Source organism: Pantoea sp. EEL5, from assembly GCF_049892805.1.
Lineage (GTDB): Bacteria > Pseudomonadota > Gammaproteobacteria > Enterobacterales > Enterobacteriaceae > Pantoea > Pantoea ananatis.
This window is the reverse complement of record NZ_JBNDNJ010000002.1, coordinates 1-57671: the sequence shown is the minus strand read 5'-3', so window position 1 is coordinate 57671 and position 57671 is coordinate 1. Positions and strand designations below refer to the sequence as shown.

At 53.1% G+C, this 57671-nt stretch carries 50 protein-coding genes, 4 tRNA genes and 3 rRNA genes (1 of these 57 running past the window's edge); 23 read left to right on the top strand and 34 right to left on the bottom strand.

Going from position 1 to position 57671, the window contains the following annotated elements; all coding sequences use genetic code 11:
- The 11 genes from ACPXSQ_RS11795 to nnr all read right to left on the bottom strand — a co-directional run.
- Window positions 1-489 carry the beginning of an adenylosuccinate synthase gene (locus tag ACPXSQ_RS11795; protein WP_426143849.1) on the bottom strand. It extends 810 nt beyond the left edge of the window, so the window shows 489 of its 1299 coding nt (coding positions 1-489); the start codon lies at window positions 487-489; the stop codon falls past the left edge of the window.
- Between the two features lie 166 nt (window positions 490-655).
- On the bottom strand, window positions 656-856 hold the full coding sequence (locus ACPXSQ_RS11790; RefSeq protein ID WP_013027400.1) for a DUF2065 domain-containing protein: 201 nt from the start codon (window positions 854-856) through the stop codon (window positions 656-658).
- A gap of 55 nt (window positions 857-911) precedes the next feature.
- Window positions 912-1916, bottom strand: coding sequence for a protease modulator HflC (gene hflC, locus ACPXSQ_RS11785; protein WP_013027401.1), 1005 nt, complete (start codon window positions 1914-1916; stop codon window positions 912-914).
- 3 nt (window positions 1917-1919) lie between these two features.
- Window positions 1920-3152: an FtsH protease activity modulator HflK gene (gene hflK / locus ACPXSQ_RS11780; RefSeq protein ID WP_013027402.1), complete on the bottom strand. Its 1233-nt coding sequence runs from the start codon at window positions 3150-3152 to the stop codon at window positions 1920-1922.
- Between the two features lie 166 nt (window positions 3153-3318).
- Window positions 3319-4599, bottom strand: coding sequence for a ribosome rescue GTPase HflX (hflX, locus tag ACPXSQ_RS11775; protein WP_013027403.1), 1281 nt, complete (start codon window positions 4597-4599; stop codon window positions 3319-3321).
- Between the two features lie 75 nt (window positions 4600-4674).
- The gene (gene hfq, locus ACPXSQ_RS11770) at window positions 4675-4989 is read right to left on the bottom strand and encodes an RNA chaperone Hfq (protein WP_013027404.1); all 315 of its coding nucleotides are present in this window, start codon (window positions 4987-4989) and stop codon (window positions 4675-4677) included.
- A 104-nt stretch (window positions 4990-5093) separates the two neighbouring features.
- On the bottom strand, window positions 5094-6044 hold the full coding sequence (gene miaA / locus ACPXSQ_RS11765; RefSeq protein ID WP_013027405.1) for a tRNA (adenosine(37)-N6)-dimethylallyltransferase MiaA: 951 nt from the start codon (window positions 6042-6044) through the stop codon (window positions 5094-5096).
- The gene (gene mutL / locus ACPXSQ_RS11760; protein WP_014594725.1) at window positions 6037-7875 is read right to left on the bottom strand and encodes a DNA mismatch repair endonuclease MutL; all 1839 of its coding nucleotides are present in this window, start codon (window positions 7873-7875) and stop codon (window positions 6037-6039) included. The genes miaA and mutL overlap by 8 nt, the downstream gene beginning before the upstream one ends.
- A 49-nt stretch (window positions 7876-7924) precedes the next feature.
- A complete protein-coding gene (gene amiB / locus ACPXSQ_RS11755; RefSeq protein ID WP_013027407.1) occupies window positions 7925-9601 on the bottom strand; it encodes an N-acetylmuramoyl-L-alanine amidase AmiB in 1677 nt (558 codons plus the stop codon).
- Complete coding sequence (gene tsaE, locus ACPXSQ_RS11750; RefSeq protein ID WP_013027408.1) at window positions 9598-10074, bottom strand: tRNA (adenosine(37)-N6)-threonylcarbamoyltransferase complex ATPase subunit type 1 TsaE; 477 nt, start codon at window positions 10072-10074, stop codon at window positions 9598-9600. The genes amiB and tsaE overlap by 4 nt, the downstream gene beginning before the upstream one ends.
- A complete protein-coding gene (gene nnr, locus ACPXSQ_RS11745) occupies window positions 10071-11591 on the bottom strand; it encodes a bifunctional ADP-dependent NAD(P)H-hydrate dehydratase/NAD(P)H-hydrate epimerase (RefSeq protein WP_029569208.1) in 1521 nt (506 codons plus the stop codon). The genes tsaE and nnr overlap by 4 nt, the downstream gene beginning before the upstream one ends.
- Here nnr and queG point away from each other — a divergent pair.
- Entirely contained in the window at window positions 11590-12729 is a 1140-nt protein-coding gene (queG, locus tag ACPXSQ_RS11740) for a tRNA epoxyqueuosine(34) reductase QueG (RefSeq protein ID WP_013027410.1), read from the top strand. The two genes, nnr and queG, sit on opposite strands and share 2 nt — an antisense overlap.
- A 339-nt stretch (window positions 12730-13068) precedes the next feature.
- On the opposite strand, the gene ACPXSQ_RS11735 is transcribed toward queG, so the two are convergent.
- From ACPXSQ_RS11735 to orn, 4 genes are all read right to left on the bottom strand, one after another.
- Window positions 13069-13144 (bottom strand) — tRNA-Gly (locus tag ACPXSQ_RS11735).
- 26 nt (window positions 13145-13170) lie between these two features.
- Window positions 13171-13246: transfer RNA gene (locus tag ACPXSQ_RS11730), tRNA-Gly, on the bottom strand.
- A gap of 25 nt (window positions 13247-13271) precedes the next feature.
- Window positions 13272-13347, bottom strand: a tRNA-Gly gene (locus tag ACPXSQ_RS11725).
- Window positions 13348-13500: 153 nt separating this feature from the next.
- Window positions 13501-14049, bottom strand: coding sequence for an oligoribonuclease (orn, locus tag ACPXSQ_RS11720; RefSeq protein ID WP_014604895.1), 549 nt, complete (start codon window positions 14047-14049; stop codon window positions 13501-13503).
- Window positions 14050-14148: 99 nt separating this feature from the next.
- Between orn and rsgA the strand changes: the two genes are divergently transcribed.
- From rsgA to mscM, 3 genes are all read left to right on the top strand, one after another.
- Window positions 14149-15198: a small ribosomal subunit biogenesis GTPase RsgA gene (gene rsgA / locus ACPXSQ_RS11715; RefSeq protein WP_013027412.1), complete on the top strand. Its 1050-nt coding sequence runs from the start codon at window positions 14149-14151 to the stop codon at window positions 15196-15198.
- Between the two features lie 92 nt (window positions 15199-15290).
- Complete coding sequence (gene asd / locus ACPXSQ_RS11710; protein WP_014604894.1) at window positions 15291-16187, top strand: archaetidylserine decarboxylase; 897 nt, start codon at window positions 15291-15293, stop codon at window positions 16185-16187.
- A 5-nt stretch (window positions 16188-16192) separates the two neighbouring features.
- On the top strand, window positions 16193-19528 hold the full coding sequence (gene mscM, locus ACPXSQ_RS11705; protein WP_014594727.1) for a miniconductance mechanosensitive channel MscM: 3336 nt from the start codon (window positions 16193-16195) through the stop codon (window positions 19526-19528).
- A gap of 47 nt (window positions 19529-19575) precedes the next feature.
- Here mscM and mdh read toward each other — a convergent pair whose 3' ends face one another.
- Window positions 19576-20514 carry a malate dehydrogenase gene (gene mdh, locus ACPXSQ_RS11700; protein WP_014594728.1) on the bottom strand — a complete coding sequence of 313 codons (939 nt, stop codon included), beginning with the start codon at window positions 20512-20514 and terminating at the stop codon, window positions 19576-19578.
- Between the two features lie 552 nt (window positions 20515-21066).
- Between mdh and argR the strand changes: the two genes are divergently transcribed.
- The 4 genes from argR (at window position 21067) to yhcN (ACPXSQ_RS11680) (ending at window position 22999) form a co-directional block, all read left to right on the top strand.
- Entirely contained in the window at window positions 21067-21537 is a 471-nt protein-coding gene (argR, locus tag ACPXSQ_RS11695; protein ID WP_013027416.1) for a transcriptional regulator ArgR, read from the top strand.
- A gap of 494 nt (window positions 21538-22031) precedes the next feature.
- On the top strand, window positions 22032-22295 hold the full coding sequence (gene yhcN / locus ACPXSQ_RS11690; RefSeq protein WP_013027417.1) for a peroxide/acid stress response protein YhcN: 264 nt from the start codon (window positions 22032-22034) through the stop codon (window positions 22293-22295).
- A 74-nt stretch (window positions 22296-22369) separates the two neighbouring features.
- Window positions 22370-22642 carry a YdgH/BhsA/McbA-like domain containing protein gene (locus ACPXSQ_RS11685; protein ID WP_015699414.1) on the top strand — a complete coding sequence of 91 codons (273 nt, stop codon included), beginning with the start codon at window positions 22370-22372 and terminating at the stop codon, window positions 22640-22642.
- A 93-nt stretch (window positions 22643-22735) separates the two neighbouring features.
- The gene (gene yhcN / locus ACPXSQ_RS11680) at window positions 22736-22999 is read left to right on the top strand and encodes a peroxide/acid stress response protein YhcN (RefSeq protein WP_013027419.1); all 264 of its coding nucleotides are present in this window, start codon (window positions 22736-22738) and stop codon (window positions 22997-22999) included.
- Window positions 23000-23233: 234 nt separating this feature from the next.
- Here the strand turns inward: yhcN (ACPXSQ_RS11680) and ACPXSQ_RS11675 are convergent, their stop codons facing one another.
- The 6 genes from ACPXSQ_RS11675 to aaeX form a co-directional block, all read right to left on the bottom strand.
- Window positions 23234-24202: an Rpn family recombination-promoting nuclease/putative transposase gene (locus ACPXSQ_RS11675; RefSeq protein ID WP_072137259.1), complete on the bottom strand. Its 969-nt coding sequence runs from the start codon at window positions 24200-24202 to the stop codon at window positions 23234-23236.
- Between the two features lie 143 nt (window positions 24203-24345).
- Entirely contained in the window at window positions 24346-24621 is a 276-nt protein-coding gene (locus ACPXSQ_RS11670; RefSeq protein ID WP_426143839.1) for a barstar family protein, read from the bottom strand.
- Between the two features lie 55 nt (window positions 24622-24676).
- Window positions 24677-26131, bottom strand: a complete 1455-nt coding sequence (locus ACPXSQ_RS11665; protein WP_426143837.1) for an NAD-dependent succinate-semialdehyde dehydrogenase — start codon at window positions 26129-26131, stop codon at window positions 24677-24679.
- A gap of 110 nt (window positions 26132-26241) precedes the next feature.
- Window positions 26242-28194, bottom strand: coding sequence for a p-hydroxybenzoic acid efflux pump subunit AaeB (aaeB, locus tag ACPXSQ_RS11660; RefSeq protein WP_029570727.1), 1953 nt, complete (start codon window positions 28192-28194; stop codon window positions 26242-26244).
- Between the two features lie 9 nt (window positions 28195-28203).
- Window positions 28204-29136, bottom strand: coding sequence for a p-hydroxybenzoic acid efflux pump subunit AaeA (gene aaeA, locus ACPXSQ_RS11655; RefSeq protein WP_029569213.1), 933 nt, complete (start codon window positions 29134-29136; stop codon window positions 28204-28206).
- A 7-nt stretch (window positions 29137-29143) separates the two neighbouring features.
- The gene (aaeX, locus tag ACPXSQ_RS11650) at window positions 29144-29347 is read right to left on the bottom strand and encodes a p-hydroxybenzoic acid efflux pump operon protein AaeX (RefSeq protein ID WP_014594732.1); all 204 of its coding nucleotides are present in this window, start codon (window positions 29345-29347) and stop codon (window positions 29144-29146) included.
- A 230-nt stretch (window positions 29348-29577) separates the two neighbouring features.
- Between aaeX and aaeR the strand changes: the two genes are divergently transcribed.
- Complete coding sequence (gene aaeR, locus ACPXSQ_RS11645; protein WP_013027426.1) at window positions 29578-30495, top strand: HTH-type transcriptional activator AaeR; 918 nt, start codon at window positions 29578-29580, stop codon at window positions 30493-30495.
- A gap of 32 nt (window positions 30496-30527) precedes the next feature.
- Here aaeR and tldD read toward each other — a convergent pair whose 3' ends face one another.
- The 8 genes from tldD to csrD all read right to left on the bottom strand — a co-directional run bounded on the left by tldD (window position 30528) and on the right by csrD (window position 43023).
- A complete protein-coding gene (tldD, locus tag ACPXSQ_RS11640; protein ID WP_013027427.1) occupies window positions 30528-31973 on the bottom strand; it encodes a metalloprotease TldD in 1446 nt (481 codons plus the stop codon).
- 65 nt (window positions 31974-32038) lie between these two features.
- Window positions 32039-35872: an AsmA2 domain-containing protein YhdP gene (yhdP, locus tag ACPXSQ_RS11635; protein ID WP_426143833.1), complete on the bottom strand. Its 3834-nt coding sequence runs from the start codon at window positions 35870-35872 to the stop codon at window positions 32039-32041.
- Window positions 35873-36004: 132 nt separating this feature from the next.
- On the bottom strand, window positions 36005-37474 hold the full coding sequence (gene rng, locus ACPXSQ_RS11630; protein ID WP_013027429.1) for a ribonuclease G: 1470 nt from the start codon (window positions 37472-37474) through the stop codon (window positions 36005-36007).
- 1 nt (window position 37475) lies between these two features.
- A complete protein-coding gene (locus tag ACPXSQ_RS11625) occupies window positions 37476-38057 on the bottom strand; it encodes a Maf family protein (protein WP_426143831.1) in 582 nt (193 codons plus the stop codon).
- An 8-nt stretch (window positions 38058-38065) separates the two neighbouring features.
- The gene (gene mreD, locus ACPXSQ_RS11620; protein WP_006120976.1) at window positions 38066-38554 is read right to left on the bottom strand and encodes a rod shape-determining protein MreD; all 489 of its coding nucleotides are present in this window, start codon (window positions 38552-38554) and stop codon (window positions 38066-38068) included.
- Complete coding sequence (gene mreC / locus ACPXSQ_RS11615) at window positions 38551-39573, bottom strand: rod shape-determining protein MreC (RefSeq protein WP_014594736.1); 1023 nt, start codon at window positions 39571-39573, stop codon at window positions 38551-38553. Before mreC ends, mreD begins: the two co-directional genes overlap by 4 nt.
- A 147-nt stretch (window positions 39574-39720) precedes the next feature.
- Window positions 39721-40764, bottom strand: a complete 1044-nt coding sequence (gene mreB, locus ACPXSQ_RS11610; protein WP_003855260.1) for a rod shape-determining protein MreB — start codon at window positions 40762-40764, stop codon at window positions 39721-39723.
- Window positions 40765-41073: 309 nt separating this feature from the next.
- Window positions 41074-43023, bottom strand: a complete 1950-nt coding sequence (gene csrD / locus ACPXSQ_RS11605) for an RNase E specificity factor CsrD (protein WP_426143827.1) — start codon at window positions 43021-43023, stop codon at window positions 41074-41076.
- A 285-nt stretch (window positions 43024-43308) separates the two neighbouring features.
- On the opposite strand from csrD, the gene msrP reads away from it, so the two are divergent.
- From msrP to ACPXSQ_RS11535, 14 genes are all read left to right on the top strand, one after another.
- Entirely contained in the window at window positions 43309-44313 is a 1005-nt protein-coding gene (msrP, locus tag ACPXSQ_RS11600; RefSeq protein WP_014604885.1) for a protein-methionine-sulfoxide reductase catalytic subunit MsrP, read from the top strand.
- Window positions 44314-44916, top strand: coding sequence for a protein-methionine-sulfoxide reductase heme-binding subunit MsrQ (gene msrQ, locus ACPXSQ_RS11595; RefSeq protein ID WP_013027434.1), 603 nt, complete (start codon window positions 44314-44316; stop codon window positions 44914-44916).
- Window positions 44917-45137: 221 nt separating this feature from the next.
- Complete coding sequence (gene aroQ, locus ACPXSQ_RS11590) at window positions 45138-45590, top strand: type II 3-dehydroquinate dehydratase (RefSeq protein ID WP_024472015.1); 453 nt, start codon at window positions 45138-45140, stop codon at window positions 45588-45590.
- Between the two features lie 25 nt (window positions 45591-45615).
- Entirely contained in the window at window positions 45616-46080 is a 465-nt protein-coding gene (gene accB / locus ACPXSQ_RS11585; RefSeq protein ID WP_013027436.1) for an acetyl-CoA carboxylase biotin carboxyl carrier protein, read from the top strand.
- An 11-nt stretch (window positions 46081-46091) separates the two neighbouring features.
- A complete protein-coding gene (accC, locus tag ACPXSQ_RS11580; protein ID WP_013027437.1) occupies window positions 46092-47441 on the top strand; it encodes an acetyl-CoA carboxylase biotin carboxylase subunit in 1350 nt (449 codons plus the stop codon).
- 72 nt (window positions 47442-47513) lie between these two features.
- Window positions 47514-47756 carry a YhdT family protein gene (locus tag ACPXSQ_RS11575; RefSeq protein WP_014594741.1) on the top strand — a complete coding sequence of 81 codons (243 nt, stop codon included), beginning with the start codon at window positions 47514-47516 and terminating at the stop codon, window positions 47754-47756.
- The gene (gene panF, locus ACPXSQ_RS11570; protein ID WP_022622401.1) at window positions 47746-49191 is read left to right on the top strand and encodes a sodium/pantothenate symporter; all 1446 of its coding nucleotides are present in this window, start codon (window positions 47746-47748) and stop codon (window positions 49189-49191) included. The genes ACPXSQ_RS11575 and panF overlap by 11 nt, the downstream gene beginning before the upstream one ends.
- Before the next feature lie 15 nt (window positions 49192-49206).
- On the top strand, window positions 49207-50091 hold the full coding sequence (prmA, locus tag ACPXSQ_RS11565) for a 50S ribosomal protein L11 methyltransferase (protein WP_014604882.1): 885 nt from the start codon (window positions 49207-49209) through the stop codon (window positions 50089-50091).
- 411 nt (window positions 50092-50502) lie between these two features.
- Complete coding sequence (gene dusB / locus ACPXSQ_RS11560; RefSeq protein WP_014604881.1) at window positions 50503-51468, top strand: tRNA dihydrouridine synthase DusB; 966 nt, start codon at window positions 50503-50505, stop codon at window positions 51466-51468.
- Window positions 51469-51491: 23 nt separating this feature from the next.
- Window positions 51492-51788 carry a DNA-binding transcriptional regulator Fis gene (gene fis / locus ACPXSQ_RS11555; protein ID WP_003855228.1) on the top strand — a complete coding sequence of 99 codons (297 nt, stop codon included), beginning with the start codon at window positions 51492-51494 and terminating at the stop codon, window positions 51786-51788.
- Between the two features lie 544 nt (window positions 51789-52332).
- Complete coding sequence (locus ACPXSQ_RS11550; RefSeq protein WP_014604880.1) at window positions 52333-53358, top strand: amino acid ABC transporter substrate-binding protein; 1026 nt, start codon at window positions 52333-52335, stop codon at window positions 53356-53358.
- Window positions 53359-53428: 70 nt separating this feature from the next.
- Window positions 53429-54607, top strand: coding sequence for an amino acid ABC transporter permease (locus ACPXSQ_RS11545; RefSeq protein ID WP_014594745.1), 1179 nt, complete (start codon window positions 53429-53431; stop codon window positions 54605-54607).
- Window positions 54608-54622: 15 nt separating this feature from the next.
- Entirely contained in the window at window positions 54623-55723 is a 1101-nt protein-coding gene (locus ACPXSQ_RS11540; protein WP_014594746.1) for an amino acid ABC transporter permease, read from the top strand.
- 7 nt (window positions 55724-55730) lie between these two features.
- Window positions 55731-56489, top strand: a complete 759-nt coding sequence (locus tag ACPXSQ_RS11535) for an amino acid ABC transporter ATP-binding protein (protein ID WP_013027445.1) — start codon at window positions 55731-55733, stop codon at window positions 56487-56489.
- A 351-nt stretch (window positions 56490-56840) separates the two neighbouring features.
- On the opposite strand, the gene rrf (ACPXSQ_RS11530) is transcribed toward ACPXSQ_RS11535, so the two are convergent.
- The 4 genes from rrf (ACPXSQ_RS11530) to ACPXSQ_RS11515 form a co-directional block, all read right to left on the bottom strand.
- Window positions 56841-56956: ribosomal RNA gene (gene rrf / locus ACPXSQ_RS11530) — 5S ribosomal RNA — on the bottom strand.
- Between the two features lie 37 nt (window positions 56957-56993).
- Window positions 56994-57069: transfer RNA gene (locus ACPXSQ_RS11525), tRNA-Thr, on the bottom strand.
- A gap of 189 nt (window positions 57070-57258) precedes the next feature.
- Window positions 57259-57374 (bottom strand): 5S ribosomal RNA (gene rrf, locus ACPXSQ_RS11520).
- A gap of 208 nt (window positions 57375-57582) precedes the next feature.
- A 23S ribosomal RNA gene (locus ACPXSQ_RS11515) occupies window positions 57583-57671 on the bottom strand; the annotation flags it as partial.

Sequence of the window (57671 nt, the reverse complement as noted above, 5' to 3'; positions counted from 1 at the left end):
TTTCAGCTTGGCTGCAAAGGTTTCTTTGTTAAACAGGTCGCTGACGCGCAGTGCACGGCGGGCTACTTTGTCTTCATAAGCAGGACCGATACCGCGACCTGTGGTACCAATGGCTTTTGCACCACGCGCTTTCTCGCGCGCCATATCCATTGCCACATGGTATTGCAGGATCAACGGGCAGGCTTCAGAAATCAGCAGACGTTCGCGTACCGGAATTCCACGCTCTTCCAGGCCTTTCATCTCTTTCATCAGAGCTTCAGGAGAAAGCACCACGCCATTACCAATGATGCTGGTAACGTTGTCACGCAGAATGCCAGAAGGGATTAAGTGGAGGACGGTTTTTTCACCGTTGATGACAAGTGTATGGCCCGCATTGTGGCCGCCTTGATAACGCACAACGTAATTAGCGCGCTCAGTCAGAAGGTCTACAATCTTACCTTTACCTTCGTCACCCCATTGGGTGCCCAGTACGACGACGTTCTTACCCATTTCTCAAAATCACCGATTGCTTAAAAAAGGATTCTACCATCTGATTTTTCGGTTTTCAGCACTTTTAGCATACGATTGCGCGCTTTTTTGCCTGAGTTTTGATCACTACAACATCCAGGGGTAAAATCGAGGCTGAGATACCATTCAGACGGCGAGGCTGAACGCATTAGAGTTCGCCATGCAGCCGCAACATACAGTAAATCACCATTCCTGCCACCACCAATCCCCCGCCAAATCGATGTAACAGGCGATCGGGCAATTGTGTCATGCTCAAAATCACACGTCGCCACAGACGTGGCATAAACATTGGCCCCAGGCCTTCCAGCACCAGAACCAACGCCAGTGCCATCCAGATATTCACGTTCATACTGCATCCAAAAAAAAGGCCGACAACATTGTCGGCCTGTTAGTTATATCAGTTCTTAACGCGTGGCGTTAGAAGGCGCCTTCATATAGCGGAAGAAGTCGCTATCCGGGCTCAGCACCATGACGTCCTGATTTTCATTGAAGCTGTTTTCATACGCGCGCAGGCTGCGGATAAAGGCATAGAAATCCGGATCCTGGCTGAATGCGTTAGCGAACAGTTTCGCCGCTTCTGCATCACCATCACCGCGGGTAATCAATGCCTCACGCTGTGCTTCTGCCAGCGTACGGGTGACCTGGTAATCGGCCTGGGCGCGCAGTTTTTCGGCCTCTTCCTGACCCTGCGAACGCTGACTACGTGCAACGGCTTCACGTTCTGCGCGCATACGGTTGAAGATCGCATCCGACACTTCCGTCGGCAGGTTGATCTGTTTGATGCGCACATCTACAACCTGAATCCCTAACGCCGCCATACTGTTTGGATTAGGCGCAGGTTCGCTGCTGTTGGTTTCACGCTCAACCCGCGCGGCTGCACTGGCGATAGCATCATCCGCAGCAGGCGTGGCAACTTCATCGTCACCGCCCGCCGTACCGGTGTTCAATGCATCGCGCACGTCGGTGGTTAAACGGCCTCGTGAATCGGTCACGATGTCTTTAACGTCAAGACGTCCCATCTCTGAACGTAAACGGTCACTGAATTTACGTTTCAGCAGCACTTCGGCCTGAGAAACATCCCCGCCACCGGTCGCCAGGTAGTAACGACTGAAATCGCTGATGCGCCACTTGATGTAAGAGTCCACGATCAGGTCTTTCTTCTCTTTGGTTACAAAGCGATCGGCCTGGTTGTCCATGGTCTGGATACGTGCATCCAGCATCTTAACCGTTTCGATAAACGGAATTTTAAAATGAAGACCCGGCGCAAACACCTGCGGTTTGTTTTCGCTATCGCGTAACACTTTACCAAAGCGCAGAACGATACCGCGCTCGCCTTCCTGAACCACGAACAGCGACGCATAAAAGGCCACCAACGCGATAATGATTAGTACAATTACTGGCTTACGCATTGATTACTCTCTCCCTTCGCGCTGGGTATCGTTGCGCAGAGCATTGGCTCGACGCTGATCCATGATGCTGTCTGGACTGTATGACGACGTGTCATTGCGGCTGGCACTGCGATCGGAAAGCGAGGGCAATGTTGAGCTGCTTTTTTGTCCACTCTTCGCGGATGAAGACTCGCCGCCACGCATCAGTTGATCGAGAGGCAGGACCATCAGATTGTTACCGCGATCGTTCACCAGCACTTTACGTGTATGGCTCAGCACGCGTTCCATGGTCTCGATATACAGACGCTCTTTGGTGATTTCCGGCGCGGCTTTGTACTCAGGCAACAGCTTGGCAAAACGCGCGACTTCACCCTGTGCTTCCAGAACCGTACGCTCTTTATAGGCACGCGCTTCTTCCAGCACACGCTGTGCACGACCGTTAGCACGCGGCTGAACTTCGTTGGCATAGGCTTCGGCTTCACGTACGTACTGCTCACGGTTTTCACGTGCGGCAATTGCATCGTCAAACGCCGACTTCACTTCTTCTGGTGGACGTGCCGCCTGGAAGTTCACGTCGAGAACCGTAATGCCCATATTGTAAGGACGAATGGTCTCGTCGATTTCACGCTGGGTTTCGCTACGCACGACCGTACGACCTTCGGTCAGAATACGATCCATGGTAGAGCGACCAATGACGCCACGCAGGGCGCTGTCGGTTGCCTGACGCAGGCTGTCGTCGGCGCTGGTCACCGCGAATAAATAGCGCTCAGGATCGGTAACGCGATACTGCACGTTCATTTCAACGCGCACGACGTTTTCATCAGAGGTCAGCATCACACCTGATGCCGCCAGTTCGCGAACGGCTTCGACGTTGACCGCACGCACCTGATCGATAAAGGTCGGTTTCCAGTTCAGGCCCGGCTCCACCAGGTGGCTGAACTTACCAAAGCGAGTGACTACGCCCCGCTCGGCTTCTTTTATCGTGTAAAATCCGCTCGCGGCCCAGATGACGACGGCGGCTACGGCGACGATACCAAAGATTTTGCCACTACCACCGGAACTGCGCTGACCGTTATCACCTTTTTTGCCACCACCGAATCCGCCGAGCTTTTTGCTCAGTTTACGGAAGATATCATCCAGATCAGGAGGCCCAGATTCCTTACCTCCCTTATTTCCCCCAGAGTTGCCGCCTTGATTATTGCTGCTTCCCCACGGGTCGCGGTCCTGTCCGTTATTTCCGGGCTGATTCCACGCCATGTCATTACTCCATTTATAGTTTTAGCGGCTTACCCGTTGTATTCCGTATTGTCGCAACGCTGGCTACGCTCATTGCCCTGACCCTTTGCAAAGTCACTGTCAGAGAGCAAACCCCCAACGCCGCACGACAACATAAAATCCTCAGAGTAAGTTCGATTTGGCAATATCAAACAATATAACTGGTCAGCGACGGCTCCTGCTTGCACAAGCGGCGCCAGTCAATCACGGGCATACGCACATGCAACCCTACACAGCCGTCTTCTTCGTTCCACTCTTTTTCAATCGCCTGCAACTGATAGAAGCGGCTGCGTAAGCGACCCGCCTCCGGCGGCAGACGTAAATCATACTGCGCAATTTCACCGGACAACCGCTCGGAAAGCGCCTGCCACAATAAAGGAATGCCGACGCCGGACTGTGCAGAGAGCCACACGCGGACAGGCATATTTTCTTCATCACGGTCGATGCGCGGCTCAAAACCGTCCAGCATGTCGATCTTATTCATGATCAGTAACGTGGGGATTTCATCAGCGTCGATTTCCTCCAACACCTCATTAACCGCGCCGATATTTTCATTAACCCGGACATCGGCGGCATCGATCACGTGCATCAGCAGCGTGGCCTGACGCGTCTCTTGCAGGGTAGCTTTGAAGGCGGCAACCAGATCGTGCGGCAGGTGGCGAATGAAGCCAACGGTATCGGCCAACACCACTTCGCCCACATCAGCGACGTTTAGCCGACGCAGCGTGGGGTCCAGCGTCGCAAACAGTTGGTCCGCGGCATAGACATTGGCAGACGTAATGGCGTTAAAGAGAGTAGATTTACCGGCGTTGGTGTAGCCCACCAGTGAAACAGTCGGGACGTCCGCTTTGGCACGCGCCTGGCGGCCCTGCTCGCGCTGTTTTTCAACACGTTCAAGACGCGACAAAATCTGGCTAATGCGCCCGCGAAGTAAACGGCGGTCAGTTTCTAACTGGGTTTCACCCGGACCACGCAGGCCAATCCCGCCCTTCTGCCGTTCAAGGTGCGTCCAGCCACGTACCAGACGTGTTGCAAGGTGACGCAACTGCGCCAGTTCAACCTGCAATTTACCTTCGTGGGTACGTGCGCGTTGGGCAAAAATATCAAGAATCAAGCCAGTGCGGTCGATAACACGGCACTCGCACAGGCGCTCAAGATTACGTTCCTGAGCGGGCGTTAAAGCATGATCGAAAAGAACGACCGATGCTCCACTTGTTTTTACCGCATCGGCAATTTCAACGGCCTTTCCTTCACCGACAAAATACTTTGGGTGTGGCGCTTTACGACTGCCGGTTACAACCTGCAGTGCTTCAACGCCAGCAGAAGACACCAGGGTTTCGAATTCCTGTAAATCTTCCAGCTCTTTGTCTTGGGAGAACCAGATGTGTACCAGTACGGCCTGCTCACCGGCATCATAACGGTCAAACAAGCTATAACCTCGCTTATATAAAAAGACCAGGATGGAAAACCTGACGCTTTCCGATCCTGGTTAAACGGTGCCGCCTTACTCTGCGTTATCACCGTCTTGTTGTGGCTGCGACTGCGCAGAAGTGCTGCTGCCGCCATGATGGTAATTGTTGCTGCTGCCACCGCCGGTATTGTTGCTATGGTGAGAAACCGGGCGTGAAGGCACGACGGTAGAAATGGCGTGCTTATAAACCATCTGACTTACCGTGTTTTTCAACAAGATCACGAACTGATCAAAGGATTCGATCTGACCTTGCAGCTTAATACCGTTAACCAAATAAATCGAAACCGGAACACGTTCACGACGCAGTGCGTTCAGAAACGGGTCTTGTAATGATTGCCCCTTAGCCATTCTATCTTTTCCTTATATGCTTGTTGTTTGTTGCTTGTAGAACACAGTGGTTCTGAAAAAAACTGCGTAAAAATTTGCGCACGTAACTTGCCAATTGTACACAATCACCCATGCTTCGCACTAACAACCTTCAGTACTGTATCACGCGCTGAGTGAGGTTCATCACTGTCTAGCCAGTGAATATTTTCCCAACCACGTAACCAGGTCATCTGGCGTTTAGCGAGTTGCCGGGTTGCGCAAACTCCCCGATAAACCATTTCGTCGTAATCGATCTCGCCAGCCAAATACGACCACATTTGGCGATAGCCAACACAACGAATGGAAGGCATATCCGTATGCAAATCACCTCGTGCAAACAGGGCCCGAGACTCCGCTTCAAATCCTGACGCCAACATCTGATCAAAACGCAGTGCGATGCGTTGATGCAACAGTTCGCGGTTCGCGGGGGCGATAGCAAACTGATGCACATCGTAGGGTAACGCTTCACCAGAAATTTTTGTCAGTTCCGTTAAAGTTTTACCCGAAATAAAAAAAACTTCCAGTGCTCGCGAAAGTCTCTGCGGATCATTCGGATGAATACGACTGCCTGCGACCGGATCAATTTCGCAAAGTTGACGATGTAAAGCTTCCCAGCCTCTTTCATTCGCCATTTGCTCTATTTTTTGACGAACCTCCGGATCGGCCGAGGGCAGCGGCGACAATCCTTCAAGTAACGCCTTGAAGTAGAGCATAGTTCCACCAACAAGCAACGGAATTCGTCCATGCTGAACGATATCCGCCATTTCTGCTAACGCATCCCGCCGGAACTCTGCCGCCGAATAGGCTTCGGCAGGATCGCGAATGTCCAGCAAACGATGGGGCGCCTGCGCCCGCTCTTCTGCAGAGGGTTTTGCCGTACCGACATCCATCTGACGATAAATCAGAGCCGAATCTACGCTGATAAGCTCTACAGGTAAGTGCTTGCGCAATTCGATCGCTAATGCGGTTTTGCCTGACGCTGTAGGCCCCATCAAAAATATTGCCTTTGGCCGGCCAGCCTGGTTCAGTTCACTCATGCTTCAACGCGTTGACCGCGCTCTCAATCTCAATGGCTTGTACTAAGCCAGAAGGTGGCGATTTCAGTAACTGCGGACAAAGCCTTTCGAGCTCAGCCAGCAAGGTAATCGCCTGGGAGTGATTCCAGTGTTGAGGCTCTGCATCTTCACGTCGCGCCAGCCACTGGGCCAGTTGCGTAGCAGAGTTCTCTTGCTGCCGGGCGAGATAGCCTAACAGTTCAGGAATCAAGATTTGTAAATTTTGTGTTCGTAACGGTAAAGGCACCGCACGCAGGATAATGTGGTCACCCTCAGGGTGTAAATCAATGCCCATCAGGTTGAGCAGGCTGAGATTTTCCTGGGCCGCCTTGCGCTCCGCCGAGGCGATTTTTAACCGCACCGGGATCAAAAGCGGCTGTGATTTGAGCCCACCTTCGGTAGGTTCTAACTGTGCCTGCTTTAACCAGCGGGTTGCCACAGGCAGAGCCATTAGCAGTAACCGCTGGCCCTGCTCAAGCAGAGCATACTGGCCTTCAAGCACGGTTAACACGCGGCCAAAACTGTGGGCGTGAGCCGCCAGAGGTGGCACGGCACTGACCGGCTCTCGTGCCGCAGGCTCGGCACTTTTGGTTGCCGGCGAACTCGCCGGCGTTTTAAGAAGCTGCTGGTAAACCCGGCCTTCGCGTTGGCTGTATCCGGCGTCTTTATTTTGCCAGGCGGGTGCAACCGATGGCCTGGCCGCGTCACCTGTGACAGCCGGCTGGCTGAAATGATTGCCGCCTGCCGCCTGGCGGTTCTCCTGCTGCCAACGCGGAGTGGGTTCTTCAGCCTGTAACGTTGGCAGAACCGGGGAGGCGCTTTCCTGCAGCACGCTCATGACGCCCTGATAGATGAAGTCATGCACCAGACGTGACTGATGAAAACGCACTTCGTGTTTTGCCGGATGCACATTTACATCGACCTGATGCGGATCTATCTCTAAATACAAGACGTAAGCGGGGTGCTGATCATCCTGTAGCTGGCTCTGAAACGCCTGACGTATAGCATGATTGATCAGCTTGTCACGCATCATGCGGCCATTAACATAGCAATACTGAATATCACTCACCTGACGGGAGCCGGACGGATCGGCAACCCAGCCGCGCAATACAAGGTCATCATGTTGCCAGTCTATGCGTAGCGCATGCTGCATGAAGGTCGTCCCGCATATGGCACCCAGCCGACGCTCACGTTGCCCGTCATCATTGACGGCCCGGTACTGACGCATCAGTTTGCCGTTATGGCTTAATGAGATAGCCACGTCAAAGCGCGCCAGCGCGATGCGCCGGATCACTTCATCAATATGCCCGAATTCAGTTTTTTCAGTGCGCATGAATTTGCGCCGGGCTGGCGTGTTGTAAAACAGGTCAAGCACTTCCAGCGTCGATCCACAAGGATGGGCGGCGGGCTTAACAGTAACGTCCATATCGCGCCCTTCAGCATACGCCTGCCAGGCTTCGTTTTGCTCGGCCGTGCGCGATGTCAGGGTCAGACGAGACACTGAGCTGATACTGGCCAGGGCTTCACCGCGAAAGCCCAGGCTCATAATGGCCTCAAGATCGTCCAGCGAAGCAATTTTACTCGTGGCATGCCGAGCCAGCGCCATTGCCAGCTCATTTTTCGCTATACCGCAGCCGTTATCGCGGATGCGAATCAGTTTTGCGCCACCCTTTTCAATTTCCACATCAATGCGCGTCGCCCCGGCATCAAGGCTGTTTTCCACCAGCTCTTTGACGACCGATGCAGGACGCTCAACCACTTCTCCCGCCGCAATTTGGTTTGCGAGTTGCGGCGGCAAAATTTGTATTGGCATGCTGGATATCCTTGTGGCTGACAACCCGGCACGGCGGCCGGGCTAACAATCAGGATGCAGGGATTTTCAGGTTCTGACCCAACATCACGTTGGTGGATTTCAGGTTATTCGCCTGGAGAATCGATTTAGGGCTGACGCCATAATGCGCGGCGATACTGCTCAGCGAGTCTCCCCGCACCACTTTATGCCGCACCGGGCGATGCGCCCCTGAGGAAGCCGGTGCGGTACGGCTGGCCACCGCACTGGCCGGAACTTTCAGCCGCTGCCCCACCCAGACAACATCGCGCTTCAGGGTGTTCATCTGCCGCAGTGTTGCCATGCTCACGCCATATTTTGCCGCGATTCCTGAGAGCGTTTCGCCGCGCGTTACAGTATGCCGCTGAATGGCGCCCGTATACTGCGTCTCTCCGGTCGCCGGATTACTGACTACGCTGACCGCTGGCGACGTAGCCAGCGGCCGGTTTTCCTCCTTTGGGACCGATTGTAGCGGGTGCGCCAGGAAATAAGCGCGCAGTCCTTTATATATCGACTGAGCAATCTTATCCTGGTGTGCGCTACTGCCGAGCAGTCGCTCCTCCGAGGCATTACTAATAAAACCGGTTTCCACCAACAGGGAAGGAATATCCGGCGAACGTAACACGCCAAGACTGGCATGCTCAGGTAAACGCTTGTGTAAAGACGTGACGCCACGCAGCTGCTGAATCACCTTCGTCGCGATGTCATACCCGACGCGCTGCGAGTGACCAAACTGCAAATCCAGCACGGCCTGACTCAGATAGGGATCGGCCTGACTGTTCGCCAGCAGATCGCCTGCTCCGCCTAACAGTTCTGACTGTTTCTCTTTCTGCTCCAGCCAGTTTGCCATCTCACTGTTCGCGCGGCGGTTAGACAATACCCAAACAGAGGCTCCGGTTGCCGCATGGCTGGGTGCCGCATCGGCGTGAATTGACACCAGCACGTTAGCATTCGCTTTGCGCGCAACGTCTGAACGGCCCATTACAGAGATAAAATAGTCGCCGTCACGCGTCAGAACCCCTTTGAACATGGGATCGTCGTTTAACAACACTTTCAGTTTACGCGCAATGGCGATGGTGACGTTTTTCTCTTTAAGTCCGTGCTGGCCTATCGCCCCGGGATCCTGGCCTCCGTGTCCGGCATCAATGGCTACAATAACCGTGTCGTTTCGGCTGGCAACCCCACCGGGACGGACCGTGCTGTTGGTGTTGGTGACCGTGGTCACCGGGTTAGCATTGAACGGATTACTGGCTGCGGTTTCCCGTGCTCGTGTCGGCGCAGGCTCGGCTGCAACCACGGGCGCGCTGCGCGTAACGGCCGGATGTTTACCCTGTATGGTAAAGACCACGCTGTACTGACTGCCGTTGCGTTGCGTAACGGCGCGGGTTTTTCCAGACTGCGTCAGCTCAAAGACCAGACGTATGCTTTGTTTATCTTTTGGGGTACTGGTACGAATGCGTTTAACGATGTTATCGCCGCTAAACGTCAGGGGTAAGCCTTTGATGACGCCGCTTTGACGAATATCCAGCACCACACGGTCGGGATTGTGTAGCGGAAAGTAGGCATAAACCGGCTGGCCGGAAAAACTCAGCGTAACCGTGGCCTGATTTCCGCCATTCGATACCTGAATATCAGACAGGTTAGCGGCAAACAGGGGGCCGGTAATCAGTAGCAATCCTGCCACAACGAGCATTTTCATCCATGTCATCATGCCCGGGCCCTGCCTTGTTCGATCTGATCAACCCAGCGCTGCCCCTGAGCGGAGTGCGCAACCAGCTCGGCTTGCCGCGCTTCATCGACATAACGGAGCGTCAACGCCACGTCCGGCGGGGGCAAAATACCGGCGCCCTGCTGGGGCCACTCAACCAGACAAACCGCGTCGTTCGTGAAGTAGTCACGAATGCCCATAAACTCCAGCTCTTCCGGATCGGCAAGGCGGTAGAGATCGAAATGATAAACGGAACGCCCTTCAAGAACATAAGGCTCGACGAGGGTGTAGGTAGGGCTTTTCACATTGCCCGGATGACCGGATGCCTGCAAGAAACCGCGGCTGAAGGTGGTCTTTCCTGCGCCGAGGTCGCCATAAAGATAGATCACCGCCGCATTGCCACAGGCCTGCGCCAGTTGAGCACCCAGTTCGAGTGTTGCCGCCTCATTGGGCAAAGATATAACACAGCTCTTCATGCTTCTTGATTCATCTCTGGATTAACAAACTGCCACAGCAGATCAAATAAGTCTGATGCCAGCATGCCGCGCGTGCCCCGCTGCTCAGCCAACGTATCAGCGGCAGCACCGTGAGCAACACAACCTGCACAGGCAGCATCAAACAGCGCCAATTTTTGTCCCATTAACGAGGCAATAATACCGGTGAGCACATCACCCATACCGCCCGATGCCATCCCGGCATTACCCACATCGGCAAACGCCATTTGCCCGTTTTCACTGGCGATAATCGTGCCCGCACCTTTTAATACGGCAACGCCACCATAACGTTTCGCCAGCTCTCGTGCGGCTTGTAAGCGGTCACTCTCAATTTCGCTGGTCTTAACACCCAGTAAACGAGCAGCTTCACCCGGATGCGGCGTTATAATGCGATTCTGACGTTTCTCAGCGCTTATTGCCAGCAAGTTAAGCGCATCTGCATCCCAAAGCATGGGCTTTTCAGTACTTTTAACCTTTTCGAGCGCCTTTTTGCCCCATTCCCGCTGTCCCAGCCCCGGACCGATGGCGATGACGTCCGCCCATTCCAGCGCATCAGCCAGTCCCGCGTCCGTGAGCACATCCACCATAATTTCCGGGCGCGCGGTGAGGATAGGGATAATATTGTCTTTGTGAGTAAGCACTCGCACCAAACCACTTCCCGTTCGTAGCGCGGCTTCTGCCGACATCCGCACGGCACCGGCGGTGCCGCTGTCACCGCCTATCACCAACAAACGCCCCTGATCGCCTTTGTGGGACGTTGCTTTACGCGGTTTCAGCCAGTGGGATAAGAAACGGGCATCATAGCGAGCCATAGGCGGCGACTGCGCTGACAGAAAGCTCTGCAGCCCCAAGTCGGCAAAGTAAAGCGACCCAATACAGTCCCGCGCCTTGCCGGTAAGCTGTCCGGGCTTCAGCGCAATAACGCTCAACGTATGCGTGGCATTGATAACCTCTCCCGGTGTGTTGCCTGTCGCTGCAGACAGACCAGAGGGGAGGTCAATCGCCATGACCGGCGCGTCATGTGCGTTTACCTGAGTTATCAGGGTGGAAACAGGTTCGGCGGGCGCCCGGCTGATGCCTGTTCCCAATAACGCATCGACGATAATATCGACCTTTTCAGGCCAGGCCACGTCGGGCGCATGGATCACCCCACCCGCTTCAAGCCAGCTGTTTCTGGCGGCCTCTGCTTCGTCGGGCAGCGGCTTATCGCTATGACAGGCCAGAAGCGTCACCTGTTTGCCTGCAGCCTGCGCCAGACGGGCAACCACATAACCATCGCCTCCGTTATTGCCATGACCGCACAGCACCAGCCAGTGCTCTGCATCCGGCCAGTGGACAGTTATATGCTCATAGGCGGCCTGTCCTGCCCTTAACATCAGCTCGTAGAGCGAGATACCCAGTGCATCGGCACCCTCACGCTCAAGTTGTGCCAGTGCCTGCGCAGGCCAGACAGAGTGTGGTAAACTGCTGCCGTTTCTCTTCGAATTCTGGTTAGTCATGTCATACCCTCTCGATCTTGATCAACTCGCTCAACACATTAAACAGTGGGGACGCGATCTCGGCTTTCAGCAGGTCGGTATTACCGACACCGATCTCAGCGCTGAAGAACCGCGTCTGCAGGCATGGCTGGACAAACAGTACCATGGCGAGATGGAATGGATGGCCCGCCATGGAATGATGCGTGCGCGTCCCCATGAGCTGTTACCCGGTACGCTGCGGGTGATCAGCGTGCGCATGAATTATCTTCCTGCCAAAGCCGCTTTCGCCAGTACGCTGAAAAACCCACAGTTAGGTTATGTCAGCCGCTATGCGCTGGGCCGTGATTATCACAAAGTATTGCGCAATCGCCTGAAAAAGCTCGGAGAAATGATTCAGGCCCACTGTGGCGAAAGCCAGTTTCGTCCGTTTGTCGATTCTGCCCCACTGCTTGAACGCCCTCTGGCAGAGAAAGCCGGATTGGGCTGGACCGGCAAACACTCGTTGATCCTGAACCGGGAGGCGGGCTCATGGTTTTTCCTGGGGGAATTGCTGATCGACCTGCCTCTGCCGATAGATTCTCCACAGGAAGAGCAGTGTGGACGCTGCGTGGCCTGCATGACGATTTGCCCGACAGGCGCTATCGTGGCGCCCTACACGGTGGATGCCCGCCGCTGCATTTCCTACCTGACGATTGAGCTCGAAGGCGCCATCCCCGAAGCGCTGCGGCCCCTGATGGGGAACCGCATTTATGGCTGTGACGACTGCCAGCTCATCTGCCCCTGGAACCGCTATGGGCAACTGACTGACGAAGCAGATTTTTCACCCCGCGCAGCGCTGCATGCGCCAGCGTTAACCGCCCTGTTTCAGTGGGATGAAGCGAAATTCCTGCGTATTACCGAAGGCTCTCCCATCCGCCGAATTGGTTATCAGCGCTGGTCACGCAATATTGCGGTGGCGCTGGGGAATGCCCCGTGGAGCGCAGAGATCCTCCCCATACTCGAACAGCGGCTGGGGGAAAGTGATTTACTGGACGAACATATTCAGTGGGCCATTGCGCAGCAACAGGATAAGCGAAAGCACGTAGAGATTGACGTACAGCCAGCACAGCAAAAAAGGCTCGTCAGGGTAATAGAGAAGGGATTGCCGCGTGATGCCTGATTGCGCAACGATGCACAGGAAACAGATTTCCACATCCTGTGAATAAAAATAAAAACACCTTGTCATTCAATCGTAATAACACAAGTGACAGAATCAAATAACATAATGAAATATTATTATTTCTTTAACCATCAATAGGTTAAATAAAATTTGTGTTATTTTGCAAATGCGTCTAGCGTTTGGCTTAATCCCTATATCTGTGGATAACTCTGTTTAAAAGAGTTTTACAGAACGGCAAAAAAGCATGAACAGTCATCTGTCCTGCTGTGGATAACTCTGACTGTAGTACTAAAGATCATCATCCAGCCTGGCAGGCTGCGACAAAGAAAGTGACAAAACTGGAGCGGGAAACGAGACTCGAACTCGCGACCCCGACCTTGGCAAGGTCGTGCTCTACCAACTGAGCTATTCCCGCATAGAAGGGCACTGCTAAACATATTTTGGAGCGGGAAACGAGACTCGAACTCGCGACCCCGACCTTGGCAAGGTCGTGCTCTACCAACTGAGCTATTCCCGCATAGAGGGTACTGCTAAACATAATTTGGAGCGGGAAACGAGACTCGAACTCGCGACCCCGACCTTGGCAAGGTCGTGCTCTACCAACTGAGCTATTCCCGCGCCTTGTACCGTCATAAATTCTTCACCGGTACGGGGTGCGCATTATACGAGAAATCGCTGCTGCTGCAAGATGCTTACAGCAAAAATTTGCGCTTTTGATGCGTTTGCTGCTTATTGCATCAACCTGGCGATTTCCTGCGCACCCTTTGCGGTTTAAAGCTGCAAAAAGTGTTGGCGGTAGTACGCCAGTTCGGCAACGGACTCACGAATATCGTCTAACGCCTGATGCGAGCCGCTCTTTTTGAAGCCTGGAAGAATGTCTGGCTTCCAACGACGAGCCAGTTCCTTGAGCGTGCTGACATCTAAATAGCGGTAGTGGAAATAGGCTTCCAGCTCTGGCATGTACTTGAACAGGAAACGGCGATCCTGCCCAATGCTGTTGCCGCAGATGGGCGAGGTGTTTGCGGGCACCCACTGCTGTAGGAACTCGATAGTCGCTTTTTCCGCAGCGCGATCGTCAATCTTACTGGCCTTTACCCGTTCCACCAAACCGCTATTCGTATGTGTACGAACGTTCCATTCGTCCATTAAGGCGAGCTGTGCATCTGACTGATGAACCGCCATCACCGGCCCTTCAGCCAGGATATTGAGGTCGGCATCGGTCACGATAGTGGCGATCTCAATTATGCGATCGCGTTCCGGATCGAGTCCGGTCATTTCAAGGTCGATCCAAATTAGATTATTTTCGTTTCCAGTGGCCATGCTGTTACCTGTGGTTGCTGAGTCGTCATTCATCATGAATAAGGTGTATCATAGACGTTTTGCCCCTCAGGGCGAAATCCAGCTAAACGGTGAGGGTGAGTGAGTAAAAATAAACTGTCTAAAGGTCAACAACGTCGCGTAAGCGCTAACCACGATCGTCGTTTGAATCAGCGCAAAACGCGCCCGGAAGCGGACGATAATTTGTTTGGTCAGGACGCAGAGGGCGTGGTGGTCAGCCGATTTGGCATGCATGCCGATGTCGAGGACAGTGCTGGCCTTACCCACCGTTGCAATATACGTCGTACGATTCGTTCGCTGGTCACCGGCGATCGGGTGGTATGGCGTCCCGCGCTAAACGGCGGTAAAGGTATTGTTGAAGCGGTGCACGAACGCACCAGCGTGCTGACGCGCCCCGATTTCTACGATGGCGTCAAACCCATCGCCGCAAACATCGATCAAATTATTATCGTGTCCGCGATTCTGCCAGAGCTGTCACTGAATATTATCGACCGTTATCTGGTCGCCAGCGAAACACTGGATATTGAGCCCCTACTGGTGCTGAACAAAATCGATCTGCTGGATGACAACGCACGTGCGTTTGTTGACGAGCAGATGGAGATTTACCGCAAGATCGGTTATCGGGTATTGATGGTTTCCAGCCATGTGAAAGAGGGTTTGAATGCACTGCAGGCAGCCTTAACTGACCGGATAAGTATCTTTGCCGGGCAGTCCGGCGTAGGTAAGTCCAGCCTGCTGAACGCCCTGCTTGGCTTCGATCAACAGCAGGACACCGCCATTCTGACCAATGATGTTTCCGATGTTTCCGGACTGGGCCAACATACCACGACCGCATCCCGGCTTTATCATTTCCCCGAGGGCGGGGATGTGATTGATTCTCCGGGTGTCCGTGAGTTTGGTTTGTGGCATCTTGAGCCGGAACAAATCACGCGTGGATTTGTCGAATTCCGTGCGTTCTTAGGCGATTGTAAGTTTCGTGACTGTAAGCATGACACCGATCCGGGCTGTGCGATTCGTGAAGCCGTTGAAAACGGCAAAATCGATCAATCACGCTTCTATAACTACCACCGTATTCTTGAAAGCATGGCGCAAATGAAAACCCGGAAAAACTTCGCCGAGAGTGAAGATTAAGGCCCGTAACGGCGTATTCGCCATCTGACTGGGGCGCTGTTACAATCCGCTCCCTTTTTGTCAATGTTATGAAAGATAGCCAGGAGGCTAGGGTGTTTGATCGTTTTAAACTCGGCTTGAATCACATTCTTCCAAAAAAATGGCTGACTGAACTTGCGGGTTGGGGAGCCAGCCGTCGCGGCGGCTGGCTGACGAAGCTGGTCATTGATATTTTTGTCTGGTTTTACAAAGTCGATATGGCTGAAGCACGGAAACCGGATACCGCCAGCTACCGCACCTTTAACGATTTCTTTGTTCGTCCGTTAAAGGACGATGCACGCCCAATCGATCCCGATGCCAGCCTGATCGTTCTGCCTGCTGACGGCGCGATCAGCCAGCTTGGCCATATTGAAGGCGATCAGATTTTCCAGGCGAAAGGCCATTACTACACGATCGACGCCCTGCTCGCCGGTAATGAGCATATGGCGGCACAGTTTCGTGAGGGGGAATTTGCGACCACTTACCTGGCACCGCGTGATTATCACCGCGTCCACATGCCTTGTAACGGCATCCTGCGTGAGATGATCTATGTACCGGGCGATCTTTACTCCGTTAATCCGCTGACCGCACGTAACATCCCTAACCTCTTTGCCCGTAACGAGCGCGTAATTTGTTACTTTGAAACCGATATGGGTCCGATGGTGCAGATCCTGGTGGGCGCAACGATTGTCGGCAGCATTGAAACCGTTTGGGCAGGCACCGTCACACCGCCGCGCGAAGGCATTATTAAACGCTGGCATTACCCGGCCGCCGATCATGACGGTGCCGTGGTATTACTCAAAGGTCAGGAAATGGGCCGCTTTAAACTGGGTTCTACGGTAATCAACCTGTTCGCGCCTGGCCGAATCAAGCTGGCGGAAAGCCTTGAGGCGGAAAGTAAGGTTCGACTGGGCCAACCTTTAGCGCTCGCCCTTCCACTGACGACTACCGCGCCTGACGCTGTCGAGTAGAACCTATGTTCGTGCGTTCGATCTTTTGTCTGCTGCTGAGCCTCTGGCTCAGCTCTTCTACGCTAGCCGCCAGCCTGCCTGATGCCAGCCAGCTCAAACAGCAGCTGGAAGAGGTCAAAGCCACTAAAAATGCCCCCTCGCAAACTGAACAAATTCAGTCACTGGAAGCCGCACTGGCCTCGCTCTCTGAACGCGATGATGCCCTCGAACGCGCACAACAGTATCAACAGGTTATTGACGATTTTCCGCGCCTTGCCCGCGAGTTAAGGCAGCAAATCGCCACGCTTAACGACAACGCTAAAACCGTGCGCAGCACGATGACCAGCGCAGAGCTGGAACAAGAGATTCTGCAAATCAGCAGTCAGCTGATTGAAGAAGGACGCCAGGCCCAGCAGGAGCAGGACCGTGCCAGAGAGATCAGTGATTCCCTGTCGCAGTTGCCACAGCAGCAAACGGAAGCGCGCCGGGCACTGACCGAGAGCGAACGGCGCTTACAGAGTGCCGGCAGCGCTGCCACTCCAGTCGGTCAGGCCCAACTGGTGGCTCGCCAGGCAGAAAATGCCGCCAATAAAGCCAAAGTCGATGAGTATGAGCTGGCGCAGTTGTCGGCCAACAATCGCCAGGAGCTGGCTCGCATGCGCGCCGAGGTGCATCAGCGCAAAGTGACCCAGCTTGATAATTATCTGCAGGCTTTACGTAATCAACTGAATGAACAACGTCAGCGCGAGGCCGAAACGGCGCTGGCGCGTACGGAACAGCTGGCGGAAAACAGTGGTGATTTACCGCCCGAGATCAGTGAGCAGTTTCGGGTTAACCGCGATTTGTCCGGTGCGCTGAATCAGCAGGCACAGCGCATGGATCTGGTGGCATCGCAACAGCGCCTCGCCACCAATCAAATTATTCAGGTCCGTCAGGCGCTGGCAACGTTGCGGGAACAATCCCAGTGGCTGGGTGCCTCTAACCTGCTCGGCGATGCGCTTCGGGCACAGGTGGCGCGTTTACCCGATATGCCGAAATCTCAGCAAATCGATAATGAAATGGCACAGCTGCGCGTTCAGCGCCTGCATTATGAAGATCTTCTGGAACGACAGAATGCGCTTCGCAAAGCACATCAGGCGGACGGGCAGCCTTTTACCAGCGACCAAAAGCGCATTCTGGATGCACAGTTAAAAACGCAGCGAGAATTGCTGAACTCCCTGATATCCGGCTGCGATACGCTGATTCTGGAAATCACTAAACTCAAGGTCGCCAATACGCAGCTTCAGGATGCGTTAACCGAAGTCAAAGACGCCACGCACCGCTATCTGTTCTGGACAGCAGATGTCAGCCCCATTTCATTGAGCTATCCTCTGGACGTGGCTAAAGGCCTGTCGCACCTGCTTACGCTGGATACGCTTGGGCAGCTTGGCAAAGCTCTGGCAATGATGTTTACCAGCCGCAGCACCGTCCTGCCCATTTTGGGTGCCGTGTTGCTGGTCGGTTTTAGCCTGAGTACACGTCGTCACTTCAACGCTTTTTTGGAACGCTCAGCCAGTAAGGTTGGTAAGGTCACCCAGGATCGCTTCCGCCTGACCATCCGCACTGTTTTCTGGTCAATTCTGGTCGCGCTTCCGCTTCCTGTGCTTTGGGCAACCCTGGGATACGGGCTGCAAAACGCCTGGCCGTATCCGGTAGCCGTTGCTATCGGCGATGGCATTACGGCGACGCTGCCTCTGCTGTGGATATTCATGGTCAGCGCCCAGTTTGCCCGCGCCAACGGTTTGTTCATTGTGCATTTCCGCTGGCCGCAGGTACGCGTTGCGCGTGCCATGCGTTACTACTCGTTGAGTATTGGCCTGATCGTGCCGCTGATTATGCTGCTGATCACCTTTGATAACCTTGACGATCGTCTGTTCTCTGCCACCCTGGGCCGACTGTGTTTTATTTTGATCTGTGGCGCCCTGAGTCTTGTTACGGTAAGTCTAAAACGTGCAGGGATCCCTCTTTATCTTGATAAAGAGGGCAACGGCGAAAACATGATTAACCGCCTGCTGTGGAATATTATGATCGCCATTCCATTGCTGGCCGCGCTGGCCTCCATGATTGGTTACCTTGAAACAGCGCAGGCGCTGCTGGCACGTCTGGAAACCTCGGTGGCAATCTGGTTTTTCCTGCTGGTTATTTACCATATCATTCGCCGCTGGATGCTGATTCAACGACGCAGGCTGGGGTTCGATCGCGCACGCCAGCGCCGGGCCGATATGCTGGCCAATCGCGCGCGCAACGAAGAAGAAAAAGATCAGGCGCAAAATACTGACGTTATTGAAATAGAAGAGCCCGTGATTGATTTGGACGCCATCAGTGCTCAGTCACTGCGCCTGGTCAGGTCAATCCTGACGCTGATTGCGCTGGTGTCAGTCATTGTCCTGTGGTCGGAAATCCACTCTGCGTTTGGTTTCCTTGAGAATATTCGTTTATGGGATGTCAACACCTCCGTTCAGGGCGTGGAGAGTATTCAACCCATTACGCTGGGCGCCGTTCTGATCGCCATTCTGGTGTTCGTGATTACGACGCAGCTGGTGCGCAATATGCCGGCCCTGCTTGAGCTGGCCCTGCTGCAGCATCTTGATTTGTCGCCAGGCACCGGCTATGCCATTACCACGCTGACCAAGTATTTGCTGCTGCTAATTGGTGGCTTGCTCGGCTTCTCATTGATTGGAATTGAATGGTCCAAGCTGCAATGGCTGGTGACCGGCCTGGGCGTTGGGTTGGGATTTGGTCTGCAGGAGATTTTTGCGAACTTTATCTCCGGCCTGATCATTTTGTTTGAAAAACCCATTCGTATTGGCGATACCGTTACTATTCGCGATCTGACCGGCAGCATTACGCGCATCAATACCCGCGCCACGACAATTACAGACTGGGATCGCAAAGAGATCATCGTGCCTAATAAGGCCTTTATTACAGAACAGTTTGTTAACTGGTCGCTGTCGGACTCCGTCACGCGCGTCGTGCTGACCATACCCGCTCCCGCACAGGTAAGCAGCGAGGAGGTCACCACGTTGCTGAAGCTGGCTGCAGAACGTTGTAGCTACGTTCTGGATACACCGCCGCCGGAAGTGTTTCTGGTTGACCTGCAGCAGGGAATACAGTTGTTTGAGCTACGCGTACACGCCGCTGAAATGGGCCATCGCATGCCGCTTCGCCATGAACTGCATCAGCTTATTCTGCACGGCTTTGCAGAACATGGTATCGAAATGCCTTTCCCACCCTTCCAGATGCGGGTAGAAACCTTAAGCAGAAAAACGCCTGCCGGAAATGGTGCGTCGACGACGCGGACTTTTAAATCAGGCGGGTTATAAAAAAACGCCCGGTTTGACCGGGCGTTTTCCTGTTCGGGCTGCGGGGGTTATTGCTTCACAAAAGCTTCGCCCTGCGCGATATCTTTTTTCAGTGTTTCCAGCATGCCATCCAGCGCCTGCTGTTCAAACGGGCTAAGGGCACCAACAGGCTTACGCTCCGCCACGCCGTTTTTACCTAACAGCAGGGGCTGAGAGAAGAAGCGGGCATGCTCGCCATCGCCTTCCACGTAGGCACACTCCACAACGTTCGCTTCGCCGTTTAAGGCACGTACCAGCGATAAACCGAAACGGGCGGCGGCCTGCCCCATGGATAACGTTGCTGACCCCCCACCAGCCTTCGCTTCCACCACTTCTGTACCGGCGTTTTGAATACGTTTGGTGAGGTCAGCCACTTCCTGATCGCTAAAGCTGACGCCCGCAACCTGGGACAGTAATGGCAGAATAGTGACGCCTGAGTGTCCCCCCACCACGGGCACGTTCACCTCGCCAGGCTGTTTGCCTTTCAGCTCAGCGACAAAGGTATTGGCGCGAATAATGTCCAGCGTTGTCACGCCAAACAGTCGATTCTTGTCATAAACACCGTGTTTCTTCAGGACCTCGGCCGCAATCGCCACCGTCGTGTTAACCGGATTGGTGATCACCCCAATTAACGCTTTCGGCGCTGTCGTAGCAACCTGCTCAATCAAATTACGCACGATGCCGGCATTGACGTTAAACAAATCGGCCCGATCCATACCAGGCTTACGCGCTACCCCAGCAGAGATGAGCACGACATCCGCACCTTTTAAAGCCGGGGTGGCATCTTCCCCACTAAAACCCTTAACGTTAACTGCGGTAGGAATGTGGCTGAGATCGACCGCGACGCCAGGCGTGACGGGCGCGATGTCGTAGAGAGAAAGTTCTGAACCTGCGGGAAGCTGGGTTTTGAGTAGAAGTGCTAGCGCCTGGCCTATGCCACCAGCGGCACCGAGTACGGCAACTTTCATTCATAACTCCTTATTAAGGTGGGGCAGAGAAGAGCCGAAATTCCATCTGTGTCAGACCTTAATCAACTGCTCAGGTGATGACGGGTATCCGAGACTATTTTACGCGCTAATGCCCGCAGTCTCGGGATTTTAAAACTTACTTATCATCGCTATATCGTCCTCATCCTGCGTTGCAGACAACGAGCTAACCTGTTTGCCGTGTCAGGGCTACCTCAGGTAAGCGCCGACGACGGTGACGGGATTTCTCTCCAACTGTTGCGCGGGAGTTGGCCGGTATCACCTGAAATCGACAACCTTGACGTCGGCAGACAGAGAACGGCAGTGTAAATTTTTATTTTCTTACCTCATCAATAATATAACAGCTTTGCAACCTTTGCCTTTCCAGGCTGTGAGCTGGGTTTTGGTCTGAGTAAATTCTTTGCTATTATCGCCGCCCGCCATGGATACCGCCCCGTTCAATTAACAACCAATTGCATAAAAATTCATTTATATGCATAATAATGACTTTGCTGCGGTCTGTTCCGCGGTTTTTCTTACATTTACTGGTAAATTATGCGAAACCCATCGAAACAAGACGATCTGATCAAAGCCTTCAAGGCTTTATTAAAAGAAGAAAAATTCAGTTCTCAGGGCGAAATTGTTCAGGCGCTTCAGGAAGACGGCTTTGAGAACATCAACCAGTCCAAAGTTTCCCGGATGCTGACAAAGTTTGGCGCGGTGCGGACCCGCAATGCCAAAATGGAGATGGTGTACTGTTTGCCTGCCGAGCTGGGCGTGCCGACAACAACCAGTCCATTGAAGAATCTGGTTCTGGATATTGACTACAATGATGCGCTGGTCGTGATCCATACCAGCCCTGGCGCAGCGCAGCTGATCGCTCGCCTGCTGGATTCTCTGGGTAAATCTGAGGGGATTCTGGGGACGATTGCGGGTGATGACACCATTTTTATCACGCCGGCACGCGCCTTTACCGTCAAACAACTTCACGATGCTATCCTCGTCCTGTTTGAACAAGAGCTATAGTCGTTCCCGCTAACCGGCAGCACATCGCCGGTTTATTCTGCCCGTTATCCCCCTCTTCCTTCTGTCAGCTCTCTTTCAGCCGATACGTTACTTTTCAAGGCATTACTCTTTAGCCGCGTCGTTTTCAGCGCATAAAATATTGGTCATACCCTTTGCCACCTTTAACATTACGCGCTATTTTACACTGCTTTACATTCAAATACTGGCATCATCACCCAGACCAAAACAGATAAGCAGCCAGATCAACCATGATTTTTCGCACTAAAAGTTAAAGTAACGTATCTTACTGTTTTTATGCGTAATTACCCATCTGTAGTGGCATTTTAGCCATTTTTAATAACTTTTAGTTATTAAAAAATCCCAAATGGTTAAATTGCATCAACAAAACATTATTAGGCAGGTATTAATTTCTGCCGTTATTAGTCCTATACTTAGTTTCGTGATGTGAATCACACTAATAAAAAAGAAGAACAACCAGGACGAGGACATCTTTTATGAAAACTAAATCTACCATCGCTGCCTTGAGCATTTTATCTGCCCTGTCATTCGGCGCTTCTGCAGCAGATTATATTTCTGCTTCACAAGCACAAAATCTGCAGCCTGTTGGCACGGTAAGCGTGAGCGGTGTGGCCGGCGCGCCATCCGATATCAGACAGCAACTGAGCGATAAAGCCGATCAACAAGGCGCGAAAGCTTTCCGTGTTATTGAGGCCTATAACGACGGCAACTACCACGCGACGGCTGAGCTGTACAAATAAACTCGCAGGACCTGACAGGTAACCAGCTGTCCCAATGCGACCGCTGGTTAAACATCCTTACCGGAGAATGAATGATGAAAATCCAATTAACGATTGCCGCGCTGGGCGTGGCCTCACTGCTCTCTTTTGGTGCCAATGCCGCTAGCATGGTCACAAATCAGCAGGCGCAAGACATGAATCTGCAGCCGCTAAACCAAACAATTAGCGTAAGCGGTATCAATGGCGACCAGACCAACATCCGCCAGGTACTGTCTGAGAAAGCGGATGCACAAGGTGCAGGCCATTACCGCGTGATTGAGAACAACCGTGACGATACCTTCCACGTCACCGCCGAACTGTATAAATAATTCATCTGCGGCAATGTTGCCGCCCTGACAAAATCGATGACCCGCTCTATGTATGCCATTCCGCAGGTTGTTGATTGCTATGAGGAATAAATCATGAACATCAAATCAACCATCGCAACGATGAGTCTGCTCTCCGTAATCGCTTTTGGCGCTTCAGCAGCGCAGCTCGTCACGGCCGATCAAACGCAGAATCTGCAACCTGCAGGAACCGTAAGCATCAGTGGCGTTGCGGGTTCACCTATCGACTATCGCGCCCAGCTGTCCCAGAAAGCGGATGAACAAGGCGCAAGTGCCTATAAAATTATTGAGGCTAATACCGGTGACAGCTACCACATCACCGCGCAGCTGTATAAATAGTTCCTCGTCTGACGTATGACGAACCCTTTAGCCCCGCTCGCCGGGGCTTTTTTTTGCCTGAAACGCGCGGTGAGTGAACTGTGACAGGGGGTAAGCAAAGGCAGCCTTCATCCGCCAATGTTAATCGACGGGATTCAGCGACATAAAACGACATGAGCAGAAGAAGTCTGGCTTACGCGGGGGATTAATACGCTGTCAACAGTACCGTAAATCACAGACCTAAGGCGCAATATATCAATGGGCAATCTGCGCCAAATCATCGTCTGACAGTCCGGTCATCTCTGCGACAAGGCTGGGAGGCAAACCGTTTTGCAGCATTGTTCGCGCGATTTTTAGTGCAGCCGACCGTTCTCCCTCACTGCGGCCTTTCACCAGGCCACGTTGTTCACCAAGCTGAAGGCCCTCTTCCAGGCCCTTTTCCATCCCCTTTTCAATGCCTTTCTGCTCAAGCTGTTGTGCGATGGTCATCAATGCATCCTCATGTTGCGGCACCCGCTGCGCCAGCGTTCTGACGAAAAGGTCAGCGTCCGCGGTTTCGCCCGCCTGTAAAAGATAGTTTACCAACGATATAACCTGTGATGAAGAGAGATAACCCGCCAGTGTGACAGGGGCCAGCTTATCGATGAGTTCTGCTAAATCTCTTTGATGAATATGCTTTTGCAGCAGTGTTAATGCAGCCATGCTGCGGTGGCCGACAATATCCTCATCAGGAATCACCGTCACGTCCACTAGCGGAAAAGCGTTGCTGTAGAGCCGACTGGCGAAGGCGGGAATCGAAAATTCGTCCAGCCAGCGGGTACTATAGGGATAGGGACTGCGTTTGCCACTGTAGAATAAAATCGGAATGACTAACGGGAGTTTTTTGTGCCCGGCATCCAGGTGCCGCTGCATTGCCGCAATGGCATAACGCATCAGTCTGAATGCCATATGCCTGTCAGGTGATGACTGATGTTCAATCAACACATGGATATAGCCATCATCGCGGCTTGTGGTTTTTAGACTGTACAGTATATCGCTAAAATATTGCCGTAAGTCCTCTTCCACAAAAGCGCCAGATTCCAGTTTTAACGTATCCAGATCGCACAGCGCGAGAAACTCTGCCGGAAGATGCAATGCCATAAAATCACGTGCAATGGTGGGCTGGGACAAAAATTGACGGAATGTCGCATCATGGGGCGTGGGCGTGCCATTTTTACTTTTCATGTAACCTGTCCTGATGATGAGGTGGCAGGTTAGCACGACCTGAAAATGCTCAGCGTCAGCAAACGGTGACGTTGCGAGAGCTCTCGAGGAATTTCTCGCACGTGGGCGACCCGATAATACACGTTAGTCGGTCTTCAACGCTGTTAACGCTCTATTACGTTAAATTGCAGTTGTCCTTCCAGCTCCTCTTCCGCCTCGTCGAACAGCAGAATTAAGGCTCCATATCGCCGCTTCTGCCCTTGTCCTAAATTCACAAACTCTATTTTCAGGGGGAGAGGTAAACCTTTGCAGACAATGATGTCCCACAATCCATCCAAATCACAGATGGCGTACGCCTTTAAAGCAAAGCGTTCGCAAAATTGCCGTAAAAAATGGGCCTGATCGACAATCTCATCAAAATCAAAACGCTCGACTATCATACTGGCGACTCCCGTTATCCGGTTCTGGGCGGCCCTGCGCCGCCCGGATGTTCATTTAACTTAACCCGCCGAGGTGCAGCGCTTTGACCTCCAGGTACTCATCCATCCCCAGTACCGATCCTTCACGTCCCAGACCAGACTCTTTCACGCCGCCAAAGGGGGCCAACTCTGTCGAGACCGCACACTCATTGATGCCAATCATTCCACTTTCGAGCGCGGCAGAGACCCGGAATACCCGCTGCAGGTTTTGCGTATAAAAATACGCCGCCAGCCCGTATTCCGTCTGGTTGGCACGACGGATAACCTCTTCTTCGTCATCAAAGCGGAAACAGGCTGCCACCGGGCCAAACGTTTCTTCCTGAGCCAGTTTCATGCCTTCATGTGCCTCAACAATGACCGTTGGCTGCCAAAAATTACCGCCCAGCGCGTGCCGCTGACCACCCGTCATCACTTTTCCGCCCTGAGCAATGGCATCTTTGACATGCTCTTCGACTTTTTCTAATGCGGATGATTCGATTAACGGGCCGACGACCACGCCATTATCCATGCCGTTTCCGACGCTAAGCTTATCCACTTCAGCGGCCAGTTGGGTCGTAAAACGTTCGTAAACTGCACTGTGAATGAAAAAGCGGTTAACGCTGACACAAACCTGACCGGCATTGCGGAATTTATTGGCGATGGCTCCCTGCACGGCTGCATCGATATCCGCATCTTCAAAGACGATATAGGGCGCATTACCGCCCAGTTCCATCGAAACCTTTTTCATGGTTTCAGCAGCGTTACGCATTAGCGTTTTCCCCACTGCCGTGGAACCGGTAAAGGAAATTTTACGTACGGCTTTGCTGGCCATAATGGCATCGCTAATGGCATGCGTGTCGCCTGCTACACCGTTAAGTACGCCATCAGGGATGCCGGCTTTTTTTGCCAGCGCCAGTAAGGCAAATGCGGAAAGCGGTGTGTTATTCGCGGGTTTAATAATGCCTGTACATCCCGCTGCCAGCGCCGGGCCTAACTTACGTGTCAGCATCGCCATAGGGAAATTCCAGGGCGTGATAGCGGCGACGACGCCGACCGGCTCACGGGTTGCCAGAATGCGCGATCCCGCTTTAGCAGGAGGGATGATTTCACCGTTAGCCCGTTTAGCCTGCTCGGCGAACCATTGAATAAAGCTGGCGGCATATTCCACTTCGCCTTCTGCTTCCTTGAGCGGCTTACCTTGCTCCGTTGTCATTAGCTCAGCCAGCCAGCGTTTGTGTTCAATGATTAACCTATACCAGCGGTACAGCAGTTCTGAACGCCCCTTGGCGGTCTGTGCTCGCCACGCTGGGAAAGCATCCTGGGCAGCCTTTATTGCAGCTTCCGTTTCCGTTTTTCCTGCTTTTGCCACCTGAGCGACGACCTCGCCCGTGGCAGGATTCGTCACGTCAAAGGTAGACGTGGTACGCAGCCATTGCCCGTTTACCAGATAGCCTGTCTGGAACAGTTCGCTGTCGTGCAGTAAAGAATGCATTAGGTGCTCCTGTCGGTTTGTCATCTGTCAGGAAAGTATAGATGGCAAAAATGACAGGTCAGGTAACACGGGGGATCATCATGGCCGCCAGCGCTTGCCGCGGCCATAATTCAGATTTGGACGAGCGTATTTTGATATTTTTTCAGCATCTCAGCCAGTCGCGTTACCGGCTCGGTCACGCTGGTTGGGGCGTCATAGTGCGCCAGCTTGTGCTGATAGACATCCAGCTCTTTGAGTAACCGTTCGAAATAGTAACGGCGCTTTTCGTCACTGCGTACCGAGATGATCCGATCCGCCGTGTGGCGCAGCTGGCGATGATACGCAGACAGATCGGCATTAACCGGCACATCGGCAGCACGTAATCGCTGATGACCAATAATTAAGGTCAGGGCAATGCGATATTTGTCGATGTCACCCGGGAACAGGTTAAGCAGTAAAAAGAGCTGCTGATAGAGTGCCGGAAGATGGTTTTCACGACGGCGAGCCTGGTTAGTGGTCATCGCCGAGACCGCCGCATACATGAAGCGGTTGAGCAATTTACGGCCCGTGCGCGCTTTGGACTTATCCCGAATCAACAGGATGACCATCAACGCAACGAAGCTGCCGATCCACTGTCCCAGCGCATTGTCGATAAACTGCGTAAAGTTGAACTGCATCGGATTATCCAGCACCAGCACGTTGATTGTGCCGACCATGGCTCCCAGCGTACCAATCTGCCTGCGCTGAATTAAAATGCCGGAAATAAACCCTAACAGGCCAATGGCAATGCACAGCAGCACGGCACTTTGTTGGGTGTTGGGCAAAATATACATGAAATAGAGTGCGCCCAGCGGGACCGCCACCGTCATACCGTAAACAAAGTCTTTAGCCATCATGAGTGGATTGGGCATGCGCATCGCCAGTGCCGTAATCACGCCCAACATGACCATACAGCCGCTACCTGATGTCCAGCCGGTATAGAGCCAGAACAGCGAACCGAGCGCAGTCGCTACAAAGGTGCGAACACCGTTAATCATCGCATGGTGGTTTTCAGCAGAACGCGCCTGAATCACGACCTCGCGCTGAAGAATCCCCTCCTCCAGCGCTGTGATACGGCCGTTACTTTTGATGCCATGCGTCAGCAACTGATATTCCGTTGCTGCCTCAACCCAGCTTTCCAGCGTCTCGGGGACCGTTTTACTGCTGACGGCAATTAACCGTCGCAGCGCTTTCATACGCTTGTGTACGTCTTCTGCCGTCGCTGCCTCTTTCTCCATTAACACACGATACTGCGTTGCAATGTAGTCAGGCCGTGAGTTTTGAATTAAAAAGGTTTCAGCCGCCTGGGTAATCATCGTCAGTGACAGAGTGTTCAGCATTTGCAGCCGTCGACTGGTATTCTGCCAGCGCGAAGACTCCATCATCAACTGGCTACGCATACCGCTGAGCGCCGTGGTACGCCGTACCAAAGCCCCCCAGGCTTTATCGACTTCTTCTTTGTCCTCATGCGCCACGCACAGCTGCAGCAACCTGTAATGCGCCACCAGCAGCGAGTCAACTTCAGCATCAATCACTTTTTTAATCGAACGTGGCGAGAAAATCATATCGGCCAGAATGGCGCACAGTATCCCTAAAATGATCTCGCTACAGCGTTCCACGGCATATTGCGGGACCAGCGTCAGCCCACCACTGGCATTCGCCGTCACGACAATAATTAACGCGGTGTAACCAGCCAGTCCGAGCGCATAGGAGTTTTCAACCTTGATCAGCGAAGACAGCCATACGCAGAAACCCGCCCAAATACAACACAACAGCAGCATGACTACCGGTGCGCGTACGGTCGCAATCATGATGACCAGCGCGGCGACACAGCCAATAAAGGTTCCGATGATACGAAGAATACCGCGATAGCGTAATGCGCCCGAATAGGGATCGCCGCCTGCCGCAAACGCCGTCCCGCCTGCCACAATGCCCGCCGTCATGACGGCCCAGCGGGGGGTTTCAAGGTTAAGATGAAAGCCGATCATCAGCGCCGCAACCAGCGCAAAAGTCAGCTTTATCGGGAACCGCAGGAACTCAGTCATAGCGTCCTCTTAACCAAACTCACGTAGACGGTTAAAGAAGGACATGATGGGCGATGTATCAGTATGCTGACGATCCTCTGTGCCAGTGATGACCACGGTCGCTGTCGTTCCGGCCGGATAGTGATTGCCGGGGTCCTGGTCAAGACGGATGCGAACCGGTACGCGCTGCGCCAGGCGTACCCACTCCAGGTTAGACTGGACCGTTGCCATTCCTTTACTGTCAACGCTGCTGCTGCTGTTGGTCACGCCTGCCGCGATGCTGTCAACCGTACCGCGCAGCGTCACATCGCTGCCCAATGGCGTGATCTCGGCCCGAAAGCCGGGGCGCACACCATGCAGCTTGGTCTCTTCGAGATAAGCCAGCACGTAAAATGAGCGCTGCTGTACCAGCGCCACGGCAACCGCTCCCCGCGTAATGAATTCGCCCTGGTAGACGTTCAGGTTCGTCACCCATCCATCTGACGGCGCGGTGATCGTGGTTCGTTCCAGGTCGATCTTAGCCAGATCGCGGGTAGCGACAGATTTTGCCAGTTGATGTTCACTGGTTTGCAGATCGTTGTTGGACTGCTCAATGGCTTCGCGTGACATCGCAGAGGTCCCGAGTCGGTTTCGACGTCCGGCCTCACGGCGTTTTTCATTAACCAGTGCCTGGTAATATTCCACATCAGCCTGCGCTTCATCTAACGCTTTTTGGTACCGTGGACGATCGACCACAAACAGCGTGTCACCTTTTTTAACCCGTTGGTTGTCGTGAACGGGAACCTCGGTAATTAACCCGGTGACATCAGGTGAAATCGCGACCACATCGGCCGCAAACCTTGCATCGCGTGTCCAGGGGGATTCGGTATAGAACACCCAGGCACGGAATATGATAATGACGGCGATGATGACCAGCAGGATGGTGATCGCGTAACGCGCGATTTTTCTTATAAGCGTGTTCACGTAAACCTCAAACAAATAAACGGGATACCAGATAAAATACACAGCAGTAAAGGGCTGTATTGAAGAGTGCCGGATGCCAGACAAGATCGTAGATACCGCTGGGCGTCAGCACGCGTTTCACCATCCAGAACAGCATGAGCGAAACGATGAGTTCGATGAAAATGGGCGGAAAAGAGAGCCCAAACATGACAAATACCGGAAGTACACTCATTAAAAATCCTTAGTTCGATACGGCCGGGATAATTCACCGCCTGAAGGACGCAAACGCCTGCGCGCCATAAGCCACATCTGAACTACGGCTGACTTAATAATAGCGTATCATCGGGTGTTTTCAGGTAATGAAGCGTCGCCAGGTCATACCCCGGTCGACATATAGTAACGCGCTTAACTATACGTTTTCTACTGAATGTGATCTAAATCACTTTTTAGCCAGAGTAAACAATGGAACGACTCAAAGGTATGTCGATTTTTGCCAAAGTAGTTGAACTGGGTTCTTTTACTGCGGCCGCACGACAGCTTCACCTTAGCGTGTCATCAATTAGCCAGATTGTCGCCAAACTGGAAGATGCGCTGCAGGTAAAGTTACTCAACCGCAGTACGCGCAGCATTGGGCTCACTGAAGCCGGTAAAATCTACTATCAGGGCTGTCGCCGTATGCTGGCAGAGGCTAACCAGGTTCACGAACAGCTTTATGCCTTTAATAACACGCCGATCGGCGTACTACGCATTGGCAGCTCTTCCACGATGGCACAGAACGTGCTGGCCGGTATGACGAGCGATATGCTGCGTGATTACCCGGGGCTGAGCGTCAACCTGGTCACCGGTATTCCTGCGCCAGATTTAATCGCGGATGGGCTGGACGTGGTGATCCGGGTGGGCGCTTTAAAGGATTCGAGCCTGTTCTCGCGCCGACTCGGGGCGATGCCAATGGTGGTCTGTGCCGCTAAACACTATCTGACGCAGCATGGGACGCCGGAGAAACCTGGCGATATCACTAAATTTGCCTGGCTGGAATACAGCGTAAGGCCAGATAACAATTTTGAGCTGATTGCCCCCGAAGGCATCGTTACGCGTTTATCACCGCAGGGGCGTTTTGTCACCAATGACTCTCAGACGCTCATCCGCTGGCTTAAGGCCGGTAATGGCATCGCCTATGTCCCGATGATGTGGGTGGCGGATGAAATCAAGAAAGGTGAGATTGATATTTTGTTCCCGCAGTACCAATCTGACCCACGACCGGTTTATGCGCTTTATACTGAAAGAGACAAGCTGCCGCTGAAAGTGCAGGTTTGCATCGACTATCTGACGCAGTATTTCGAGCAGGTTGCCGAGCAGTACAAACAGCACCGCAAAAGCTAAAAACCCGCCAGTTGGCGGGTTTTGCGTCTCGGTCAGGCGGTGCCGCCGATTGTCAGCTTATCCAGCTTGAGTGTGGGTTGCCCCACGCCTACCGGCAGGCTCTGTCCTTCTTTACCACAGACGCCAACGCCTTTATCCAGCGCCAGGTCGTTGCCGACCATCGAAATTTGCTGCATTGCCTCGATACCGGAGCCGATCAATGTCGCCCCTTTTACGGGTTTGGTCACTTTGCCCTTCTCAATCAGATAGGCTTCCGAGGTGGAGAACACAAATTTTCCGGAAGTGATATCGACCTGACCGCCGCCGAAGTTAGGGGCATATAATCCGTACTCCACGCTTTCAATGATGTCCTGCGGCGTGGATTTACCGGCCAGCATATAAGTATTTGTCATACGCGGCATCGGCAGGTGCGCATAGGATTCGCGACGACCATTACCGGTGGGATTCACCCCCATCAGACGGGCATTCAGCTTATCCTGCATATAGCCTTTCAATACGCCATTTTCGATCAGCACATTGTATTGCCCCGGCACGCCTTCATCGTCGATAGCTAACGAACCCCGCAATCCATCAATCGTGCCGTCATCGACAACGGTGCACAGATCAGAAGCGACCAGTTGGCCCATCTTGCCGCTAAAGACCGATGTACCACGGCGATTGAAATCACCTTCCAGGCCGTGACCTACGGCTTCGTGCAGCAGTACGCCCGGCCAGCCAGCGCCCAACACCACGGGTAAGGTTCCTGCAGGCGCAGCCACCGCTGACAGATTTACCAGCGCCATGCGCACGGCCTCACGAGCCCAGGCATCGGCCCGCACCTCGCCGTTCTCATCGGCCAGGAAAAAGGCATAGCCGGTACGCGCACCGCCGCCGCTTGAACCGCGCTCACGCTTGCCCTGATCTTCAACCTGGACGCTGATGGACAGACGAACCAGTGGGCGGACATCGGCGGCTAAGGTGCCGTCAGTGGCGGCAACCAGGACCTGCTCATAGACGCCAGTCAGGCTGGCATTGACTTCCTGAACGCGGGGATCGGCAGCACGTGCGACCTGGTCTACACGATGCAGAAGGGCTATTTTATCTTCACGGCTCAGGCTACCGAGCGGATCGACCGGCGCGTACAGCGAGCGGTTAACTACGGCCGACAGCGTCTGTGCCTTGCCGTTGCCTTGTTCACGCACAATGCTGCGTGCCGCTTCAGAAGATAAACGCAACGCATTCAGGGTAATTTGGTCAGCATAGGCAAAACCGGTTTTTTCACCGCTTACGGCGCGTACGCCCACGCCCTGATCGATATGGTAGGACCCGTCTTTAATGATCTTATCTTCCAGAACCCAGGATTCATGGAAGCTGGACTGGAAATAGAGATCGGCATAGTCCAGACGACGTTCTGAAAGCTGCCCTAACAGGGAAAAAAGGTCCTGCTGATTAATGTTGTTAGCAGTTAGCAACTGCTCACTTACCAGATTCAGAGTCATCGTTTCTCACTTAATATGTGCTCGGATAATCATAGCCTGCGGCAATTATGTTACGCCGTCAAATATCACTTGTTATAGGTTTCGCGTGGTTTACGCATTACTTCATCAATTTCAGGCTTATCCAGCGGCCCGCTGATGTGATAACGCAGCACGGAAATCTTACTCCAGAGCGGCCCCAGCACCTTGCTGGCAGCAAATACCGCAGCGCCCACCACCGGATTGATGGCAAACGCAGCCGCTACGCCGACTGAGGCTGAGATTTCTGGCGTGACTATCGCTTCCATATCAATGCGGCGCTTCACCAGGTCCATATTCCCCTGCATGGCGATATCCGCTTCCAGCCCATCGACAAGCAGGTTATCCGTGCGTACGACGCCATTTTCAATCCAGGCGGTGCCGTTGATGGCGTCGAAGTAGAATCCTTTGTTAAAGGTATCGCTGAAGTCAAAACGCAGTTTGCGCAACAGCGCATCAAAGCTCAGCAGACGCAGGATCTGTCCCGCAGCGCCGGTATCCACATCACTGATTTGCCCTTTGCCAAAATGCGTTTTTAATGTGCCGCTCAGCGTTTCCGCTGCAGGCTGCCACGGTGCAGAGCGCCAGTGCAGATCATAATCAATCTTGAAAGGCGCATCCCGCAGCGGTGTATTTACGCCAAACCAGTTGGTGGCGTTATTGATGTTGCTGCCCTGTAATGTGCCTTTCAATGAGGTTCGCTGGTCGTCTGGACGATTAACCCATTCGCCCTGAATATTCAGGCGCGAGGTGCCGGTGTCAACCAGTCCGTTAGTGAGTGCTAACGTACTTCCATTGGGCTGCAGTCTGGCGTTCACCCGGCCATACTTCTGCCCCATCAGCCAGCATTCCGCACACTGCAGCTGTAAGGCAGGCCACTGACTAAAATCGATCCGCTCGCTCTTTTGTCCCAGCGGTGAAGTCGACGCGCCTTTTTGATCGGCCGTCGCCTTCCATTCTGGATTGTAATACAGGTAATCCAGTGCAATCTGCCACGGGGCCGAAGGTGAGGTCGTTAACTGGCCTCTCAGCTCATCGGCGTTGACCTTCACCCGGGTCTTACCACTCATTTCCTGAGTGAGAGAGGTATCAACGTTATGCCACTGTTGCCCGGCCAGAGTCACAGAAGGACTGCGCAGGATAATATTGCCTGGCAGCGTTGCGCCGCCCACCTGATGCTCACCCGTCGTCGAACGGGTTGATCCGCCGCCGCCGGTCGCCATCAATGCCGCCCAGGCTTCGCCATCCAGCGCCGGCAGGTTCAGCACCATTCCCGATCGGTCTGGCAACGTCGGTAGGGTTTTTGTATCGTTAAGCCAGATGCCCCGATCGACGCGCAGTGTGGGTTCCAGCAGCCAGCGGCTGTTGAACTTATGTCGTTCATCCACGCTACCGCTGAGATCAAAATGCGTTAAATCGCCTTTAGCATTGACGGCGATCGGCAGGCTTTCGCCCGCTTTTTTATCAAGCGGCGAAGGTAAGCGACTACTTACTTCTTTTCCGTCACCTTTCAAGGCTACGTCATAACGCGCGCCGCCCTTGTGCGGTAAGGAAACGTTCACCTCACCCTGCCAGGGAAGATGCCCGGCCAGTTGGCTGCCAATCTGAGGCGGCATTCCGGTGATTTTTGCCAGCTGCCAGTCAGCAAGCAACTTTACGTTAACGCCAAAATCATCGGGGTTTTCTTTCGTACTAAAGCTGACATTGAGTGGCTGACCAAACCAGTTAGCCTGCATCTGATCGCTTTCGAGATTGCCGTTGTCATAACGAAACTGTCCAGTCAGATGCGTCATGGTGGTGTTCAGCGGCTTGATATGCAGGCTGTTATTGTTCATCACCACATCACCGCTGGCGTGAACATCCTTACCATCCAGCGGAATATCAAGTTTGAGGTGGCCCTTGGTCAGACCTTTAATCTGTAGCTGCTCCAGCGCCGCGCCCAGCGAGGACTTAAGTGGCGTGTGCTGAAAGTATTCGCCAATTTCCTGCCCATCACCGCTGATATCGCCATTGATAATCAGCTTTTCCTTCATGTAATCAGGAATGACGGCGCTGACGTTGCGGGCATTAACCTCCCCCAGTTTTGCCAGAGGAGCCTGCATCCACAAACCGTCATTGAGAAAGTTAAGATCGATATCGAGATTGCTGATATCCGGCCAGCCCGGCTGGAAGCCATAGGTAGCCTTGCGTAACGGTACCCAGACCTGAAACATGCCGTCGTTGTGCTGGAAGGGGAAAAGTGCCGGATTGCCGTTGAACAGCAGCGTGGCATTGTCGACCCTGCCCCCTTTTACGGCACCGCTCAGATAGCGCGTAAGTGAATGCCCCATTAGCGGCGTTGGGAAATAGCGCCAGGCATCGCCCGCGTCAGTAACGTTGATCCCGGCCAGGATATCCAGCTGAGGATGCGTATCGGTATTTTGCTGATAACGGAAATCGCCATGCGCCCAGAGTGAACGTGCCTGTACATCAAGATCCTGACCTGCCAGAGTCAGTCCGTGTTGGTCACGCAGCCAGTTCATGCTGCCGGTCACCTTCTTGATCTCTAACGGGGCCTGGAACATATCACCATAGGGCACCATAGCCTGACCCATCGCAATCCTGGCCTGTCCGTTATTCAGGCTGCCTGCTGCCTCGCCACTTAAATGACTGATTCCCGGAACCAGTTTCCAGTACTGCCAGCTGAAATCTCGCCATTTAACCTGAAAGCGTGTCTGCTCAGGCTGCTCAACAGGAATATCCAGGGCCAGCCCGTCAATGGTGCCGCGAGGTCGCAGTGCTCGCCAGTTATCAAACAGCGCCGGTGACAAGGGCGCAAACAGCGGCACCAGGGGGGCAATATGGTCCAGCGCCAGTTGCGTCGCGCGAACCCGTACCTCAGCCTCGCTGTTGCTGCCCAGCATCTGCGTGTCCTGAGGTTGCCAGAGTAGCGAAAAATGACCAGCGGGCCAGGCGTTACCGTCTGTGCTGAGTTTGGTTTGCGGCACATTAACCACCCAGCCATTTTTGTAACGCGACAGGTGGGCAGTAAGGTTATCAACGCTCAGCGTATGTGGGCCGCTTTCGCCCTGCCAGCTTGCGCCGCCCCGGCTTAACAGCAGATCGCCGGCATAGACGTCGCCATCGCGCAAATTAACCCAGGCCGCCAGACTGAATCGGGCACTGTCAAGACGCGTATTATCCCGCACCCAGCGGCCCAGCCAGGGGCGCATATCAACGTCATCAGCCTGCATCCAGATACGACCATCGTTGAGTAAGCCACCGCTGTCTTTCAGGTCGAGACGGACCTGCACCACGCCGTGCTGGCCGGTAAAGCTCGACAAGCTGACTTCACCTTCAGCCCGATGCCGGGTGTTTTCATTCAGCCATGTCAGTTTCGGTATCGCCAGTTCAGCATGTTGGCCGGATGGCGTGATAAAACGAATGGTGCTGTCACGCAGGTCAAAGTGATCGAACTGGCGCAAAAACAGATCGTTAACCTGGGTGAGTTTGAAACTGTGCTTGTCATTGTCACTGGTTAACAGAGGCTGTGTGCTGTCGAGATGTAACTGCCAGAAGGTAAGATCGCGGAACTGCCAGCGCCAGTGAAGCAGTGACTGCCAGACGTCCAGTGCCACGGTGATACGCGCGATAGAGAGCGACCCCGTCTCTTTCATATCGACGTCTAAATTGCGGATTTGTAGCGTGGGCCCAAAATTCTCCCACTTGCCACGTAGCTCACTGGCTTTCACGTTGACGCCGCTGGCGTCAGAAACCCACTGAAGGACCTGACTGCGATAGGCATCGAGATGCGGCATCGCCAGACGTAGCGCGCTGACGAGCAGCGCCACAATCACAACGACTGTCGCGAGCAGCAGTAACAGAATTCTTGGCAACTGCCTCACTCACACCTCTCCTTGTCTACCGTTAACGACGGATGGTTGCTGCTCATACCCGGCGTCCTATGACATAGCGGTATGGGTTCACATTTTACCCTAAAATGTGCAGTCAGGCATCGTCAGCCCGACCAGCCAGTATTACATCATCACCACGTCAAATTGTTCCTGGGTGTAAAGCGCTTCGACATGCACCTTTACCTGCTTGCCCACGAAAAGCTCCACTTCGGCCAGCGCATGGGACTCATCCGTTTTCAACGCTTCACCTACGGTTGGCGAAACATACACCAGGAAACGATCCGAATCATAAGCATGGTGCACGCGGACGATTTCGCGCATGATTTCATAGCACACGGTTTCAACCGTTTTCAGCGTGCCGCGCCCTTTGCACACAGGACAGTCTTCGCACAGCACGTGCTCAATGCTTTCGCGCGTGCGCTTGCGAGTCATTTCCACCAGCCCCAATGCGGAAAAACCGCTGATACCTGTCTTGACCCGATCTTTATTCAGCGCCGTTTCCAGTGAATGCAGTACGCGACGACGATGATCTTCATTACTCATATCAATGAAGTCGATGATAATAATGCCGCCAAGGTTGCGAAGCCTTAGCTGACGTGCAATGGCCTGAGTGGCTTCCACGTTGGTATTAAAGATCGTCTCATCAAGGTTTCGGTGTCCGACAAAGGCACCCGTGTTGATGTCTATCGTCGTCATCGCTTCAGTTTGATCGATGATGAGGTATCCGCCAGATTTGAGTTCAACTTTACGCTCCAGCGAGCGTTGAATCTCATTTTCAACGTCGAACAGATCGAAGATGGGCTGCTTGCCGTTGTAAAGTTCGAGCTTGCTGGCCATCTCGGGGATGTATTCGCTGGTAAACTCGTTAAGTAAATCACAGGTCAGCCGCGAGTCTACGCGAATGCGGTCAAGGGCTGCGCCGGCAAAGTCTCGCAGAATACGCTGCGCCAGCGCCAGTTCGCCATAAAGCAGGCAACGTGTCTGGTTACGTTTTTTCCGCTCGCTGACTTTGGTCCACAGACGTTTCAGAAAGGCGGCATCCTGTGCCAGCTCTTCTTCGCCAATGCCTTCGGCTGCCGTGCGAATAATAAAGCCGCCCAGATCGTCGCAGTAGTCAGCCACCACCGCTTTGAGACGCTCGCGTTCTTTTTCACTGGCAATACGTTGAGAAACCCCGACGTGCGCAGCACCAGGCATGAACACCAAATAACGGGAAGGCAATGTGATATCCGTAGTCAGGCGCGCGCCTTTTGTGCCAAGCGGGTCTTTCACTACCTGCACGACCAAATCCTGCCCCTGACGAACCAGTTCTGCGATATCGCGTACGACAAAATTTTTCTTTTCATCGCCTGCGACACATTCCGTATGCGGCATGATGTCAGAAGCATGCAGGAAAGCGGCCTTGTCCAGTCCGATATCCACAAAGGCCGCCTGCATGCCAGGCAGCACGCGACTGACGCGTCCTTTGTAGATATTGCCAACAATGCCGCGTCGGGCTTCACGCTCAATATGGATTTCCTGCAGGATGCCGCCGTCGATATAGGCGACACGCGTTTCAGCAGGCGTAACATTAACCAGTAGTTCAGCCGTCATGTTAACCCCTTACGGCACGCAGTGACTGAAAATGGTCGATCAGCTCCGCTGTCTCAACCAAGGGCAATCCGACCACCGCGTGATAACTTCCATTGATTTTACGAACAAAGTTTCCGCCCTTCCCCTGAATGCCGTACGCGCCGGCTTTATCCATGGGTTCACCTGTTGCGATGTAATCGGTAATGTCGCGCGCGGTTAAGTTACGAAATGTCACCTCGGTTACCACCAGGCAGTCCAGCACCTGCTGACGATCGGCGAGGGCAATTGCGGTCATGACCTGATGGGTTTTCCCGGAGAGTTTACTGAGCATGGCGCTGGCATGGTCGGCATCGTGCGGTTTTTCCAGCACTTCTCCATTGAGCACGACAATGGTATCCGCGCCCAGCACCGGCAGATCGTGTTCGGCAATCAGCGTGCCGGCTTTCGCTTTGTCATGCGCCAGGCGGCGGACATAAACGTCTGCCGCTTCATGGGGCTGACGCTGTTCTTCAACGTCAGTGATGATGCGCTCAAAGGTCAGACCCAGTTGGGTCAGCAGCTCACGTCGACGGGGAGACGCGGAGGCCAGATAAAGGGTTACCATAAATTTCCTTATTGAACAGCGAACTGACGGCGGATCTTTCTCATTAATAAGAATAGCCACGGCCAGAGAATCCCGTCGACAACACTGCTCCAGAAAATTTCAGGGCGGAATGAGACGTTGATCACCAGAAACTCCGCCCAGAAGACGATCACATCCATTGCTAATGACAGCACCATAACCATTAACGCCTGCTGCCACAACGCTAAGTTACGGAATAGCTGGAATTTAAATGCGACCAGATAGGCGATGATGCTCAGCGCCAACGCCCGAACGCCGAGCGTCGAACCCGCGATTAAATCCATAATCGCTCCCAGCAGAAAACCACTTCCGACGTTGACACGGTGCGGTAGCGCCAGAACCCAATAGACGAGAATCAGCAATAGCCATGATGGCCGGAACATATAGATCTGTTCCGGCCACGGCATGATTTGCAGAATAAAGGCCATAAGGAAGGACAGCCAGATAACCCATCGACCCTGGCTGCGATATCGACTCAATTCTGGCCTCCGCGTGAGCGCGAAGCGGAACCCTGTGCGGCGCTTTCGCTACTGCCCGAAGCCGGAGTGGTGTTCTGCGCTGAAGGCGCAGGAGGGCCCATTTCACCGGCGGGAGGCAGAACCTGCGGCATCATTTGCATCAGCCGTTCATTAGCTACCCGATGAACATCGTCAGGTGCCATCGGCATCTCGCCTTTGCGATCCGCGCCCCACAGCAGCAGCAGGTAACGCAGACGTTGCAGACCCGCGGTAGGATGCGCCTGAATGACGGTGTAGGCGCGCTGTGTGTCAACCTTGACCGATGACACAACACCCACCGGATAGCCTTCAGGGAAACGGCCACCTAAGCCAGAGGTGACCAGCACGTCACCAACGCGAATGTCAGTATTGCCCGGCAGATGCTCCAGCTGCAGATCTTCCGTACAACCATTGCCCGCTGCGATGACACGAATGTCATTGCGCAGCACCTGAATAGGCAGCGCATGTGATGCATCACAAATCAACAGAACACGGCTGGTGAACTGGCCTACGGCAATCACCTGACCGACCACACCTTTATCACTGATAACCGGCTGGCCTTCATATACGCCATTCGCACTGCCCTTATCGATCACGACCTGATCGGTGTAAGGATCGGTGCCGGTAGAGATCACCTGGGTCACCATCTTGTGCTCGTCCTGACGCAGTGGGGAACCCAGCAGCTCGCGGAGGCGCGCGTTCTCCTGCTTATATTGCCCCAGCATGAGCAGGTCGCTGTTCTTCAGAAAAAGCTCTCGACGTAACGCTTTATTTTCCAGTTCGAGCTGCTGGCGAGAAGCCAGCGTGTCTGACACGCCATCAAGTAGCTGGCGCGGCCCGTTGGCCAGGAAGTAAAACGGACTGACCGACGTGTCCAGATAGTTGCGTATTTGAGTAAATGAACTCACGCGACTATCAGCGATGATAATGGCAATCGCCACAATCACCGCCAGAAATAGACGCAATTGCAGAGAAGGCCCTCTGCTAAAAATCGGCTTCATATAATCTGCGTGTTCCTCGACTACAAGGTAAGAAAGTACGGGCGGGCCGCACTTTCCTGGGCTGGTCACATCATACCGATGCACGCAGCGCCGGTTTACACGCTACTCCCTGCGCACTGTTACAACGATTCCAGCCGGTTGAGGCAATTATTCTTCGCTGAATAAATCGCCGCCATGCATGTCGATCATTTCCAACGCTTTACCGCCACCGCGAGCCACGCAGGTCAGGGGATCTTCCGCGACGACCACAGGAATACCGGTTTCTTCCATCAGCAGGCGATCCAGGTTACGCAGCAGCGCACCACCACCGGTCAGTACCATACCGCGCTCGGAGATATCAGATGCCAGCTCCGGCGGGCACTGTTCCAGCGCAACCATGACTGCACTGACGATACCGGTCAGAGGCTCTTGCAGGGCTTCAAGAATCTCGTTGGAATTAAGTGTAAAGCCGCGTGGCACACCTTCCGCCAGGTTACGTCCACGCACTTCAATTTCGCGCACTTCATCGCCCGGATAAGCCGAGCCGATCTCATGCTTGATGCGTTCTGCCGTGGCTTCACCAATCAGTGAACCATAGTTACGGCGCACATAATTAATAATGGCTTCGTCGAAACGATCACCGCCGATACGGACGGATGACGAGTACACGACGCCGTTCAGGGAAATAACGGCGACTTCAGTGGTACCACCACCGATATCGACGACCATAGAACCCGTTGCTTCGGAAACCGGTAGGCCAGCACCAATCGCGGCCGCCATCGGCTCTTCAATCAGGAAAACTTCGCGGGCGCCAGCGCCCTGGGCCGATTCGCGAATCGCACGACGTTCAACCTGGGTAGCGCCAACTGGCACACAGACCAGCACGCGCGGGCTTGGACGCATAAAGCTGTTGCTGTGAACCTGCTTAATGAAGTGCTGCAGCATTTTTTCCGTCACAAAGAAATCGGCGATAACGCCATCTTTCATTGGACGAATAGCTGCGATATTGCCTGGCGTACGGCCAAGCATCTGTTTGGCGTCATGACCTACTGCCGCCACGCTTTTTGGTGAACCGGCACGATCCTGGCGAATAGCAACCACGGAAGGCTCGTTCAGCACGATGCCTTGTCCTTTTACATAAATCAGGGTGTTCGCGGTACCCAGGTCAATGGACAAGTCATTTGAAAACATGCCACGAAATTTTTTAAACATACTAAAGGATAATCCTGCAAGCTGGAGGCGGAAAATAAAATCCGCTTACTTTACCAACCACACGAAGCTGCCACAAGGCGCAAAAACGTTCTGCTTCGGTGAAAAATTAGACTGCATTCGCTTTACATCATTTATGCCTGTTACGCACACGAGCGGAACAGCGATACCACGGCATCAGAGCGGCATGTTAAAGAATTTTCTTAACTTTACTCCGACATAAAATCTAACATTTCAGGCGCATTATTCTGCCTGTTTATTGTCACATATTCACCAAAAGCGCAGGCGATAACCCTGAAACCGGTCAAACGATTAAAAACGGTAACGTTGGGAGTACTTTTTTACGTTACTGTTAACCGGTTGTGAAGGTGAAAAAAAGTCACCCTGACCACCTTCTACACCTAACCCGACCAAAGTCTGCCACTCTGCGTGCGTTCGCACACCAGTCGCATACAGCTGCGTCCCGGTGGGTTTGCAAACATCCAGTAAGCTTCGCACGAACAGCTGGTTTTCTGTACGGCGCTCAATATTACGCACTAAACCCGCATCCAGCTTGATCAACTCAACCGGTAACTGCCGGATATAGGCACTGCTGACCACCGTCAAACCCGCCTGATTAACGGCGATGCGACAACCGAACGCCTGCAATGCGTGAAATACGGGAATCAAATCGCTGATGTGTTGACAGACGTCCCCTTCTGCAAGTTCAAATAAAAATCGCTTTCTTTGACTTTTTGGGCACTGCAGCAACATCGTGTACAACCAGGCAATAAAGGGACGTTTCAGCAACGACTCAATGTTAACGGGGATCGCCAGCGTCTCTTCCGGCCAAAGTTCAGAGAGTGCGGCAACGCGTAATACCATCTGCCGGTCCCAGTTCTCAGCCATACCGAGCTGCTGAACCAGGGGCATATATTCTGCCGACAGGACCTCTTTATCCCCGTCAAAAATGCGCGTGAGCAGAACGCGATGCCGCACCTTACCCTCTCTGTCCACGGCGGGCTTTTGATATAACCGGGGGCCGCCGCGACTTAAGGTATTTTCCAGCAGAGTACGCCAGCGAACGCTGCCGCGCCCGCCATCTAGGGGATTTCCTGCGCCATTGGACCAGTTGTTTCCGCCCGACAGGGTTGCCCGACGCGTGGCCATTTCAACGTTTTCCATGACCTGGGGCACCGTCTGTCCGCTGTGCCAGGCGCTGATACCAATGTGGATAAAATCGTCCCGGTTGACCATGCGCATAGGCGGCAGGGCATCGACCGCATTGATGAGGTGATCGGCGATGCTGTTAGCCTCTTTCAGGCTGCGGTGCGGCAGTAAGACCGCAAAATCGCTGCGAAAATAGCGGGCCAGAAGTGCGCCGGGGTAACGCATGACAAAGGTCGACAACATATTCACGACATTGAAGAGATACTCTTCGACCAGCACGGGCCCCAGTGAATCATCATGTGTATCAAGTTCAGGAAAACGGATCATCATGACCACGCCATGCGTGCCAACATCTTCCTGATCTTCAAGCAGCGTTGCCAGCTGACTGTCGAAGAAAAGGCGATTATTCAGCCCCGTCCGCCCGTCCTGTGCAGCGAAGGTACGAATTAAGGTATCAATGCGCACACGCTGCTCACCGGCTTCCTGTAAATCGGAGAGCAACACGTCAATTGCCCGGCTGGCTTTGGGCGGCCACTCATCAGCATGCTTCCTGCGATAAAGCTGGCGCGCGCCGCTGAGTATTGATGCCGACCGGCTCTCCAGCTGTTCCATTCCGCGCCATTGTCTTACCAGCCAGCGATGGGTGATGAACAGCGTCACCGCCATAATCAGCACCACCAGCATCAGGGCGGCAAGCGTATAGGTGGTGGGAATAGATCGTAGCCAGGTTTGTGCCGGGTCAAGTATCGTCAATTGCAAACGCATACCCGGCTGATGCATCAGCGCAATGTCAAAGTGGATGTAGCGGTTTTTTTGATGTTGCAGCATCTGGTTTTCGTGGCGGGAAAGCGTAAAAACATTCTGCCGGCCATTGTATAAAGATAATTGCTCAGCGTTGATGACGGGTAAGACCGGCGCAAGCCAGGCTTCTAACGCATCGGGCGGCTGTTTTAGCAAGACTTTATCCACTTCCGTTGCCAAAACCTGTACGCGATTTTCAACGCGTTGATGCGTGAGCCAGAAAACGCTAAAAGCACAGCCCACCAGCATTAAAACCATTGCCAGTACGCTAATAAATGTAATAAATGCAGAAAGTTTGGTAGTTAATCGCATCCCTGTGCCTGTTTCACTACGGTTGTAGCCGAATCACGCCGCCCCTCTGCCCGTCCGCCGGGAGAAATTTTGAGAAAAATAACACAAATTGTTCCCGGCGGCAGCGAGGTCGTGCATGAAGCCGAAGTATACCGTTGAGAAAGGCCCAGAGCGCTTAATTATCCTTTTTTCAGCGCATTCTCATTGGAAGGGTTTACCAGGAAATTTCACATTTTTGCGGCAAAATTCGCCAGCTTAAGTAATAGTCATCATGCTGATGATGAAAATCGAGCCGGAGAAGAGACGATGACGCTGAAAAAACGCCTGACTGAAGCTGATGTAACGCCAGAAAACATCTTTAATATGAATCGTCGTCGCGTGCTTCAGACCCTGGGTCTGGGCGCTGCCGCTATCAGCATTCCCGGCATGGCCAACGCCGATATTCTGAGTTGGTTTAAAGGCAATGACCGCCCACCCGCGCCCGCAGGCCGCCCTCTGGACTTTACCAAACCTGCACAATACCAGGCTAACCTGCCGTTGACGCCTGCAGACAAGGTTTCGGGCTATAACAATTTCTATGAGTTTGGCCTTGATAAAGCCGATCCGGCCGCCAATGCGGGGACGCTAAAGACCGATCCCTGGAAGCTGACGATTGAAGGCGAAGTGGCAAAGCCCATCACATTAGATATGGATGATATCTTCAAACGCTTTGCCATGGAGCAGCGTATCTATCGGATGCGATGCGTTGAAGCCTGGTCGATGGTGGTGCCCTGGATAGGTTTCGAACTCAATAAACTCCTGAAGCTGGCAGAACCCACCAGCAAAGCGCGTTTTGTCGCTTTCCAGACGCTTTATGCTCCCGATCAGATGCCTGGTCAAAAAGATCGCTTTATCGGCGGCGGGCTAAATTACCCTTATGTAGAAGGTTTACGTCTGGATGAAGCCATGCATCCCCTCACGATTCTGACGACAGGCGTTTACGGTAAAGCGCTGCCCCCGCAGAATGGTGCCCCGATTCGCCTGACGGTCCCGTGGAAATATGGCTTCAAGGGCATCAAGTCCATTGTGAAAATCACGCTGACGCATGATCAGCCACCGACGACCTGGAACCAGATTGCCGATAACGAGTACGGCTTCTATGCCAACGTTAATCCGCATGTTAATCATCCACGCTGGTCGCAGGCGACCGAGCGTTTTATTGGTCCGGGCAGCAGCTTTAATGTGGATCGTCAGCCAACATTACTCTTCAACGGTTATGCCGATCAGGTCGCGTCGCTGTATCGCGGTATGGATTTGCGGGAGAATTATTGAGTGCGCCTGACAATAAAGCAGATCGGCTGGCTTAAAGTCCTGCTACATCTGGCGGCTTTCTTACCGCTGGTTTACTTGATTATGGCCGCTATGCAGGGCGGTCTTAGCGCCGATCCCGCCAAAGATATCCAGCATTTTACCGGCCGTATGGCGCTGAAACTGCTACTGGCGACGCTGCTTGTCTCGCCGTTAACGCGCATCGCCAAACAGCCTTTACTCATTCGCACCCGACGGCTGCTGGGGATCTGGACTTTTTTCTGGGCCAGCCTGCATTTAACCAGCTACTACCTGCTGGAACTGGGCATTAACAACCTTGGTCTGCTCGGTAGCGAACTGATTTCACGCCCCTATCTCACGCTGGGAATTATTTGCTGGTTTATTCTGCTGGCGCTGGCGGTGACCTCTTTTCAACGCATGCAGCGAAAACTGGGCAGACGCTGGCAAACCTTGCACAACGCGATTTATCTGGTCGCGATTTTGGCCCCAATTCACTACATATGGTCGGTAAAAATCCTTTCTCCCCAGCCTGTCATCTACGCGCTTTTCGCCCTGATCCTGTTAGCCTGGCGCTATAAAAAGTTCATTAAATGGTGGCCGCGTTAGCCCCTGCGCTTCTCCGAACGTCTGCGAAAAATGGGGTCCACAGGCCGCACACGATCAACTTCGCAGATAAGACCAGTATTTTGCTGCGAAATGCCACGAAACGGATATAATGCCCGGCTTTATTGCGATATGACGCTTCTTTTTTACTGTGACGGGTGACAAATGGAAAGCGGCAAGGTATTTTACGCGATGCCTCAATGATTGCGGGAGATGGCAGCAAGATGGCCGACAAATTACATATTCTGCTTTTGAACGGTCCCAACCTTAATCTGTTAGGGACGCGCGAGCCTGAAAAATACGGGGATGTCACCCTGGATCAGATCGTTTCCGATTTGAGCCATCAGGCAGACCAGCTGAATGTAAGATTAAGCCATATGCAATCCAATGCTGAATTTCAGCTTATTGATCGCATTCATGAGGCAAAAGGCAATGTGGATTATATCCTGATCAATCCTGCTGCGTTTACGCATACCAGCGTAGCATTACGTGATGCGCTGCTAGCGGTGAATATTCCCTTTATCGAAGTTCACCTGTCAAATGTGCACGGTCGCGAGCCTTTTCGCCATCACTCCTATTTTTCTGATGTCTCTGCTGGCGTCATTTGTGGGCTTGGCGCTGACGGTTACTCGTGGGCATTGCAAACGGCAGTAAAGCGCCTGTCTCATACTAATTAATCAAACTGAGTACGGAACCCCATTCATGGATATTCGTAAAATTAAAAAACTGATCGAACTGGTTGAAGAATCTGGCATTTCTGAGCTGGAAATCTCCGAAGGCGAAGAGTCTGTTCGCATCAGTCGCGCACCTGCAAATACCGGTTACCCAATGATGCAACAGGCTTATGCCGCGCCGGTTGCTCAACAGCCTGCTCTGGCGACAGCCGTTGCACCTGTTGCCGCCGTTGCAGAAGCCGCGCCTGCTGAGATCAGCGGCCACATCGTACGTTCACCAATGGTAGGGACCTTCTATCGCACACCAAGCCCGGATGCAAAAGCGTTCGTGGAAGTGGGTCAGAAAGTCAATGCAGGTGACACGCTGTGCATCGTTGAAGCCATGAAAATGATGAACCAGATTGAAGCGGATAAGTCTGGCGTTGTTAAAGCCATTCTGGTGGAAAGTGGTCAGCCGGTAGAATTTGACGAGCCACTTGTTGTCATCGAATAACGGGGCGAACCATGCTGGATAAAATTGTTATTGCTAACCGCGGTGAGATTGCGCTGCGCATTCTGCGTGCCTGTAAAGAACTGGGCATCAAGACTGTAGCGGTCCATTCAAGCGCGGATCGTGACCTGAAGCACGTGCTGCTGGCAGACGAAACGGTTTGCATCGGCCCGGCGCAGTCGGTCAAAAGTTACCTCAACATCCCGGCGCTGATTTCTGCCGCTGAGATCACCGGCGCGGTGGCGATTCACCCCGGCTACGGCTTCCTTTCTGAGAACGCCGATTTTGCTGAGCAGGTTGAGCGTTCTGGCTTTATCTTCGTCGGTCCGAAAGCCGATACCATTCGCCTGATGGGCGATAAAGTGTCCGCGATTACCGCGATGAAGAAAGCGGGCGTTCCTACCGTCCCCGGTTCCGATGGCTCGCTCACCGATGACATGGAAAAAAACCGTGCCTTCGCCAAGCGCATCGGCTATCCGGTTATTATCAAAGCCTCTGGCGGCGGCGGCGGTCGCGGCATGCGCGTTGTGCGTAGCGATAAAGATCTGGAACAATCCATCAACATGACGAAAGCGGAAGCCAAAGCGGCTTTCAACAACGACATGGTTTACATGGAAAAGTATCTGGAGAATCCACGCCATATCGAGATTCAGGTACTGGCCGACGGCCAGGGCAATGCCATTTATCTGGGCGAACGCGACTGTTCAATGCAGCGTCGTCACCAGAAGGTCGTGGAAGAAGCGCCAGCACCGGGGATCACGCCAGAATTGCGTTCCTTCATCGGTGAGCGTTGCACCCGAGCCTGTATTGATATTGGCTATCGCGGGGCAGGTACGTTTGAATTCCTGTATGAAAACGGCGAGTTCTATTTCATTGAAATGAACACCCGTATCCAGGTTGAGCATCCGGTTACCGAGATGATCACCGGCGTTGACCTGATTAAAGAGCAGCTGCGTATTGCTGCGGGTCAGCCGCTGTCAATCAAGCAGGAAGACGTGATTATTCGCGGTCATGCGGTCGAGTGCCGTATCAACGCGGAAGATCCGGTTAGCTTCCTGCCAAGCCCGGGCAAAATCACCCGCTTCCATGCGCCGGGTGGTTTTGGCGTGCGTTGGGAATCTCATATTTATGCCGGTTACAGCGTACCGCCTTATTATGACTCCATGATTGGCAAGTTAATCACCTACGGTGAAACCCGCGATATCGCCATTGCACGTATGAAAAATGCCCTGGCGGAGCTGATTATCGACGGTATCAAAACCAACATCGAACTGCAGATGAAAATCATGTCCGATGAGAACTTCCAGCAGGGTGGAACCAATATCCACTATCTGGAGAAAAAGCTTGGCCTGCACGAGAAGTAATCGCCACGCTGAGTCAGTCTGAGGCCGGATATTCCGGCCTTTTTCTTTTCCCGCTGGCGTTGAGGTCACACTATGGACGCGCGTTATTTACAGGCTCATAAAGAAGCTCGCTGGTCACTCTATCTGACGCTGGCCTGGTTAGCCGTCTGGGGCGGTTCTGCCTGGTTAGGGGGAAATGCCACTGGCCTGACCGGCTTACCTCGCTGGTTTGAGCTCTCCTGTCTTTTTGCCCCCCTACTGTTCATTTTTTTATGCTGGATGATGGTGCGTAAAATCTTCCGGAATATGTCGCTGGAGGATGAAAATGAATACTGAAATCATTCTTCCACTGCTGGCTTATCTGGCTGTTATCGCGGGCCTTTCCGTCTTTGCGATGCGAAAACAACGCCAGGGAAATTTCCTGACTGAGTATTTCCTGGGCAGCCGCTCAATGGGCGGATTTGTCCTGGCAATGACCATTACGACCACCTATATCAGTGCGAGCTCGTTTATCGGCGGGCCGGGTGCAGCCTATAAGTATGGCCTGGGCTGGGTGCTGCTGGCTATGGTACAGGTGCCTGCTGTCTGGCTGTCGTTAGGCGTGCTGGGTAAAAAGTTTGCCATTCTGGCGCGCAAGCACAACGCCGTGACCCTTAACGATATGCTCTATGCACGCTATGGCAGTACGCTGCTGGTCTGGTTAGCTAGCCTGAGCCTGCTGATTGCCTTCGTGGGCGCGATGGCCGTGCAGTTTATTGGTGGCGCGCGTCTGCTGGAAACCGCTGCCGGGATCCCTTACGACACCGGCCTGTTGATCTTTGGCGGTACAATAGCGCTTTATACGGCCTTCGGCGGCTTCCGCGCCAGTGTGCTGAATGATGCGATGCAGGGCGTGGTGATGCTGATAGGCACGTTTTTACTGCTGTTTGCCGTTATTCACCACGCTGGCGGTATTCACTCGGCCGTCGATAAACTGCACGCCATCGATCCCAAGCTGCTGTCGCCGGAGGGACCGGGCGATATTATTACGCCCACGTTCCTGAGCTCGTTTATCGTGCTGGTCTGCTTTGGCGTCATCGGCCTGCCGCACACCGCCGTTCGCTGTATCTCTTACAAGGACAGTAAAGCGGTACACCGGGCTATTGTGCTTGGCACCATTGTTGTTGTGCTCCTGATGCTGGGAATGCATCTGGCCGGGGCGCTCGGACGCGCGGTATTACCTGACCTGACCGTGCCGGACAGCGTTATCCCTACGCTGATGATCACCGTGCTACCACCACTGGCTGCCGGGCTGTTTTTAGCCGCGCCGATGGCGGCGATCATGTCCACTATCAATGCCCAGTTGCTGCAGGCCTCCGCTACGCTGGTGAAAGATCTCTACCTGCGCCTTGCACCGCAGCAAATCGATAATGAGCCGCGGTTGCGAATATTATCGGGAACGGTGACCTTTTTGCTGGGTGTCATACTGCTGTTTGTCGCCTGGCATCCGCCAGACATGATTATCTGGCTCAACCTGCTGGCTTTTGGTGGTCTGGAAGCCGTGTTCTTATGGCCGCTGGTGCTGGGTTTATATTGGGAGCGCGCTAACGCCGCCGGCGCTGTCAGCGGCATGGTGGTGGGCGGAGGATGTTATGCCGTTCTGGCAACCTTTGGTCTGCAACTATGGGGTTTTCATCCCATTGTGCCGTCATTAATGTTAAGTCTGCTGGCATTCCTGGTCGGCAACCTGTTTGGGCGCTTACCGCATGCGGTTGATGCACCACAACACTGAATTAAGAGAGACGTTATGCCTTGGATTCAAATCAAAATTAACAGTTCTGGCGCAAACGCGGAAGGACTGAGCGACGCGCTAATGGAAGTCGGTGCCGTGTCTGTGACCTTTCAGGACACAAACGATACGCCGGTATATGAACCTATGCCGGGTGAAACGCGTTTATGGGGTGATACCGACGTTATCGGATTGTTCGACGCTGAAAGCGACATGGATGGCGTGATTGCGGAACTGTCTCAACATCCGCTGCTCGGCGAGAATTTCCGTCACAAGATCGAGCAGATCGAAGACAAAGACTGGGAACGTGAATGGATGGAAAACTTCCATCCTATGCGGTTCGGTGAGCGTTTGTGGATCTGTCCAAGCTGGCGCGATGTACCCGACCCCGATGCCGTCAATGTGATGCTCGATCCCGGCCTGGCGTTCGGAACCGGCACGCACCCCACCACTTCGCTGTGCCTGACGTGGCTCGACGGCCTGGATCTCGCGGGTAAAACCGTGATCGATTTTGGCTGCGGTTCAGGGATCCTGGCAATTGCGGCGCTTAAACTTGGGGCGGCGCAGGCTATCGGTATTGATATCGATCCCCAGGCGATCCAGGCCAGCCGCGACAACGCCGAGCGCAATGGGGTGGCCGATCGTTTATCCCTGTATCTGCCGCATCAGCAGCCGGAAAACCTGCAGGCTGATGTCGTGGTCGCGAATATCCTGGCCGGGCCGCTCCGCGAGCTGGCACCGCTTATTGGTGTCCTGCCTAAATCTGGCGGGCATCTTGGTTTGTCAGGCGTACTGGAGAGCCAGGCTGAAAGCGTCTGTGAAGCTTACAGGACGCATTTTGCGCTCGATCCCGTTGCAGTCAAGGAAGAGTGGTGTCGTATTACAGGCGTTAAAACCGCTTAGCCTTTCAGGCATTGCAGCTACCAACAACAGCCCTGGCGGATCGGCAGGGCTGTTAAACATTCGTTACTGTCCGTTCAGTGTTTCACCCAGAGCCGCGATTGCAATCGGCTGAGGCTAAACCCTCCTGTGGCGCAGTCTTTGTGGTTGATAAAACCGCTGCTTGTATCGTTAATCACGGTATGTGACGTTTTTTATCTGGTGAATACCGAATCTTCGTCGGAAAAACCTTTGTTCACAAAATAAACACAAACACTTAATCTACTGATTTATCTTGTTATTTATCCTTATCAACAGGGTCAGTGCAGGATAAAAGCGGTTTTCTTGTGAATTGTTCAAAGTTTGGCCTTTCATCTTCATAAAAAAATGCGTAATATACGCCGCCTTGCAGACACAGTATGGCATTACGACTTCATGCGCATTGGAAACCTCCAGCTGAGAAATCGACTGATTGCAGCGCCGATGGCCGGTATTACCGACAGGCCTTTCAGAACGCTTTGTCACGAGATGGGTGCAGGAATGGCGGTTTCTGAGATGTTGTCATCGAACCCCGAAGTCTGGGCCAGTGACAAATCTCGTTTACGCATGGTGCACAGTGATGAACCCGGCATTCGTGCCGTCCAGATTGCAGGCTGTGATCCCAGTGAGATGGCCCAGGCTGCACGTATTAATGTTGATGCTGGTGCACAGGTTATTGATATTAATATGGGTTGCCCGGCGAAAAAGGTGAACCGCAAAATGGCGGGCTCCGCCTTACTGCAGTATCCCTCAGTAGTAGAGTCAATTCTCTCTGCCGTGGTAAATGCTGTTGATGTCCCGGTAACGCTGAAAATCCGTACCGGATGGGATCCAGAAAACAGAAACTGTGTCGCGATTGCCCAATTGGCTGAACGCTGTGGCATTCAGGCTTTGACGATACATGGCCGCACTCGTGCCTGCCTGTTCAACGGAGACGCTGAATACGACAGTATTCGGACAGTTAAGCAGAGTGTTTCTATTCCGATTATCGCGAATGGAGACATAACTGACCCGCATAAAGCCAGAGCAGTGCTCGACTACACCGGAGCCGATGCTCTGATGATAGGACGTGCTGCTCAGGGAAGACCGTGGATCTTCCGGGAAATCCAGCATTATCTGGACACTGGGGAGCTGCTTGCCCCGCTGCCACTGGCAGAGGTCAAGCGTTTGCTTGTTTCGCATATACGTGAGCTGCACGACTTTTACGGTTCAGGCAAGGGATACCGTATAGCGCGAAAGCACGTCTCCTGGTATCTCCAGGAACATGCCCCAAATGACCAGTTTCGGCGCACATTCAACGCCATTGAGGATGCCAGCGAACAGCTGGAGGCGTTGGAGGCATACTTCGAAAATCTTGCGTAACGAAATAAAGAGCTGAAAGAACTATGTTCGAACAACGCGTAAATTCTGACGTACTGACCGTTTCTACCGTTAACTCACAGGATCAGGTAACTCAAAAACCTTTGCGTGATTCGGTTAAACAGGCACTGAAGAACTATTTTGCTCAACTGAATGGTCAGGATGTTAGTGACCTGTATGAGCTGGTTTTGGCTGAAGTCGAGCAGCCTCTGTTGGACATGGTGATGCAGTATACCCGTGGCAACCAGACCCGTGCTGCCCTGATGATGGGTATCAACCGCGGTACGCTGCGTAAGAAACTGAAAAAATACGGCATGAACTGATTCAGGTTCAGGCCGTTAATCTCGCCAGCCTCAGGGCTGGCGTTTTTATTTGTGCCCTGACACACAAATTGTTTTAAAACTTGTGAAACAGTTGCGTCAAATATGGTAACTGTAGTTGCAGTCGCCAGCGTGATTTTTAACGGGCTGCCTTTTTCACATCGTCCTCATTTCCATCCCTGTTTTTTCCCGTTTCCAGCCTCTCAGCCCCGCTATAGCGGCCTTGTGTGAGCCTGCTTTACTTTTTTCGCAACGAGCACCCTGCTTGCAGTCAGCACATGCAACGCTGCTCACAATGTTGCTAAATAGTGAAACATTTTGCACTAAATGTGATCCCTACGACTCGAAATGCTTCCTTTTGGTGCGTCATATTAACGCAGCCTTCCAGATAATTCAGATTATTACCCGATCTTTCAGGTGACTTCAGGATTCTGCAAACCTGGCACTGGCTTTGCAAAGTCGTGGGGGGCCGTTCGCCACAGACAGGACGCACAATAAAGTGCGCAATACATAACAACACAACATGACATGCCACACAGGATGCTTTATGAAAAAGATGATGCTCTCTACTCTGGTTGCTGCGGCTTCTCTGCTTGCCGTTGCTCAGCAGGCCCATGCAGGCCCTACACTCGATGCGATTAAAAAGAAAGGCTTCATTCAGTGTGGGATCAGCGATGGCCTGCCGGGGTTCTCTTATGCGGATGCCAGCGGCAAATTTACCGGCCTTGATGTGGATATCTGTCGTGCTGCCGCGGCTGCCGTATTTGGCGACGCCACAAAAGTGAAGTACACCCCGCTGACGGCAAAAGAGCGTTTTACCGCGCTCCAGTCCGGCGAAGTCGATGTGCTTTCTCGCAACACCACCTGGACCTCATCACGTGACGGCGGCATGGGCTTCATGTTTACCGGCGTCAACTACTACGACGGCATTGGCTTCCTGACCCACAAGAAAGCGGGTCTGAAGAGCGCGAAAGAACTCGACGGTGCGACCGTCTGTATTCAGGCGGGCACCGATACCGAGCTGAACGTCGCTGACTTCTTCAAAGCCAACAAAATGCAGTACACGCCGGTCACTTTCGATCGCTCAGATGAATCCGCTAAGGCACTGGACAGCGGTCGTTGCGATACGCTGGCATCTGACCAGTCTCAGCTGTACGCCCTGCGCATTAAATTAGGTAAGCCAGACGACTTTATCGTCTTGCCTGAAGTGATTTCTAAAGAACCACTGGGGCCGCTTGTACGTCGCGGTGATGATGACTGGTTCACCATTGTTAAGTGGTCGCTTTTCGCCATGCTGAACGCCGAAGAGATGGGCATCAACTCCAAAAACGTTGATGAAATGACGGCTAAACCGGCAACACCTGATATGGCTCACCTGCTGGGCGCTGAAGGTGATTTCGGCAAAGACCTGAAGCTGGATAACAAATGGGCTTACAACATCATTAAACAAGTAGGTAACTATCAGGAAAGTTTTGATCGCAACGTCGGTAAAGACAGCCCGTTAAAAATCGCTCGTGGCCAGAATGCACTCTGGAATCAGGGCGGTATTCAGTACGCGCCACCGGTACGTTAATCGCGCCTCAACCCGTCGGGCACCGTTTTCTACGGTGCCCCAGCAAAGCTTTTGTTATTGAGGTTTAAAAATGTCACAACGCCCAACCGTGAAAAGGGATTTTTCGTTCGGTAATCCCACGGTTCGAGCCTGGCTTTACCAGATAGTTGCGATCATTATTGTAGTTGCTGTGGTGGGCTACCTTATCCACAACACCGTTATCAATCTCGCTAATCGCGGTATTACTTCCGGGTTTGGTTTTCTGGAGCGCAATGCGGGTTTCGGCATTGTTCAGCATCTTATTGACTACACTGAGGGTGACACCTACGCACGCGTCTTTCTGGTCGGGCTGACCAATACGTTACTGGTTTCGGCTCTCTGTATTGTTTTTGCATCTGTTCTGGGGTTTTTTATCGGCCTGGCACGCCTGTCAGATAACTGGTTACTGCGTAAAATCGCCAATATATATATTGAAACTTTCCGCAATATTCCCCCCTTACTCCAGATCTTCTTTTGGTATTTTGCGGTATTACGTAACCTGCCCGGCCCCCGTCAGGCGCTCAATGCTTTCGATCTGGCTTTCGTCAGCAACCGTGGCCTGTATGTGCCCTGGCCGACCTATGCACCGGGAAGCTGGCCATTTGTTTTTGCCCTCGTTTTGGCTGTTGTCGCGAGTTACGCCCTGTTCCGCTTCAACCGTCAGCATCAGCTTAAAACCGGTCAATTTCGTCGCACCTGGCCTGTCGCCATTTTGATGTTGTTACTCTTTCCCTTCATTGCACATCTGGGCTTTGGCGCAGCCATGCATTGGGACATTCCTGAGTTACGCGGCTTTAACTTTAGGGGCGGTTTCGTCATGATTCCTGAGCTGGCGGCACTGACGCTGGCGCTGTCGATTTATACCTCCTCGTTTATTGCGGAAGTCATTCGATCAGGTATTCAGGCTGTGCCCTATGGGCAGCATGAGGCGGCCCGCTCGCTGGGATTACCCAATCCGGTCACCTTGCGTCAGGTTATTATCCCTCAGGCGATGCGCGTGATCATTCCTCCCCTTACCAGCCAGTATCTGAATATTGTGAAGAACTCTTCTCTGGCTGCGGCAATTGGCTATCCCGATATGGTGTCGTTGTTTGCCGGAACGGTCCTGAATCAGACCGGCCAGGCCATCGAAACCATTGCTATCACCATGAGCGTCTATCTGATTATCAGCCTGCTGATTTCAATGTTGATGAACTTCTACAACCGCAAAATCGCGCTGGTTGAGCGTTAAGAGAACGGGATAACTATGTCTGTCACTACACACGAAACACCGCAGATAGCCTCATCACCGCTGAGCCGGGCCTGGCTGTGGGCGCGCAAAAATCTGTTTTCAGGGTGGTTTAATACCTTTCTGACGCTGCTTTGCATCTGGCTTATCTGGCATGTGATTCCACCTGCTCTGAACTGGCTGATCTTCGATGCAAACTGGTTTGGCACAACACGCGCAGACTGTACGAAAGAGGGGGCATGTTGGGTCTTTATTCATGCCCGCTTTGGCCAGTTTATGTATGGGCTTTATCCACATGAACTGCGCTGGCGCATCAACCTGGCGCTGGTCATTGGGCTGGCATCCATTGTGCCGATGTTTATTAAACGGCTGCCTTACCGTGGACGCTACATTGCCGCATGGGCAGTATGCTATCCCCTTGTTGTCTGGTTTCTGTTGTATGGCGGTTTCTTAGGGCTGGACCGGGTGGAAACCCGTCAATGGGGTGGGCTTACGCTGACGCTGATCATTGCATCCGTTGGTATCGCTGGCGCCTTACCGCTGGGGATTTTACTGGCGCTGGGACGACGCTCCCGGATGCCGGTGGTGCGAACGCTGTCAGTGATTTTCATTGAGTTCTGGCGCGGCGTGCCGCTGATAACCGTTCTGTTTATGTCTTCGGTCATGTTGCCGTTGTTTATGGCAGAAGGAACGACCATCGACAAACTGGTGCGTGCACTGGTTGGCGTGATCTTGTTCCAGTCGGCTTATGTGGCAGAGGTGGTACGTGGTGGACTGCAAGCCTTGCCTAAGGGGCAGTATGAAGCTGCTGAATCGCTGGCTCTGGGATACTGGAAGACGCAAATGCTGGTCATCCTTCCGCAGGCCTTAAAGCTGACTATTCCAGGATTGGTGAATACCATTATCGCGTTATTCAAAGATACCAGCCTGGTCATCATTATTGGTTTATTCGATCTGTTTAGTAGCGTGCAGCAGGCTACCGTCGATCCCGCCTGGCTAGGCATGTCTACTGAAGGCTATGTCTTTGCCGCGCTGGTCTACTGGATTTTCTGTTTTAGCATGTCGCGTTACAGCCAGTATCTGGAAAAACGTTTTCACACCGGGCGCAAATCGCACTGAGGTTTCTATGACACAAATAATAACTGATTCAACCAATGCGATGATTTCGCTTGAAAATGTGAACAAGTGGTACGGGCAATTCCATGTGCTGAAAGATATTAATCTTCAGGTTAAACCCCAGGAACGTATCGTCTTGTGTGGTCCATCAGGTTCAGGCAAATCCACCACAATTCGCTGCATCAACCATCTTGAAGAACACCAGAAGGGCCGTATTGTGGTTGATGGTATTCATTTGAATGATGATGTGCGCAACATTGAGCGGGTCCGTACCGAGGTCGGTATGGTGTTTCAACATTTTAACCTTTTCCCTCATCTTACCGTTTTGCAGAACTGCACGCTGGCGCCCATGTGGGTGCGTAAAATTGCCAAAAAGGAAGCCGAAGAGCTTGCTATGCACTACCTCAAGCGTGTTCGTATTGAGGAACATGCGCATAAGTTTCCCGGCCAGCTTTCTGGGGGACAGCAGCAGCGCGTAGCTATCGCACGTTCGCTATGCATGAAGCCTAAAATCATGCTGTTTGATGAGCCGACCTCTGCTCTGGATCCAGAGATGGTGAAGGAAGTGCTCGATACGATGATTGGACTGGCCGAAGATGGTATGACAATGCTTTGTGTGACGCACGAAATGGGCTTTGCCCGTACGGTAGCCGACAGAGTGATCTTTATGGATCGCGGTGAGATCGTGGAAGTCGCTCCTCCGCAGGAGTTTTTTGCTAATCCTCGGTCAGAGCGTACCCGCGCTTTCCTGTCCCAGGTTATCCACTAACCCCTCTTATCTCTCCCGCATCTTCGTCTACGACGGAGGTGCGGTTTCCCCCGATGACGCTCAGCATAATATTCTTCTGCTACGCGAATAATCGCACTGCGTTAACTGTGGTTGCACAACGCCTCAGCTGCCAGCGTTGCTTATAATCGCGTTTCATTACGCTAACAACCCTGTTTGAGCTCAGTTGCCCGGTTTTTAGCCGGCGTTTTATTCATATGGAAAGGAGCATTCGAAAGTTTTCAGTGCCCAAAGGGGGCCTTCCGCGCGCCATAATCGGCTCAGTATTGGCTTTTTACCGCGTTGCAGACGTAAAAAAGCCCCGCACTTTCGTACGGGGCTTTTCTGTTTGATGCCTGGCAGTTCCCTACTCTCGCATGGGGAGACCCCACACTACCATCGGCGCTACGGCGTTTCACTTCTGAGTTCGGCATGGGGTCAGGTGGGACCACCGCGCTACAGCCGCCAGGCAAATTCTTTATTTGCCGAACTCTAGCCATATATAACTGGTGCTGATACCCAGAGTCGAACTGGGGACCTCACCCTTACCAAGGGTGCGCTCTACCAACTGAGCCATATCAGCACGCAACAGGTACTCCCGGCACTGTTATGCTGATGCTCGGGTCTTTCAATTTGATGCCTGGCAGTTTATGAATCACGCTGTGATTCACCCTTCGGGCCGCTGCTTCGCAGCGTTCAAAAGCGTTCGCTTTTGTCCTACTCTACTGAGTAGTGAACTGCCCGAGGTTACGTGCAGGTCCTTCAATTTGATGCCTGGCAGTTCCCTACTCTCGCATGGGGAGACCCCACACTACCATCGGCGCTACGGCGTTTCACTTCTGAGTTCGGCATGGGGTCAGGTGGGACCACCGCGCTACAGCCGCCAGGCAAATTCTTTGTGCCGAAACGAATCTTTTACATCGTGACCGCGTTGCCATCGCTCAGCCACACCGGTCACATACTTCAGTATGCTCCCGCTGATGTCTTCGCGCTGCGCCCTGTCACGCCGCAAAATCTTTCGTTTCCGCAGATTCTTTATCCGGTAAACAATGCTGAAAATTCAATCGTCTCTCTACCAAAACGCCTCTGGCGTTGTAAGGTTAAGCCTCACGGGTCATTAGTACCGGTAAGCTCAACGCATCGCTGCGCTTACACACCCGGCCTATCAACGTCGTCGTCTTCAAC

Bases quoted from the DNA above. Each gene is read 5' to 3' on its own strand.
- hflK (WP_013027402.1), bottom strand. From the start codon at position 3,152: ATGGCGTGGAATCAGCCCGGAAATAACGGACAGGACCGCGACCCGTGG.
- orn (WP_014604895.1), bottom strand. From the start codon at position 14,049: ATGGCCACTGGAAACGAAAATAATCTAATTTGGATCGACCTTGAAATG.
- csrD (WP_426143827.1), bottom strand. From the start codon at position 43,023: ATGCGATTAACTACCAAACTTTCTGCATTTATTACATTTATTAGCGTA.
- accB (WP_013027436.1), top strand. From the start codon at position 45,616: ATGGATATTCGTAAAATTAAAAAACTGATCGAACTGGTTGAAGAATCT.
- tsaE (WP_013027408.1), bottom strand. From the start codon at position 10,074: ATGAAGAGCTGTGTTATATCTTTGCCCAATGAGGCGGCAACACTCGAA.
- aaeX (WP_014594732.1), bottom strand. From the start codon at position 29,347: ATGAGTGTACTTCCGGTATTTGTCATGTTTGGGCTCTCTTTTCCGCCC.
- amiB (WP_013027407.1), bottom strand. From the start codon at position 9,601: ATGATGACATGGATGAAAATGCTCGTTGTGGCAGGATTGCTACTGATT.
- mreB (WP_003855260.1), bottom strand. From the start codon at position 40,764: ATGTTTAAAAAATTTCGTGGCATGTTTTCAAATGACTTGTCCATTGAC.
- mreC (WP_014594736.1), bottom strand. From the start codon at position 39,573: ATGAAGCCGATTTTTAGCAGAGGGCCTTCTCTGCAATTGCGTCTATTT.
- mdh (WP_014594728.1), bottom strand. From the start codon at position 20,514: ATGAAAGTTGCCGTACTCGGTGCCGCTGGTGGCATAGGCCAGGCGCTA.
- ACPXSQ_RS11575 (WP_014594741.1), top strand. From the start codon at position 47,514: ATGGACGCGCGTTATTTACAGGCTCATAAAGAAGCTCGCTGGTCACTC.
- argR (WP_013027416.1), top strand. From the start codon at position 21,067: ATGCGAAACCCATCGAAACAAGACGATCTGATCAAAGCCTTCAAGGCT.
- fis (WP_003855228.1), top strand. From the start codon at position 51,492: ATGTTCGAACAACGCGTAAATTCTGACGTACTGACCGTTTCTACCGTT.
- msrP (WP_014604885.1), top strand. From the start codon at position 43,309: ATGACGCTGAAAAAACGCCTGACTGAAGCTGATGTAACGCCAGAAAAC.
- aaeB (WP_029570727.1), bottom strand. From the start codon at position 28,194: ATGACTGAGTTCCTGCGGTTCCCGATAAAGCTGACTTTTGCGCTGGTT.
- ACPXSQ_RS11535 (WP_013027445.1), top strand. From the start codon at position 55,731: ATGACACAAATAATAACTGATTCAACCAATGCGATGATTTCGCTTGAA.
- ACPXSQ_RS11545 (WP_014594745.1), top strand. From the start codon at position 53,429: ATGTCACAACGCCCAACCGTGAAAAGGGATTTTTCGTTCGGTAATCCC.
- panF (WP_022622401.1), top strand. From the start codon at position 47,746: ATGAATACTGAAATCATTCTTCCACTGCTGGCTTATCTGGCTGTTATC.
- queG (WP_013027410.1), top strand. From the start codon at position 11,590: ATGTCATACCCTCTCGATCTTGATCAACTCGCTCAACACATTAAACAG.
- ACPXSQ_RS11685 (WP_015699414.1), top strand. From the start codon at position 22,370: ATGAAAATCCAATTAACGATTGCCGCGCTGGGCGTGGCCTCACTGCTC.
- ACPXSQ_RS11670 (WP_426143839.1), bottom strand. From the start codon at position 24,621: ATGATAGTCGAGCGTTTTGATTTTGATGAGATTGTCGATCAGGCCCAT.
- rng (WP_013027429.1), bottom strand. From the start codon at position 37,474: ATGACGGCTGAACTACTGGTTAATGTTACGCCTGCTGAAACGCGTGTC.
- ACPXSQ_RS11540 (WP_014594746.1), top strand. From the start codon at position 54,623: ATGTCTGTCACTACACACGAAACACCGCAGATAGCCTCATCACCGCTG.
- aroQ (WP_024472015.1), top strand. From the start codon at position 45,138: ATGGCCGACAAATTACATATTCTGCTTTTGAACGGTCCCAACCTTAAT.
- yhcN (WP_013027417.1), top strand. From the start codon at position 22,032: ATGAAAACTAAATCTACCATCGCTGCCTTGAGCATTTTATCTGCCCTG.
- yhcN (WP_013027419.1), top strand. From the start codon at position 22,736: ATGAACATCAAATCAACCATCGCAACGATGAGTCTGCTCTCCGTAATC.
- mscM (WP_014594727.1), top strand. From the start codon at position 16,193: ATGTTCGTGCGTTCGATCTTTTGTCTGCTGCTGAGCCTCTGGCTCAGC.
- prmA (WP_014604882.1), top strand. From the start codon at position 49,207: ATGCCTTGGATTCAAATCAAAATTAACAGTTCTGGCGCAAACGCGGAA.
- ACPXSQ_RS11550 (WP_014604880.1), top strand. From the start codon at position 52,333: ATGAAAAAGATGATGCTCTCTACTCTGGTTGCTGCGGCTTCTCTGCTT.
- hfq (WP_013027404.1), bottom strand. From the start codon at position 4,989: ATGGCTAAGGGGCAATCATTACAAGACCCGTTTCTGAACGCACTGCGT.
- miaA (WP_013027405.1), bottom strand. From the start codon at position 6,044: ATGAGTGAACTGAACCAGGCTGGCCGGCCAAAGGCAATATTTTTGATG.
- ACPXSQ_RS11625 (WP_426143831.1), bottom strand. From the start codon at position 38,057: ATGGTAACCCTTTATCTGGCCTCCGCGTCTCCCCGTCGACGTGAGCTG.
- ACPXSQ_RS11790 (WP_013027400.1), bottom strand. From the start codon at position 856: ATGAACGTGAATATCTGGATGGCACTGGCGTTGGTTCTGGTGCTGGAA.
- tldD (WP_013027427.1), bottom strand. From the start codon at position 31,973: ATGACTCTGAATCTGGTAAGTGAGCAGTTGCTAACTGCTAACAACATT.
- mutL (WP_014594725.1), bottom strand. From the start codon at position 7,875: ATGCCAATACAAATTTTGCCGCCGCAACTCGCAAACCAAATTGCGGCG.
- hflC (WP_013027401.1), bottom strand. From the start codon at position 1,916: ATGCGTAAGCCAGTAATTGTACTAATCATTATCGCGTTGGTGGCCTTT.
- accC (WP_013027437.1), top strand. From the start codon at position 46,092: ATGCTGGATAAAATTGTTATTGCTAACCGCGGTGAGATTGCGCTGCGC.
- ACPXSQ_RS11675 (WP_072137259.1), bottom strand. From the start codon at position 24,202: ATGAAAAGTAAAAATGGCACGCCCACGCCCCATGATGCGACATTCCGT.
- aaeR (WP_013027426.1), top strand. From the start codon at position 29,578: ATGGAACGACTCAAAGGTATGTCGATTTTTGCCAAAGTAGTTGAACTG.
- ACPXSQ_RS11665 (WP_426143837.1), bottom strand. From the start codon at position 26,131: ATGCATTCTTTACTGCACGACAGCGAACTGTTCCAGACAGGCTATCTG.
- dusB (WP_014604881.1), top strand. From the start codon at position 50,503: ATGCGCATTGGAAACCTCCAGCTGAGAAATCGACTGATTGCAGCGCCG.
- nnr (WP_029569208.1), bottom strand. From the start codon at position 11,591: ATGACTAACCAGAATTCGAAGAGAAACGGCAGCAGTTTACCACACTCT.